We start from the raw sequence: 57671 nt of genomic DNA, 5'->3' as shown, positions 1-57671 counted from the left end.
TCGCCCTGGCCGTGGAAGGTGAGGGCGACGCGGGGACGGTCCCGCGGGCCATGGTCGATCTGGACCGGCTGCCCGGGGTAGCGGTGCGGGGCGGACGCGGGGTGCGGGACCGGGGACCGGGCGCTCGCGGAACTCCTGCCGGCGGCGTGCGCGGGGGCGTCCGTGGGCGTTCCGGCCGGGGTCTTCCCTGCGGTGTCCGCGGTGCCGCGCCCGTCCGTGCATCCGCCGGCGAGGGTGCCGGCCACGACTGCCCCTGTGCCCGCGCGCAGCGCGCTGCGGCGGTGCACCGGCATCTCGGAGGCGTTCATGAGCAGAACAGTAGGGGCGCAATGCCGGACACATGCGAAGCAATCACCGCCACGGTGGCTCCCGGACATCCGCCAGCCGGTTCACCGTAACGGAAATGATCAACGATTCACTCTTCTGGCTGCATATTCATTCACACTTTGCTAGGCGAGTGACTCATCGCACCTGTGATTCACCATTGAAATGTCCATATATGCGTAACTTCAGATGGTTGACACCTTTGGCTTCACGGTCACCCATCTGCCATAGTCGGTCCTACGACCCCCATTGACCCGGGCCAGGTCGTCTTACGCGGCCGTGAATACACCCCCCCATTTCACGGCCCCCACACGGAAGCCCCCGAAGCGCCACACAACGGCAGACCGGGGGCTTCCGTGCATCACCACGGGGAGGACCGCGGGCACCGGCTCAGCGTTCGGAGACCCGCATCTCGAACCAGGTGGTCTTGCCGCGCGGCAGCAGATCCACCCCCCACCGGTCGGAGAGCTTGTCGACGAGGAAGAGACCGCGGCCGCTGATGTCCATCTCCTGGACCGGCATGAGACACGGCAGCCCGCGCGAGGGGTCGCGCACCTCGACCCGGATCCAGCCGCGACGGCGCAGCATGCGCAGTCCGAAAATCCGGGCACCGGTGTGCCGCACGGCATTGCCGACGAGTTCCGAGACGAGCAGGACGGCATGCTCGCCGGTCTGCGGGGAAAGCGCCCACTGGCGCAGCACCACGCACGAAGTGAGCCGCCGGGCTGTCGCCGCGGACTCCGGCCGGGAGGGCAGCCGGACCTCGCCCTCCGCCGGATTCCCGAACAACTCGAGCGCTTTGAACGCCTGTTCGTCCTCGACAGCCGGCATCCAGCGCGCCGCAGTCGCACCGCTGCGCTGTCGCGGCTGCTCCACACCCTCCAGGCCCGCCATGCACACCATCATGGCCGCACGACGGGCACTCCGGGGCCGTTCCGCGGGAATCCCCACCCCTCAAGCGGGCCTTCCTCAGCGGTCGATAGGCATATGCCGGTGGCAGAATGCACCTCTCGACACCGCCTCCGACCTGCGCGTACAGGCGGCCTGAACGGGATTGCGCCGATCACCGGAGCGCTGAGCCTTAAGGTTGTCTTAAGGCTCAGCTAATCCGCCCGCACGGATGAATCCGCGACCGCCTGTGCCCAACTGGCGTTCGGTCAGAGGAACTTGGCCTTGCCCGGCCCCTCTTCCACAAAGCTGCGCATTCCGCGCTCGCGGTCCTCCGTGGCGAACAGGCCCGCGAACCAGTTCCGCTCGATCGTGAGCCCGGTGTCGAGGTCGGTCTCCAGTCCCGCGTCGACGGACTCCTTCGCGGCGCGCAGCGCCAGGGCGGGCCCCTTGGCCAGCCGGGCGGCCCAGGCGTGCGCCTGCTCGTACACCTCGGCCGCCGGCACCACGCGGTCCACCAGGCCGATCGCCAGGGCCTCCTCGGCCTTCACATGGCGGCCGGTGAAGATCAGGTCCTTGGCCTTGGACGGCCCGACCAGCCGGGCCAGTCGCTGGGTGCCGCCCGCACCGGGGATCAGGCCGAGCAGGATCTCGGGCTGGCCCAGCTTGGCGTTGTCGGCGGCGATCCGGTAGTCGGCGCAGAGTGCCAGCTCGCAGCCGCCGCCGAGCGCATAGCCGGTGACTGCGGCGACAACGGGCTTGGGGATCCGGGCCACGGCGGTGAAGGAGTCCTGCAGCGCCTTGGACCGCACGACCATCGCCGTGTGGTCCATGGCCTGCATCTCCTTGATGTCCGCGCCTGCCGCGAACACCTTCTCACCGCCGTAGAGGACGACGGCGCGCACATCGTCGCGCCGGGTCGCCTCCTCTGCGAGTTCACGCAGCCGGTCCTGGATGGCGACGTCCAGGGCGTTCATGGGCGGACGGTCCAGCCGGATGGTGCCGACGCCGTCGCTTGCTTCGAGGGTTACGGTCATGGGAGGCAGGTTAACCGGCGCTAACAGCAGCGGGCCCGGTGCCGTTGGTCACAGCACCGGGCCCGCTGTCGGACCGCACATCGCGGACTACTTGGTCCACTCGGCCCAGGACATGTTCCAGCCGTTGAGGCCGTTGTCCGGCTGGATCGTCTTGTCCTGGGAGTGCTTCACGATCACGACATCGCCGATGATCGAGTTCGCGAAGAACCAGGCCGCCGGGGTCGACCCGCTCCCGCCGCCGCGCACGTCCTGCAGACCGACGCAGCCGTGGCTGGTGTTGACCGAGCCGAACACGCCGGATCCGCCCCAGTAGTTGCCATGGATGAACGTGCCCGACGTGGACAGGCGCATCGCGTGCGGCACGTCCTTGATGTCGTACTCGCCGCCGAAGCCGACGGTGTCACCGTTCATCCGGGTCACCCGGAGCTTCTCGCTGATGACCATCTGTCCGTTGTACGTCGTGGTCGCCGGCGCGCCCGCGGAGATCGGGATGTTCCTGATCTCCTTCCCGTCGCGGACGACCTTCATCCGGTGCGTACCCGCGTCGACCGTGCTGACCTGGCTGCGGCCGATGGTGAAGGAGATCGTCTTGGCCTGCTTGCCGTAGACCCCCGGGCGGCCCTCGACCCCGTCGAGGTTCAGCTTCACGGTCACCTTGGTGCCCGCGGCCCAGTACTTCTCCGGACGGAAGTCCAGCCGGTCGTTGCCGAACCAGTGTCCCTCGACGGGGACGGACGGCTCCGCCGTCACCTCGATGGCGCTCTCGACGGCTTCCGGAGCGGTGATGCCACGGGTGAAGTGGATCGAGACCGGCATGCCGACACCGACCGTGGAGCCGTCCTCCGGCGTGTACTGCCCGATGAAGGTGTTCTTCGGGACCAGCGTGGTGAACGTGGTGTCCTTCGCCGACTCACGGCCCTTGGAGTCCTCGGCGACCGCGTGCACGCTGTACTTCGTCGCCGCGGCCAGATGCTGCTCGGGCTCCCAGCTCGTGCCGTCCGCCGCGAGCTTGCCCTCGATCTCGACGCCCTTGGGGTCGGCGACCTTGACCGTCGTCAGCTTGCCCTGCTCGGCGGAGATCTTGAGCGCACCGCTGGTGGCGACGGAGTCCGCGCCGTCCTTCGGTGCGATGGTCACCACTGCCTGCGAGGCGGTCGTGTCCGCGCTCCTGCTCCCGCCACCGGGCTTGCCCTTGTTCTCCGTCCCGGTGTCTCCCCCACCGCACGCCGTCACCAGCAACAGCAACGCGCCCAGTACCAGGGCCGCCGGCCCCGTGGTCCCCCGACCACGCCGTCTGTTGTTCGTTTCGGCCGATGTCCCCGATATCGGCTGCCCGTTCAAAGTGGTCGTCTCCCCTCACACGGCCTGGCCCCGCCAAGGCCCGGGGAGCCCGCAGGCTCCCACCCCCGCGCGCCTCACATGCGCGCTCATCGAAAGACAATCACACCGACCGCGTGGAGTTCTCCCCTCGGATGTCACTGTTCCGTCCCAAGTTGACTCGGAACATCACCAGATGACACGCGGTGCGGAGCGCTGCGCGGGGGTTTCGGGTGCGGGTCCGGCGCGGAGGCCGGGTGCGGGTCCGGCGCCGTGGGACCGTTCCGGGTCAGTGGAGCGCGGAGCCCGCCTTCCACTGACTCCAGTTCAGATTCCAGCCACCGAGACCATTGTCCGGAGCGACCTTCTTGTCCTCGGAGTTGACGACCTCGACCACGTCCCCGATGCGCGACTGGTCGTAGAACCGGCCGGCCGGGGTGTCCCCGCCGCCGCCCTTCACATCCTGCAGCCCGACACAACCGTGGCTGACGTTGGCCGAGCCGAAGACGCCCTGGCCCGCCCAGTAGTTCCCGTGGAGGAAGGTGCCGGATGCGGTGAGACGGAGGGCGTGCGGGACGTCCTTGATGTCGTACTCGCCGCCGAAACCGACGGTCCGGCCGTCCATCCGGGTCACCTCGTGCATCTCGGTGACCACCATCTTCCCGTTGTACGTGGTCGTGCCCGGGGCGCCCGCCGTGACCGGGACCGTGTCCACGAGCCGGCCGTTGCGGCGTACCTCCATGGTGTGCTCGGCCACGTCGACCCGGGACACCTGCGAGCGGCCCACCGTGAACGTGACCGTCTTCTGCTGGGTCCCGTACACATGGGGCGCGCCCGGCACATCACGCAGCGCCGCCGCGACGGTGACCTTGGTACCCGGCTTCCAGTAGGCGGCCGGGCGGAAGTCCAGCCGTCCGCCGCCGAACCAGTGCCCCACCACCGCGACCGCCGGCACGGACCTGATCCGGATGGCCCGCTCCACCGCCGCCCGGTTCCTGATCTCGCGGTCGAAGCGGAAGGAAACGATCATGCCGGTGCCGACGATCGACGGCTTGTCCGGCGTGAAGGAGCTGGTGAAGCGGTGCTCGGGGATCGCGGTGGTGAAGGTGGTGTGCCGGGCCGTGCGGTGCCCGGCACCGTCCAGGGCCACCACGTCGACGGTGTACTTGGCGGAAAGGCTGAGCCGCCGCGAGGCGGCGTGCGGGGCCCAGGAGAGCCCGTCCTGCGAGATCTTCCCCCGCACGTCCCGCCGGCGTGCGTCCTCGATCTGCGTCACCTTGACGCTCTCCAGGCGCCCCGAGGGCACCTTCACCTCGACCCGGGCGTCCGCCCCGATGTCCCTGGCGCCGTCCCGCGGGACGATCGTGATCCCGCCCCGCACCGACCTCGGCTTCCCGTTGACGAATGATTCCGTGCCGGTGCAGCCGGTCAGTACGGTCAGTACGGCGAGCAGTCCTGCCCATGTCAGCACAGTGGCCAGGGTCGCCCCTGCCTTCTTCACGTTGTGGTTCACGTCCACCCAACGATCGGGGCGGGCCCTGGGAAACGTGAGTGCGGGCCCCGCCCTGGGCAGAACAGAGGGAGGACCACACTCGAGGAGCCGCGGCCGGGACGCCGCGCGCTCCTCTTCGGTGCCGGGTCCGGACGAGCCGCGGGAGGCTGGGAGTGTCGAGCGCAGCCGAGCAGGACACAGTGCCAGGGCCGTTCAGGAAGGCGGTGGAGCAGACATCGGGCGAGGCGGGGACCGGCGCGGAGCCGGAGCGGGCCGGCTCCGGCGGTCAGCGGCCGCCGGCCGTGTGGCCCGGCGCGCCGATGCCGCTCGGGGCCCGCTTCCGGGTGGGGCCCGACGGGGTGGCGGGCACCAACTTCGCGCTCTGGGCGGGCGGGGCCGAGGCCGTCGAGCTCTGCCTCTTCGACGAGGAGGAGAACGAGACGCGCCTCCCGCTGACCGAGCTGACCCATGAGGTCTGGCACGGTTTCGTGCCGGGCGTACGGCCGGGTCAGCGGTACGGCTACCGGGTGCACGGCCGCTGGGACCCCTGGACGGGTGCCCGGTGGAACGCGGCCAAGCTGCTCCTCGATCCGTACGCACGGGCCGTGGACGGCACGTTCACCCTGCCGGCCGAGGTGTACGGCCATGTGAGGGACTGGCCGCAGCAGCAGGTCGCCGACACCGTGCGCGACGAACGGGACTCCGCTCCGTACGTGCCGAAGGGTGTCGTCGTCCACGATGACGACGACTGGGCGGAGGACCGGCGGCCGAAGACCCCGTGGGCGGACTCCGTCATCTACGAGCTGCATGTGCGCGGCTTCACCAAGCTGCATCCGGGAATCCCGGAGGAGCTGCGGGGCACGTACGCCGGCCTCGCCCACCCGGCGGCCGTCGGCCATCTGCAGCGGCTCGGGGTGACGGCGGTGGAACTGCTGCCCGTGCACCAGTTCGCCCACGAGGACCATCTGCTCCGGCGCGGGCTGCACAACTACTGGGGCTACAACTCGATCGGCTACTTCGCCCCGCACGCGGACTACTCGGCCAGCGGTACGGGAGGCCAGCAGGTCGGCGAGTTCAAGCGGATGGTGCGGGCGCTGCACGACGCCGGGATCGAGGTGATCCTCGACGTGGTCTACAACCACACGGCGGAGGCGAGCGAGCTGGGGCCGATGCTGTCGTTGCGCGGCATCGACAACCGGGGCTACTACCGGCTGCAGTCCGACGCCCGCCGGTACGCCGACTACACCGGCTGCGGCAACACCCTGCACGTGGTGCAGCCGCACGTGCTGCGGCTGATCACGGACTCGCTGCGGTACTGGGTCACGGAGATGGGCGTCGACGGCTTCCGCTTCGACCTGGCGGCGGCGCTGGCCCGCTCGATGCACGACGTCGACATGCTGTCCCCGTTCCTCGCGGTGATCGCCCAGGACCCGGTGCTGCGCCGGGTGAAACTGATCGCCGAGCCGTGGGACGTCGGCAACGGCGGTTACCAGGTCGGTGCCTTCCCCCCGCTGTGGACCGAGTGGAACGACCGCTACCGGGACGCCGTACGGGACTTCTGGCGCGGCGCCCTGCCCGACGTCCGGGATCTCGGCTACCGGCTGACCGGGTCCAGCGATCTGTACGCCTGGGGCGGCCGCCGCCCGTACGCGTCGGTCAACTTCATCACCGCGCACGACGGCTTCACCCTGCGCGACCTGGTCACGTACGAGCAGAAGCACAACGAGGCCAACGGCGAGGGCAACCGGGACGGCACGTCGGACAACCGGGCCTGGAACTGCGGCGCCGAGGGCGAGACCGACGACCCCGCAGTCAATGCGCTGCGCCGCCGCCAGCTGCGCAATCTGCTCACCACGCTGTTGCTGTCGACCGGGGTGCCGATGCTGGTCGCGGGCGACGAGATGGGACGTACGCAGGACGGCAACAACAACGCCTACTGCCAGGACAACGAGGTCAGCTGGCTGGACTGGTCCCTGCTCGACCGGCCCGAGTGGCGGGGACTGACCGAGCTCACCGCCCGGGTGCTCGCGCTGCGCCATGCCCATCCGGTGCTGCGCCGCCGGGCGTTCTTCTCGGGCCGGCCGCAGGCCGCGGACGGGCTGCGCGACCTGGCGTGGTTCACCCGGCAGGGCAAGGAGATGACGGAGGCGGACTGGTACGCACCGGCCGCGACCGTCGGCCTGTATCTCTCCGGGCGCGACATCCCGGGCCGCGACGCGCGCGGTGAGCAGGTCACCGACGACAGCTTCCTGGCCATCCTGCACGCCGCCGACCGTCCGAGCAGCTTCCGGCTTCCGGGGCCGCCGTGGGCACAGGCGTACGAACTGGTGCTGGACACCTCACAGGAGGACCAGTCCACCGCGCCGGCGACGGTGCACCGGGGCGGCCAGCTGCTGACGGTGCCGGCAAGGTCGGTGGTGCTGCTGCGGGTCAGGGAGTGAGGACGGCGGGGGCCGGGGAGGACGCTGTACAGCTCCGGCGCCCCGTGAGCCCCGCCCTCGGCCCGCTCTCCCGGGGCCGGGCGCGAGCGGGTGCGTCACCCGGTCGCGGTCGGCCACGCCCGTTCACTTCGATGGTGGCCAGGGGTACGGGAATCGCGCCGGGCAGGCCCGCAGGGCATCGGCCCTTGCGCTCCGATCGGTGTCGGCCGATCGGCTGATCCCTGGTGCGACGCGCGGCCCCGGACCCGCCGCGTGGGGGGAACATGTCGACACGGCGAGAAAAAACCAGATGAGCGATGTCAGTGGTGAACCGTAGGCTCGCCCCTGATGCCCGAGAACCATGTAGAGCCCAAGGACCGGTCCGCCGCGCGCTCCCTGCTGCGGTTGTGGCCTTATGTGAAGCCTGTCCGGATCCGTCTGTTCGGCGCGGCCGGCGTGGCGGTCGTCGCCTCCTGCCTCGGCCTGGTGATCCCCCTCGTACTGAAGTGGATCGTGGACGGACCGGTCGCACACCACGATCCGGGCGGAGTCTGGCTCGGCGCGCTCTACCTGCTCCTGCTGGGCATCGCCGAGGCGCTCCTGTTCGGACTGCGGCGATGGATGGTGGCGCGCCCGCTGGCGGGTGTCGAGGCGTCGATGCGGGCCGATCTCTACCGGCATCTGCAGCGGCTGCCGGTGGCCTTCCACGACCGCTGGGCGTCGGGCCAGCTGCTGTCGCGCGGAACCACGGATCTGATGCTGCTGCGCATGTTCCTGGCCTTTCCGCTGACGTTCCTGCTGGTCAACGCCACCACGATTCTGGCCGGTTTCATCATTCTGCTGGTCCAGCAGTGGACGCTGGGCCTGGTGCTGCTGGCGCCGGTCGTACCGCTGGTGATCCTCTGCTCGGTCTTCGAGACGAAGTACGCACTGGTGGCGCGCAAGGCCCAGGACCAGGTCGGCGACCTGACCACGGTCGTCGAGGAGAGCGTGCTCGGCATCCGCATCATCAAGGGGTTCGGCCGGCACCGCAGCCAGGCGCTCGCCTTCCACGGCCTGTCGCAGCGGCTGCGCGGCACGGAACTCGACAAGGCACGGTTGCTGGCGGGCATCTGGGCCTTCATCACCACGATCCCCGAGTTGGCCATCGGGGCGGCGCTCGTGCTCGGCACCATCCAGGTCGCGGACGGGGATCTGTCGGCGGGCACGCTGGTCGCGTTCCTGTCGACCGCGCTGGCGCTGCGGTGGCCGGTCGAGTCGATCGGCTTCCTGCTGGCGATGAGCCAGGAGTCGGCGACTGCGACCGAGCGGTTCTTCGAGGTGATGGACGTGGCGGAGGAACACGAGACGGCCGGCGACGTGTCCGCCGAGCCGTCCGGGACCGACGGAATGGTCTTCGAAGGAGTCGAGTTCCGCTACCCCGACGCGGAGGCCGGATCCGTACCCGTACTCACCCGGATCGATCTGCGGATCCGCCCCGGGGAGACGATGGCCCTGGTCGGGGCCACGGGATCCGGGAAGACGACGCTCACCGCGCTCGTGCCGCGGCTGCACGACGCCACCGCCGGGCGGATCACGCTGGACGGCGTCGACATCACCGACATGCCGCGCGAGCGGCTGCGCAAGCTGGTGTCCGTGGCGTTCGAGGAGCCGACGCTCTTCTCCGCGACCGTCGGGGAGAACGTCCTCATGGGCGCCGAGGGCGCCGGGGAGGACGACCTGCGGCGGGCGCTGTCGATCGCGCAGGCCGACTTCGTGCACGACCTGCCGCAGGGTGTCGACACCCAGGTCGGCGAACAGGGACTCAGCCTCTCCGGCGGTCAGCGGCAGCGCCTCGCGCTGGCCCGCGCCGTCGTCGGGCAGCCGCGCTTCCTGGTGCTCGACGACCCGCTCTCGGCACTGGATGTGCACACGGAGACGCTGGTCGAGGCCGCCCTGCGGCGTGTGCTGGAGTCGACCACGGCCGTCGTGGTCGCGCACCGGCCGTCCACGGTGATGCTCGCGGACCGGGTCGCGCTGCTGTCGGAGGGCAGGATCAGCGCGGTCGGTACGCACCAGGAACTGCTGCGGAGCAACGCCGAGTACGCCTGGCTGATGTCCGGCGCCGAGAGCTCGCTGTCCGCTGAACCCACCGCCTACGAGGCCGCCGAGGACACGCTTGCCGCATACGTGTCCGGCGACGGCGCACGTGCCATGGATGTCCCTGCCGAGGAGGGCAGCGCCCGATGACCGACGCGACGACAGGGTGTCCCGCAGGGACGGACGACGAGGGGAACGGCCCGGGAACCGGCCCGTCACCCTCCAACTCGGTCACGGGCACCAAGACCCTGGCCCGCGCCCCGCAGGGCACGGCACAGGGCGGTGGACCGCGCCGGCGGACCGGGACCGCCCCGGATCCCGCCTCCCCCGTCCCCACCGACGGGGCCGGGGATCCCTTCGACCGGGACGACCTGCCCACGCCCCGGGGCGCGACGCGCGCCCTGCTGGGGTCCCTGCTCGGCCCGCTCAGGGGCCGGGTCGTGGTGGCCGCGCTGTTCCTGCTGATCCAGCAGGTCGCGGTCCAGGCAGGTCCGCTGCTCGTGGCGTACGCGATCGACAGAGGTGTGCCCGCGTTCCGGGACAAGGACTACGGGCCGCTGATCGCCGTGGGCATCGGATACGCCCTGTGTTCGGCGGGCGCGGGAATCATGCAGTGGGCGTTCATTCAGGCCTCCGCCAGGATCAACCAGGAGGTGCTGCTCGATCTCCGGGTGCGGATCTTCCGCCATGCGCAGGCGCTGAGCGTGGACTTCCATGAGCGCTACACCTCGGGCCGGCTGATCTCGCGCTCCACCACGGATGTGGAGTCGCTGCGGGAGCTGCTCAGCGAGGGGCTGCAGGAACTGGTCGTCGTGGTGCTCTCCTTCGTGTCCATCTCACTGACGCTCCTGTGGCTGGATTTCGGTCTCGGTGCGGTCGCCGTGCTCTCGTTCGTGCCGCTGTATCTGCTGGTGCGGCGCTACCAGCGACGGGCCGGCGAGATCTTCGCGCAGCGGTCGACGGCGATCGCCGCGGTCATCGTGAAGTTCGCCGAGACGATGAACGGCATCCGCCCCGTCCAGGCCTTCCGCCGCGAGCCCGTCAACGACGTCGGGTTCGGGAAGCTCAACCAGCGGCACTGCCGGACGAACGGCGACGCGCTGCTGGAGATGGCGCGCTACGTCGTCGGCTCCCGGCTGGTCGCCAACACGGCGGTTGCCGGGATCGTGCTGTGGGGTGCGTACCGGGTCGCCTCCGGCACCCTCGCTCTCGGCGTGCTGGCCGCGTCCGTGCTCTACCTGCGACGGCTGTACGACCCGATCGACCGGCTCGGCATGTTCCTCAACTCCTACCAGTCGGCCGGGGCTTCGCTGCAGAAGATCGCGGGACTGCTGGCCCAGACCCCCACCGTCCCGGAGACGTCGAACCCGCAGGAGCTGCCGGCCCGCGCGGGTGAGCACCCCGGCCGGGACGTGGTCTTCGACGCGGTCCGCTTCGCCTACCGGACGGGCGGCGAGGTGCTGCCCCGCTTCGATCTGACGATCCGAGCCGGGCAGACGGTGGCCGTGGTCGGGTCGACGGGCGCCGGGAAGTCGACGCTCGCCAAGCTGCTGGCCCGGTTCTACGACCCGACCGACGGCCGGGTGCTGCTGGACGGGACCGATCTGCGGGATCTGGCCACGCCCGAACTGCGGCGCGGCGTGGTGATGGTGACCCAGGAGGCGTTCCTTTTCTCGGGGACGGTCGCCGAGAACATCGCCATCGGCCGCCCGGACGCCACCCGCGCGGAGATCGAGCAGGCCGCGAAGGCGATCGGCGCGCACGACTTCATCAGCGGCCTGCCGGACGGGTACGACACGGACGTGCGCAAGAGGGGCGGGCGCATCTCCGCCGGCCAGCGCCAGTTGGTCGCCTTCGCCCGCGCCCTGCTCGCCGACCCGGCGGTGCTGATTCTCGACGAGGCGACGAGCTCCCTGGACATCCCGGGCGAACGGGCGGTGCAGCGGGCCATGGACACGGTGCTGCACGGCCGTACCGCGGTCGTGATCGCGCACCGGCTGTCGACCGTGGAGATCGCGGACCGGGTCCTGGTGATGGAGCACGGCCGGATCGTGGAGGACGGCTCCCCGGCCGAACTCATCGGTGGCACGGGCCGGTTCGCCGGACTCCATCGCGCCTGGCGGGAGAGCCTGGCCTGAGGGCCTGGCCTGAGACGACTGCCGGACCGTCGGCGACGGCCCCCGTCGACCTCCCGCACCGGCGGTCACTAGGGTGCAGTACATGACAGATCGGCGTGCGGATCACCGGGTCTCCCGGTCCACGGACCGGGAGACCCCGGACTGTCGCGGCCCCGGACGGTATCTGTGGTGGCTGGTCACCCGGCAGGGGCGGCGCGTTGCCGCCGGGGCGCTGCTGGGCAGCTCCTGGATGGTCGGTCTGACCCTGCCGCCGTATCTGCTGTCGCGCGCCATCGACGACGGGCTGCAGGCCGGGGACCGCTCCGCGCTGGCCGGCTGGGTCGCGGCGCTGGTGGCCGTCGGACTGCTCAACGCCTGGCTCGCCATCATGCGGCACCGCACGATGACCAGGGTGCGGCTCGACGGTGCCTTCCGCACAGTGCGGACCGTGGTCGCCCAGGCGACCCGACTGGGTGCGGCGCTGCCGCGCCGGGCCACGGCCGGAGAGGTCGTCACCATCGGGTTCGGTGACGTCGCGTTGATCGCCAACACGCTCACCGTCACCGGTCCGGGCGTCGGCGCCGTCCTCGCCTATGTCGTCGTGGCGGCACTGCTGTTGAACGTGTCGCCGCTGCTCGCCACGGTCGTACTGCTGGGCGTGCCCCTGCTCGCGGTGCTGATCGGCCCGCTGCTGGCGCGGCTTCAGGGAGCCGAGGCGGCGTACCGCGACCGGCAGGGCGGCCTCGCCGCCCGTTTCGCCGACATCGCCGGCGGTCTGCGGGTCCTCAACGGCATCGGCGGCAAGGACGTGTACGCCGAACGCTACCGGCGGGGCTCCCAGGAGCTGCAGGCGGAGGGGTACCGGGTGGGGGCGGTGACCAGCTGGATCCAGGCCCTCGGCATCGGTCTGCCCACCCTGTTCCTGGGCACCGTGACATGGCTGGCGGCCCGGATGGCCGCGCAGGGCGAGATCACCGTCGGCGAACTGGTCGCGGTGTACGGCTACACGGCCGTTCTCGTCGTGCCCGTCTCCTTCTTCATCGAGGGCGGCTACGACATCGGCCGCGGCCTGGTCGCCGCGCGCAGAGTCATCCGCTTCCTGTCCCTGGAGCCCGACCCGGTGGGCCGGAGGGCGGACTCGGCGCCTCTGGACGGGCCCGATGGGCCCTCCGTACTCCGCGATCCGGCGTCCGGCGTCGAGGTGTTCCCCGCCACGCTGACCGCTCTGGTCAGCGCCCGGCCGTCGGAGTCCGCGACGGTGATCGACCGGCTCGGCCGCTTCGTCGCATCGGCGGCGACCTGGGGCACGGTCCGCCTCGACGAGATCGACCTGGCCCAGGTCCGCGCGCGGATCCTCGTCGCGGACAACGAGGCGGACCTGTTCGCCGGCACACTGCGCGACGTCCTCGCCGGCAGCCGGGACCGGGATCAGGAGTCGCTCCGCCGCGCCGTCGATGCGGCCATGGCCCAGGACGTCGTCCGCGGGCTGCCGGACGGGCTCGGCTCCGCCGTCGACGCGCAGGGCCGCAATCTCTCCGGCGGCCAGCGGCAGCGTGTCCGCCTCGTCCGGGCCCTGCTGGCCGATCCCGAGATTCTCCTGGCGGTCGAGCCGACCTCGGCCGTCGACGCGCACACCGAGGCGGCCATGGCGACCCGGCTGCGCAGGGCACGGTCCGGCCGCACCACGGTCGTCACCAGCACCTCCCCTCTCGTCCTGGACCGGGCCGACACCGTCTACTACCTGGTCGACGGTTCCGTCGCGGCCGTCGGCACCCATCGCGACCTGCTGGACGGGCACCCGGGTTACCGTCTGCTGGTGTCCCGCGGCGCGGACGACGACGACGCCGTCCACGCGGGCGACGGAGCCGAAGCCGCCCCCGCGCCCCGGAAGGCCACCCCATGACCGCCCCTTCGTCCGCTGCCCGGCCGCCGTCCGGGGCGCTGCCGGTCGCCGAACCGTTCCGGATCCGTCGCGCGGCACTCGGGCTGATCCGGCAGGACGGCCGGGCCTTCGCCGCTCTGCTCGCACTCAACGCGCTGGCCGCCGGCGCCGGACTCGTCGCCCCGTGGCTGCTCGGCCAAGTCATCGACGAGGTCAGGTCGGGCGGCTCGGTCGGCATCGTGGACCGGCTGGCACTCACCATCCTGGTCTTCGCCCTGGCGCAGCTCCTGCTGGCCCGCTACGCCGGCCTGGTCGGACACCGCTTCGGCGAACGCACCCTGGCGCGCGTCCGCGAGCAGTTCACCGACCGCGCATTGGCGCTGCCCGCGTCGGTGGTCGAGCGCGCCGGCACGGGTGACCTGACGACCCGCGGCACCGCGGATGTCGCGGCGGTCGGCACCACCCTCCGCGACGTCGGTCCCGATGTGCTGATCGCCACGGTCCAGGCGCTGTTCGTCCTCGGAGCGGTCTTCGCGCTCAACCCCTTGCTGGGTGCCTGCGGCGTGCTCGGGCTGCTCGGCATCTGGTTCGCCGTCCGCTGGTATCTGCGCCGGGCGCTCCGCGCCTACCTCGCCGAGGGCGCGGCCAACTCGGCACTGGCGGAACAGCTGGCCGCCACCGCCGCCGGCGCCCGCACCGTCGAGGCGCTCGGGCTGCAGCAGAGCCGTATCGATGCATGTCACCGGGCGATCGAGGAGTGCCGGCGCACCCGGACCCGCACGCTCTTCCTGCGCAGTGTGCTCTTCCCCGCCGTGGACATCTCCTATGTCGTTCCCGTGGCCGGTGTCCTGCTGATCGGTGGTGTGCTGCACGACCACGGCGCCATGAGCCTGGGTGCGGTGGTCGCCTCGGCCCTGTATCTGCGGCAGCTCTCCCAGCCGCTGGACACCATCCTGCAGCGCGTCGAACAGCTGCAGAGCAGCAGTGCCTCCTTCGCCAGGGTCGAGGGGATCGGGATGGTGCCGCACCTGCCGCGGGCCGGCTCCCGCACCCCGGCGGACGACCGGATCGAAGTGACCGGTGTGCACTACGCCTACGAAGGTGCGCGCGGCGTCGGCGGCGACGTCCTGCACGGAGTCGATCTGACGGTCCGGCCCGGCGAGCACCTGGCGATCGTCGGCCCGTCCGGCGCCGGCAAGACCACGTTGGGCAGGCTGCTGGCCGGCGTGGACGTGCCGCGCACCGGCTCGGTCACGGTGGGCCGGGTACCGGTGGCCGGCCTGGCACCCGACCAGTTGCGCCGGCAGGTCGTGCTCGTCACCCAGGAGCACCATGTGTTCCTCGGCAACGTCCGGGACAACCTGCGGATGGCGGCCCCGGCGGCCACCGATGCGGAACTGCGTGCGGCACTCGCCGCCGTCGGTGCCGAGTGGGCGGGTGAGCTCCCGGACGGCCTGGACACCGATCTGGGTCATGGCGGACACCGCCCGGACGGCGCGCAGGCCCAGCAACTCGCGCTGGCACGTGTCGTACTGGCCGACCCCCACACGCTGATACTCGACGAGGCCACCGCCCTCCTCGACCCGCGGACCGCACGGCACACGGAACGAGCGCTGGCCGCCGTCCTCGAGGGCAGAACCGTGATCGCGATCGCGCACCGCCTGCAGACAGCTCACGATGCGGACCGGGTGGCCGTCATGGAGGACGGCCGGATCACCGAACTCGGTACTCACGACGACCTGGTGGCCGCCGACGGCGCCTACGCCGCACTCTGGCGTTCCTGGCACGGCGACCGTCCTTCTTCACCTTCCTCGTGAACAGGGCGGCTCTCCGGGGGGCCTGCGCATCGAGGAGTGGGGGGCCCGGAACCAGCCATGGCCCGAGGCCGTTCCGGCCGTCGTCCTTCGCTCCGTGCTCAACTCGGTGTTCGAACACGAGGGATGCGGACTCGAAGTCCGTCAGCGCGTCGAATGCAGCGTGCGCCGCCCCCCGGACGACGCTCCGGTGATGATCGGCGAAACGTCCGCTTAACGAACATGAACTCTCTGCCAACGGACGAATTCCGGCCAAGTTGTTGACGCGGTCCTGACAGGAGTGTCCATCTGCTGACACTCTTCCCCCGTTCTGCTCACTGCTTGCTCTGCCCGGGCCGGCTCACCCAGCCGACCCGGTACCCCCCTCGCAGAAGGAGTCCGCGTGAGATCCACACCCAGCCGTCGCACCACCGCGACAGGCGCCCTGATTGCCGCAGCAGCCCTCCTCGCCGTAGGTGTCCAGACCGGCACGGCAACCGCCTCGCCCGACACGGCCACCGCCCCGGCCGCCACCAAGGTCAATCACGGTGCGCTGGCCAAGCAGCTCTCCCCGTCCGAGCGCGCCGAGCTGATACGCGAGGCCGACGCGAGCAAGGCGGCCACCGCCAAGGAGCTCGGTCTCGGCTCTCAGGAGAAGCTCGTCGTCCGGGATGTCATCCAGGACAACGACGGCACCACGCACACCCGTTACGAGCGCACCTTCAGCGGACTTCCCGTCCTCGGCGGTGATTTGATCGTCCAGGAGTCCAAGGCGGGTGCGACCGAGAGCGTCACCAAGGCCTCCAAGGCCACCTCTGCCCAGCTGAAGGCCGTCGGCACCGCCGCCGACGTCGCGCCGGCCAAGGCCGAGGCGCAGGCGCTCGGCGCCGCGAAGGACGCCGGCTCCGAGAAGACCGTGGCCGACCGGGCGCCCCGCAAGGTGGTCTGGATGGCCCAGGGCAAGCCGCAGCTGGCCTACGAGACCGTCGTCGGCGGACTCCAGGACGACGGCACCCCCAACGAGCTGCACGTCATCACCGACGCGTCCACCGGTGCGAAGCTCTACGAGTGGCAGGCCATCGAGACCGGCACCGGCAACACCGAGTACAGCGGTCAGGTCACGCTCGGCACCGCCCCGTCGTACACGCTGACCGACACGACGCGCGGCAGCCACAAGACGTACAACCTGAACCACGGCACATCCGGCAAGGGGACGCTCTTCTCCGGCACCGACGACATCTGGGGCAACGGAAGCCCGACGAACGTCGAGACGGCCGCCGCGGACGCGCACTACGGCGCGGCCGAGACCTGGGACTACTACAAGAACGTGCAGGGCCGCACCGGCATCCGGGGCGACGGAGTCGGCGCGTACTCCCGCGTCCACTACGGCAACAACTACGTCAACGCCTTCTGGGACGACAGCTGCTTCTGCATGACCTACGGGGACGGCAGCGGCAACGCCGCACCGCTGACCTCCCTGGACGTGGCCGCGCACGAGATGACGCACGGTGTCACCTCCGCCACCGCCGGCCTGGTGTACAGCGGCGAGTCCGGCGGTCTCAACGAGGCGACCAGCGACATCATGGCCGCCGCGGTCGAGTTCTACTCCAACAACGCCACCGACGTGGGCGACTACCTGGTCGGCGAGAAGATCGACATCAACGGGGACGGCACCCCGCTGCGCTACATGGACAAGCCGAGCAAGGACGGCGGGTCGAAGGACTCCTGGTACTCCGGTATCGGCAACGTGGACGTCCACTACTCCTCGGGTCCCGCGAACCACTTCTTCTACCTGCTCTCCGAGGGCAGCGGCGCCAAGACCGTCAACGGCGTCTCGTACAACTCGCCGACCTCCGACGGTCTGCCGGTCACCGGCATCGGCCGCGACAAGGCCGCGCTGATCTGGTACAAGGCGCTCACCACCAAGTTCGGCTCCACGACGAACTACGCGGCGGCACGTACCGGGACCCTCGCCGTGGCCGGTGAGCTGTACGGCACGAGCAGCGCCGAGTACAAGTCGGTGGCCGACGCCTGGGCCGGCGTCAACGTCGGCTCGCGCCCCGGCGGCGGCTCCGGCGGCACGGTCTTCCAGAACACCACCCACGTCGCCATCCCGGACAACGGCGCGGCCGTCACCAGCTCGGTCAGCGTCACCGGGATCACGGGCAACGCGCCCAGCACCCTCCAGGTCGGGGTGGACATCACCCACACCTGGCGCGGTGACCTCGTCATCGACCTCGTGGCCCCGGACGGCACGGCCTACCGGCTGAAGAACTCCTCGGGCAGCGACTCGGCGGACAACGTCCAGACGACCTACACCGTCAACGCATCCTCCGAGGTCGCCAACGGCACCTGGAAGCTGAAGGTCCAGGACGTCGCCTCGCAGGACACCGGCACCATCAACAGCTTCAAGCTGACCTTCTGAACCAGGCAGCACGTTCGCGGCAGTCGATGACCGGAACCGCCCGGGAGGGACTCTCCTTCCTCCCGGGCGGTTCCGCCGTTCCGCGATGCGGCTTGCCGCTGGATGCGGGTCAGTTGGGGTTGTTCGCGTGGGTCAGGGTCTCCCAGGCGACGAACAGGTTGTTGGTCCCGGCGGGCCTCTGCTGTTCGGTGAGGGTCTGGGTGTTGGTCATGGCGATACCCATCCGGTTGTGCAGGGCGTTGAATCCCACTTCGGTGATCGGTCCGAGGTTGTCCTTGAGCGTGCCGCCGCACAGGTTGGCCGGAACCGCCGCGCCCAGCTGGTACTTCGCGTGCAGACCCAGCGCGTGGCGCAGGCGTTCGGCGATCTCCGGGTAGAGGTCCTGTCCCTGGATCCGGCTGGTCTCGGCGATGTGGGAGATGGCGGAGATGCCGTAGCCGGTGTGGGTGAGATCGCGGCAGGTCTCCTGGGAGAGGCCGTCCATGAAGGTCGACTGCCCCTGCCAGTAATTGATGATCTCGTCGCGGGTGTCGAGGCCGCTGCCCGGTGCGGCCTTCGGCAGGGCGCCGTCGGCGTTGATGTAGATGTACGCGGGGACGCGTCCGCGGAACTTGGTGACGGCCTTGTCGTAGGCGGTGCGGTCCTCGAGGAAGACCGCGATCCCGATCGCGGCCTCGGTCATGCTCAGTTCCCAGTTCCCGTTGCTGTTGGAGCCGTTGATGACCTTGGGGAGGTAGACGTTGCGCAGCATGGTCGCGAAGCGGCCGGAGTTCGGCCAGCTGCTGTACGTGTACTTGATGATCTCGGCGGCCCGGGGCCACGAGGAGCCGGCCCAGCCCGTCTGAAGCGGGGCGTTGCTGTTGGTGTGATCCTGGATGACGGCCGACCAGGCGTCCATGATCTCGATGGACTTCTGGGCGTAGCGGCTGTCCTGGTTGATGTGCCAGGCCAGCGCGAGGGTGTACGCGGCTATCGCGTCCTCGCGCTCGTCGGTGCAGCCGTAGTTGGGGTTGGAGTACGAGCCGCACTCCACGACGGCGCGCGGCTTGGCGGTGCGGGTGAGCGAGGCGTACTTGCTGGCCATCATCTGGTCGTACGCGCTCTTCCAGGGCTGGGCGCCGGCCTGCACCTTGGTGCGTACGAAGTCGAGTTGGGGGCGACTGACGAGGACGCCGGGGTGGGTGAAGGCGGCGGGGGCTGCAGCCGCGGCGGCCTGCATCGCCCGGGGGTTCGCGGCGGGCGCGGCTCTGCCGGCCGATGCCGGGGTGACGAGGGCCGCGGTGAGCAGGGCGGCCAGTGCGGTGGCGAGGCCGAGGCCGCGGCCGATGGATCCGGTACGCATGTGGGGTGCCTTCCGGTGCGGAGGTGGTCCGGCAACTCGGCCCGGAGCCGCTCCAGTTCATGGACGTGAACGGTGGGTCGAGTTGTGAACTCTGCAATGAGTGAGGAACCTAAATGCATCTCATGAACACGTCAAGACATTGTGTTCAGAAAGCGAAGGGGCCCGGCACCTCGCAGGTGCCGGGCCCCGGGGACGGGCGACGTCAGCGCATCAGCACACCCGCACCGTCTCCGGTCGCTTCCGTCGGCAGTGCCACCAGGCCGAGTTCGGCACTGGTCGCCAGCAGCGGGTGGGCGGGAAGGACCCGCACGGTGTAGCCGTACGGCCCCGTACGGTCGAGGGCGAGTGGGCCCTCGTACAGCCAGCGGCCCTCCAGGTCCTGGCTGCCGGTCGGCTTCAGCGGGAAGACCTGGGTGTCCGAGAGGGCATCGGCGGAGTCGACCCGCCCGGCCACCGCCTGCACCTCCACATCGTCCGGCTCCAGCGCTCCGAGGGCGATCCGGACCCGCAGGCCCAGGGTGGACCCCAGCTCGGCCGAGGCGCCCGCGCTGCTCGGCGCCACGGCCTCCACGTGGTCGACGGCGACCCGTGGCCACGCGGCACGGATCCGGGCCTTCCAGTCCGCGAGCTCCCGCGCCGTGGCAACGTCCAGAGAGCGGTGGGCGAGCGCGGCGGGTGCGTACAGCCGCTCCACGTACTCACGCACCATGCGTCCCGCAAGGACCTTGGGACCGAGGGTGCCCACCGTGCGGCGGACCATCTCCACCCAGCGCTCGGGCAGCCCTTCGGCGCCCCGGTCGTAGAAGCGCGGCGCGACCCGCTCCTCGATCAGCTCGTACAGGGCGTTCGCCTCCAGCTCGTCGCGCCGGTCCTCGCCCATGGCGGACCCGTCGGCGGTCGGGATCGCCCAGCCGAAGTCCGGCTCGAACCACTCGTCCCACCAGCCGTCCAGCACGGACAGATTCAGACAGCCGTTGAGGGCGGCCTTCATCCCGCTCGTGCCGCACGCCTCCAGCGGCCGCAGCGGGTTGTTGAGCCAGACGTCGCAGCCCGGGTAGAGCTTCTGTGCCATCGAGATCCCGTAGTCGGGCAGGAAGACGATGCGATGGCGGACCCTGGGGTCGTCGGAGAACCGCACCAGCTCCTGGACCAGCCGCTTTCCGCTGTCGTCGGCAGGATGCGCCTTGCCTGCGACGACGATCTGGATCGGCCGGGCCGGGTGGAGCAGCAGCTCCCTCAGCCGGTCGCGGTCGCGCAGCATCAGGGTCAGCCGCTTGTACGAGGGCACCCGGCGGGCGAAGCCGATGGTGAGCACGTCCGGGTCCAGCACGCCGTCGATCCAGCCGAGTTCGGCCGGCTCCGCGCCGCGGTTGCGCCACGAGGCGGCGAGCCTCGAGCGGACCTCGGCCACCAGCTGTTCGCGCAGCGACCGCCGCAGCTCCCAGATCTCCCGGTCCGGGATCCGGTCCGCCGCGTCCCAGCGGCCCGGCGTGCCCCCGTACCGGGCGCGGAGTTCGAAGATCTCGGGCGCGACCCAGGTGGGCGCGTGCACCCCGTTGGTCACCGACGTGATCGGCACCTCCGCAGCGTCGAATCCCGGCCACAGTCCCGCGAACATCTTCCGGCTGACCGCCCCGTGCAGGGTGGAGACACCGTTGGCCCGCTGGGCGAGCCGCAGCCCCATGACGGCCATGTTGAAGAGGGTGGGCTCACCGCCGGGATAGGTCTCCATGCCCAGCTGCAGGATCCGTTCCACGGCCACACCCGGAAGTTCGCCGTCGTCGCCGAAGTGACGGGCGATGAGTTCCCGGTCGAAGCGGTCGATGCCGGCGGGCACCGGGGTGTGGGTGGTGAAGACCGTGCCGGCCCGCACCGCCTCCACCGAGGAGTCGAAATCCAGCCCCGTGTCGGCGAGTTCGCGGATGCGTTCCAGCCCGAGGAAGCCGGCGTGCCCCTCGTTGGTGTGGAACACCTCCGGGTCCGCGTGCCCGGTGAGCCGGCAGTAGGTCCGCACGGCCCGTACGCCGCCGATTCCGAGCAGCATCTCCTGCAGCAGACGGTGCTCGCTGCCGCCGCCGTACAGCCGGTCGGTGACATCGCGCTCACCCGGCGCGTTCTCCTCGACGTCGGAGTCGAGCAGGAGCAGGGGAATGCGGCCGACCTGGGCCTGCCAGATGCGGGCGTGCAGCGAGCGGCCGCCGGGGAGGTCCAGCACCACTTGGCTCGGGGTTCCGTCGGTCTCGCGCAGCAGCGCGAGCGGGAGTTCGTTGGGGTCGAGGACGGGATAGTGCTCCTGCTGCCAGCCCTCGCGCGACAGGCTCTGGCGGAAGTATCCGTGCCGGTAGAGCAGCCCGACGCCGACCAGGGGGACACCGAGGTCGCTGGCCGCCTTCAGATGGTCCCCGGCAAGGATGCCCAGCCCGCCGGAGTACTGGGGAAGGGCTGCCGTCACGCCGAACTCCGGCGAGAAGTAGGCCACGGCAGCGGGCAGTTCCGTGCCCTGCGCCAGCCGCTCCTGGTACCACCTCGGCCCGTCCAGGTACTCCTGGAGGGCGCCGGACACCTCGCTGAGCCGGTGCAGGAACTGCTGGTCCCGGGCCAGCTCGGCGAGCCGCCCGGCGGAGACGGCGCCGAGCAGGCGTACCGGGTCGGCGTCCGCCGCCCGGCTGCCCTGCGGGTCGACCGCCTGGAAGAGCTCACGTGTCTCGGTGTGCCAGGACCAGCGCAGGTTGCGGGCGAGGTCGCTGAGCGGTTGAAGGGGATCGGGGAGGACGGGACGCACGGTGAATCGACGAATGGCCTTCACGTATTCCACCTTTGCAGGGGACGTACGAATCCGAGGGGACGCACCACGGTGTGCGCCTCTCCGTCACCCTCGACGGTAACGGTGTGCGGCACCGCGCAGCCACGGCGCGCGACCGGCTCACAGCGGACGACGCCCGGTGGAACACCCGCCCCGCCCGCCCCTGACCAGGCCCGTACGCCCCTGACCAGGGCTCTGTGTCCGCATGCGTCTCTTCCGTCCCACAGCTCCGTCGGCGCAGATCCCGGCACAACCGTCACGAGGGTTATGGCCGATTCCGCCCCCTCGTACGGCCTTGTGACACGTCACCCCACAGGGAAGGCTGCCGTGTGGCGCGCAAGGGGGCCGGACGGCCGACCGGCCACCGGCGCGGCGCATTCAGACCGTCACATCTACGCCCGAGTAGTTAACAAACCACCGGATTGGCCCCCCGAGAACGGTGGGAAGGCTTACGCGGTACACAGACCGAATACCGCCCGAATGCGAATCATCCGCGATCCGGCAGCGGATCGTATGCAGTCCGTACGCGTCCGGTGTGCACCGTACTCACCCGTACACCACACGCGCGCCCCAGCCATTCGAGTGCCATTCGAGTGAACGCGGACAGGAGCGGCCATGCTCACACCCCATCAGCCGTCAACGGAGCAGCTAGAAAGGACGGACCCTCACAGACGCGGCGTGCTCGCTCAGCCCCTCACGCCCCCGCCGCGCCCCGTGCAGCCCGAGCTCCAGTCCCCAGGTGATTCCATGATCGGTCGCATTCCCGTCCTCGACGTCCGGCCCCTCGTCGACTGCGGCAGAAGGCCCGCGAAGGCCGTGGTCGGTGAGACCTTCCAGGTCACGGCCACCGTGTTCCGGGAGGGCCATGACGCCGTCGCAGCCAATGCGGTTCTGCGGGATCCGAGCGGACGGCCCGGACCCTGGACGCCGATGTACGAACTCGCCCCCGGGACCGACCGCTGGGGCGCCGACGTCACACCGGACTCCGAGGGCCGCTGGACGTACACGGTCGAGGCGTGGAGCGACCCGGTGACCACCTGGCGCCGGTACGCCCAGATCAAGATCCCCGCCGGAATCGACACCGCGCTCGTCCTGACCGAGGGGGCCGAGCTGTACGAGCGAGCCGCCAAGGGCGTACCGAAGCGGGACGGCCGCGAGGCGGTGCTGGCCGCGGCCGATGCGCTGCGCGATGTGTCGCGTCCGGCAGCCGCCCGGCTCGCCGCGGCGCTCGCCCCCGAGGCCGTCGCAGCGCTCGACCGCCACCCGCTGCGCGAGCTGGTCACCGCGGCCCGCCCGCTCCCCCTCGTCGTCGAGCGCCGACGGGCCCTGTTCGGTTCCTGGTACGAGCTGTTCCCCCGGTCGGAGGGCGCCAGGACCGAACCGACCGAGCCGGCGAGGACGACCAGGGCGGCGAAGAAGGGCAGGGCGGGAAAGGTATCGGCCAGGACGGAGGAGCAGCAGCCGGAAAGGATGATCAGCGGCACGTTCCGTACCGCCGCCGAGCGGCTCCCCGCCGTCGCCGCCATGGGGTTCGACGTCGTCTATCTCCCACCGGTCCACCCCATCGGAACCACTCACCGCAAGGGCCCCAACAACTCGCTGTCCCCGGGCACCCACGATGTGGGGGTGCCGTGGGCGATCGGTTCGGCCGAAGGGGGGCACGACGCCGTTCACCCCGACCTCGGCACGCTCGACGACTTCGATCACTTCGTCGAGACCGCCCGCACCCTGCGCATGGAGATCGCGCTGGACTTCGCGCTCCAGTGCTCTCCCGACCACCCCTGGGTCGAGCAGCACCCCGAGTGGTTCCACCACCGCGCGGACGGCACCATCGCCTATGCCGAGAACCCGCCCAAGAAGTACCAGGACATCTATCCCATCGCCTTCGACAAGGACCTGCGGGGCCTGGTCGCGGAGACCCTCCGCATCCTCCGGTTCTGGATGGACCACGGCGTACGGATCTTCCGCGTCGACAATCCGCACACCAAGCCGGTGATCTTCTGGGAGGAGGTAATCGCCGACATCAATCGCACCGACCCCGATGTGATCTTCCTGGCCGAGGCGTTCACCCGCCCCGCGATGATGCACACCCTCGCCACGGTCGGCTTCCAGCAGTCGTACACGTACTTCACCTGGCGCAACACGCGGCAGGAACTCACGGAGTACGTCACCGAGCTGTCCGGTGACGCGGCCTCCTACATGCGGCCCAACTTCTTCGTGAACACCCCGGACATCCTGCCGGGCTACCTCCAGGACGGCGGACGCCCGGCCTTCGAGGCCCGGGCCGTGCTCGCCGCGACACTCTCGCCGACCTGGGGCGTGTACGCCGGGTACGAGCTGTGCGAGAACACCTCGGTTCGGGCCGGCAGTGAGGAGTACCTGAACTCGGAGAAGTACGAAATCCGGCCCAGGGACTGGGAGTCGGCCGAGCGGGAGGGCCGGTCCCTGGCCCCGCTCATCACCTCGCTCAACCGGATCAGGCGCCGTCACCCCGCCCTGCAGCAGCTGCGCGACGTGCATTTCCACGCCGCCGACAACGATGCGCTGATCGTCTACAGCAAGCGCTCGGGTTCGAACATCGTTCTGATGGTCGTCAACCTCGACCCTCACCACACCCAGGAGGCCACGGTCTCGTTGGACATGCCGCAACTCGGGCTCGACTGGCACGAGACCGTGCCGGTGCGCGACGAGCTCACCGGCGACACCTATCACTGGGGCAGGACCTTCTATGTGCGCCTAGAGCCGGGCGTCACGCCCGCGCACCTCGTCGTCCTGCGACCGTCCCCGCCGACCGGAGGGTCACCCACACCATGATTGTGAACGAGCCTGTCCACGACCTGTTCGAGGACACCCCCGCGAAGGACCGCGATCCCGAGTGGTTCAAGCGCGCCGTCTTCTACGAGGTCCTCGTCCGGTCCTTCCAGGACTCCAACGGCGACGGCATCGGTGACCTCAAGGGGCTCACCGCCAAGCTGGACTATCTCCAGTGGCTGGGCATCGACTGCCTCTGGCTGCCGCCGTTCTTCAAGTCGCCGCTGCGCGACGGCGGCTACGACGTCTCCGACTACACCGCGGTGCTCCCGGAGTTCGGCGATCTCGCCGACTTCGTCGAGTTCGTCGATGCCGCGCACCAGCGCGGGATGCGCGTGATCATCGACTTCGTCATGAACCACACGAGCGATCAGCACGACTGGTTCCAGCAGTCCCGCAGCGACCCGGACGGCCCGTACGGCGACTACTACGTCTGGGCCGACGACGACAAGCAGTTCCCGGACGCCCGGATCATCTTCGTCGACACCGAGACGTCCAACTGGACCTTCGACCCGGTGCGCAAGCAGTACTACTGGCATCGTTTCTTCTCCCACCAGCCCGATCTCAACTACGAGAACCCGGCGGTGCAGGAGGAGATCATCTCCGCGCTCCGCTTCTGGCTGGATCTCGGCATCGACGGCTTCCGTCTCGACGCCGTGCCGTACCTCTACCAGCGGGAGAACACCAACTGCGAGAACCTCCCGGAGACCCACGAGTTCCTCAGGCGGGTGCGCAAGGAGATCGACGCGCACTACCCGGACACCGTGCTGCTGGCCGAGGCCAATCAGTGGCCGGAAGACGTCGTCGACTACTTCGGCGACTTCCCCGCCGGCGGGGACGAGTGCCACATGGCGTTCCACTTCCCGGTGATGCCGCGGATCTTCATGGCCGTGCGGCGCGAGAGCCGCTACCCGGTCTCCGAAGTCCTGGCCAAGACCCCGGCGATCCCGTCGGGTTGCCAGTGGGGCATCTTCCTGCGCAACCACGACGAGCTGACCCTCGAAATGGTCACGGACGAAGAACGCGACTACATGTACGCGGAGTACGCCAAGGATCCACGGATGCGGGCCAACATCGGCATCCGGCGGAGGCTTGCGTCGCTGCTCGACAACGACCGCAATCAGATCGAGCTGTTCACGGCACTGCTCCTGTCGCTGCCCGGATCCCCGATTCTGTACTACGGGGACGAGATCGGGATGGGGGACAACATCTGGCTGGGCGACCGGGATGCCGTACGGACCCCCATGCAGTGGACACCCGACCGGAATGCCGGATTCTCCTCCAGCGATCCGGGGCGGCTCTACCTCCCCACCATCATGGATCCGGTCTACGGCTACCAGGTGACCAACGTGGAGGCGGCGATGGCTTCGCCGTCGTCGTTGCTGCACTGGACGCGGCGGATGATCGAGATCCGCAAGCAGAATCCGGCGTTCGGACTCGGCTCGTACAACGAACTGCCGTCGTCGAACCCCGCCGTGCTCGCCTTCACCCGTGAGCACAAGGACGATCTCGTGCTGTGCGTGCACAACTTCTCACGGTTCGCGCAGCCGACGGAACTCGATCTGCGGGCGTTCAACGGGCGTCATCCGGTGGAGCTGATCGGTGGGGTGCGCTTCCCCGCCATCGGCCAGTGGCCCTATCTGCTGACTCTCGCCGGACACGGCTTCTACTGGTTCCGGTTGCGCAAGGATGTGCCACCGAGTTGATGGTGTGTCACTTCGCACGACTGCTCGCGGGGCGGTTTCCACCGCCCCGCACGGGGCACTCTCCCCCACATCGAGCTCTTCGGGGCCCTTCGGGGCTCTTCAGGCAGTTGAGGAACTTCAGGGGTCTTCGGGGCCCTTCGGGGCTCTTCGGGTCAGCACTGCCGAAGTCCCCCGGAGCCCTTCCGGGGAACCGGCGGCTCTTCGGAGCCCACACGTCGAGTCCGTACGGATCATCCTGACCCGACACGTCCCGCACAGCCGGACAGCTATTGCCGCAATCCGGGACACTCATCGCATCCTGTGGTGTGCCCGGGGAAAGGACGCGATGCCATGTCGGAGGCTGCATCCACTCGGGTCGCCCTCGCCAACAGCACAGCCCTGCTCCCGTCACTCGCCCCCCTGCTGCATGAATGGCTGCCCCGGCAGCGGTGGTTCGCGGGCAAGGGACGGCCGGTCACGGCCTTCTCCCTGGTCTCGGCCACCGAAATACTGCCGGTGGACGCCGATTCCACGGGCATCGGGACCGGGCCGGGTCTGCTCCATCTGCTGGTCCGGGTCCACCAGCCGACCATGCCCGCCCAGTCGCCCGACGACTGCTACCAAATGCTGCTCGGGGTGCGGACCACACTGCCGCCCCGGCTCGTCCCTGCCCTCATCGGCCATGTGAAAGGCGGGCCGCTCGCCGGTCGCGCGGTCTACGAGGGGCTGCACGATCCGCGTCTCGCCGAACTCCTGCTGGAACGGCTCCGTACCCCCGGCAGGCTCGGCACGCTCCGCTTCGACCGCGGCGCCGCCCCCATCCCGGCCGGACTCACCCCGCGGGTGCTCGACACCGAGCAGTCCAACTCTTCCCTCGTCTACGGCAACGCCTACATCCTCAAGATCTTCCGCCGGGTCTTCCCCGGTACCAACCCCGATCTGGAACTGCCGCTCGCGCTCTCCCGGGAGGGCTGCGGGCGGGTACCGGAACCCGTCGCCTGGTTCGAGGCCGCGGCGCCGGAACAGCTCACCCTCGGCGTCCTCCAGCCGTTCCTGCGCGGCGCGGAGGACGGCTGGCAGCTGGCGCTGCGCGCGCTGGGCGCTGGCCATGACTTCACCCGCGAGGCCCGCGCCCTCGGCCGGGCCACCGCCGAGGTGCACACGGCGCTCGCCACCGCACTGCCGACGCCCGTGCTGCGCCGGTCCCAGACCGAGCACCTCGCCGCTGGCATGCTGCAACGGCTGGAGGCGGCCGCCCAGGCGGTGCCGTCGCTCGTGCCGTACGTCCCCGGGCTGCGCACCGCGTTCGACGCCGTTGCCGCTCTGGGCCACAAGGGTCACAGCTGGGCGGCGCAGCGGGTCCACGGCGACCTCCATCTCGGCCAGACGCTGCGTGCGGCCGACGGCTTCTGGTCGCTGATCGACTTCGAGGGCGAACCGACGCGCCCGCTCCTGGAGCGCCGCCGTCCACAACCGCCTGTGCGCGATATCGCGGGCATGCTCCGCTCCTTCGACTACGCGGCCCGCTCGCACCGGCCCTGGAACGCCGAGTGGGCGGCCCGCTGCCGGTCGGCCTACTGCGACGGGTACGCGGAGGCCGCGGGCGTCGATCCGCGCAGCGAACCGGAGTTGTTGCGGGCCCATGAGACCGACAAGGCCGTGTACGAGGTGCTGTACGAGGCCCGGCACCGGCCCGACTGGCTGCCGGTCCCGATGGCCGCGATCCACCGGCTGGCCGCCGCCGTCGACTGATGTCCCGCGCGAGCGCGCTGCTCCCGGCCCGGCGGGCTTCTCCCTGCCCGGGTCCCCCTGATTCCTGCCTCACCCACACCCCCCCGAGGAGGCTGTCCCCTGTGACCGCCCGCAAGCCGTCCCGCAACGTGCCCGATCCCACCGCGACCCCGTCCACGCCTGCGGCCACACCCGTCACACCGGCCACGCAGGGCACGAGCGCCACGCCGGCCGCGTCGGCCCCCGCGGCCTCCGCAGCCACCCCGGCCAAGCGGAAGAAGGCGGCCGAGAAGCGGGCCGCCGCCTCGCCCCCGCAGCCGCGCCGTGGCGGCGGCCGCGGGGTCCGGCCGGTGCGTGCCCTCGACGACGGAGACCGGGGGCGGCTGCTCGCCGGTGAACACCACGCCCCGCACGATCTGCTCGGTGCGCACATGGTCCGCGGCGGTGTGGCGGTCCGGGTGCTGCGTCCGTTCGCCCGTTCCGTGACCGTGCTCGCCAAGGGACTGCGGGTCGAACTCCACGACGACGGCGACGGTCTCTTCTCCGGCCTGCTGCCGGTGCCGGCCGTCCCCGAGTACCAGCTCCTGGTCGCCTACGAAGACAACGAGATCGAGGTCCACGACCCGTACCGCTTCCTGCCCGCGCTCGGCGATCTCGATCTCCATCTGATCGGCGAGGGGCGGCACGAGGAGCTGTGGACCGCCCTCGGCGCGCAGCCCATGGAGCACCAGGGGGTCGCCGGGACCCGGTTCACCGTCTGGGCGCCCAATGCCCGCGGTGTGCGTGTCGTCGGGGACTTCAACTACTGGGACGGCACGGGCTTCCCGATGCGTTCGCTCGGCTCCAGCGGGGTCTGGGAGCTGTTCCTCCCGGCGATCGGGGAGGGTGCGCTCTACAAGTTCGACATCTGCCGCCCGGACGGTTCGCACACGGTGCGCGCCGACCCGATGGCCCGCCACACCGAGGTCCCTCCCGCCAATGCCTCGGTCGTGACGGCCTCGCACCATGAGTGGCAGGACCAGGAGTGGATGGCCCACCGCGGGGACGTACCCGTGCACGAGGCGCCCCTGTCCGTGTACGAGGTGCATCTGCCGTCCTGGCGGCCGGGGCTCACCTACCGCCAGCTGGCCACTCAACTCCCCTCCTATGTACGGGATCTGGGGTTCACGCATGTGGAGCTGATGCCGGTCTCCGAGCATCCCTTCGGCGGCTCCTGGGGCTATCAGGTCACCGGCTTCTACGCCCCGACGTCGCGCATGGGTACCCCGGACGACTTCCGGCATCTGATCGACGCGCTGCACCGGTCCGGCATCGGCGTCATCGTCGACTGGGTGCCCGCGCACTTCCCGCGTGACGACTGGGCGCTGGCCGAGTTCGACGGCCGCCCGCTGTACGAGCACTCCGACCCGACGCGGGCCGCGCATCCCGACTGGGGCACCCTCGAATTCGACTTCGGCCGCACCGAAGTGCGCAACTTCCTGGTCGCCAACGCGACGTACTGGTGCGAAGAGTTCCACATCGACGGGCTGCGGGTCGATGCCGTCGCCTCGATGCTCTACCTCGACTATTCGCGCGAGGACGGGGAATGGGCTCCGAACGAACACGGCGGCCGGGAGAATCTGGATGCCGTCGCCTTCCTCCAGGAGATGAACGCCACCGTTTACCGGCGCAATCCGGGCGTCGTCACCATCGCCGAGGAGTCCACCGCCTGGGACGGCGTCACCCGGGCCACCCACCATGTCGGCCCCGGCGGCTTCGGCGGTCTCGGCTTCGGCCTGAAGTGGAACATGGGCTGGATGCACGACTCCCTGGAGTACGTGTCGAAGGAGCCGGTGCACCGCAAGTACCACCACAACGAGATGACCTTCTCGATGGTGTACGCGTACAGCGAGAACTACGTGCTGCCGATCTCGCACGACGAAGTGGTGCACGGCAAGCGGGCGCTGGTCAGCAAGATGCCCGGTGACTGGTGGCAGCAGCGCGCCAACCACCGGGCGTACCTGGGATTCATGTGGGCCCACCCCGGCAAGCAACTCCTCTTCATGGGCCAGGAGTTCGCGCAAGGCGCGGAGTGGTCCGAGGGGCACGGCCCGGACTGGTGGCTGCTCGACCCGTCGTACTCGGCGGAGAGCGACCACCGGGGCGTCCGGACCCTGGTCAGCGATCTGAACAGGGTGTACGGCAACACGCCCGCGCTCTGGCAGCGCGACACGGTACCGGAGGGCTTCTCCTGGGTGGTCGGCGACGCGGCTGAGGACAATGCCTTCGCCTTCCTGCGCTACGACGCGCACGGCGCACCGCTCCTCGCCGTCTGCAACTTCTCTCCCGTGGTGCGGCACGACTACCGGCTCGGGGTCCCGGACGTGCTCGGCGCTCCCGTGGCGTGGGCGGAGGTCCTCAATACGGATGCCGCGCAGTACGGCGGCAGCGACGTGCGCAGCGCCGGGCCGCTGAAGCCGGAGTCGGTGGGTGCACACGGCAGGCCGGCCAGCATTCTGCTGACCCTGCCGCCGCTGGCGACGGTCTGGCTGCAGCCGGTGTGAGGGCGCGGGGGCCCGGTACGCCCCGAGCCCCCCGGAGCCGGCGACGGAGACGCCGAAAGCCCAGCCGGTTGTCCGGGCCCGCTGCCGTTTCGGGCGGACGTGTCCGGTGAGGGTTCCGGCTCGCTTCGCGGTCTCCCCATGGGGAGACCGGTGCGCTCCGGCGTGCCCATGGCCGTGGCCCGGCTGATCTCTCAGCCGGGCGGACAGGCCGGTGGCCCGGCTGAGAGATCAGCCGGGCCACCGGGTGTGCATGGGGTCCGGTCACCGTGTCGGTGAGGTCGGGCGCCGGATCATCGTCCGGCCGCGGCGAGCGCGTTGACGGTGCGGGACCCGGTCCTCGCCCTGGCGCCGAATGTGCGCTCGAAGGTGCGGAACGCGCCCTCCTGCTTCCACTCCACCGCGCCCTTGGCACTGGACGCGAGGAAGCGGGCGCAGCGCGGGCCGGGGGTGGGGTCGCCGAGGCGGTCCCGGGCGCACTCCGGGACGGCCTGGTAGCCGCCGCGGTGGCGCCACAGGCTGCGGCCCTGCAGGAAGCCGTACTCCACGGACGTGCGGGCCAGGTCCTTCAGCACCCGGTAGTCCAGCCCGTAGGTGAGCGCGGCACGCTGGTACTCGCGGCTGATGTCGGTCCGCTCGACGCCGGGGTCGTCGGTGGCAAGGGCGACCGGGACGCCGTATCTCCGGTACAGCGGGAAGGGGTGACGCCAGCCCGTGACGCCCAGGACCTGTGCGTTGCTGGTGAGCGGGACTTCCACCAGCACATGCCGCCGGGCCATCAGGCGCAGCAGTTCCCGGTAGTCGTCCTCGTGGCGGATGTCGACGCCGTGGCCGACGCGGTCGGTACCGGCGGTGAGCACGGCGTCGCGGACGTGGAAACGCAGGTCCTCGGGCTTGACCAGGCCGGGGACGAGCTCACCCGCGTGCAGGGTGAGGGGAACATCGGGGTACACGCCGCGCAGGTACTTCAGCATGCGCATCTGCAGGCGGTAGTCGGCGAGCGCCACCGAACCGTCCTCGGGCTGCACGAGGTTCAGCGAGACGAAGCGGTGATCGCGCCGGGCCAGTTCCACGCCGAGCAGCATCTGGGTGAAGACCACCTCGCGCGTGCCGCCTCGCGACACCTGGGAGATGAACCGCACAGGCAGCGAGCACCCGGCGTCGGGGTGGCGGGTGCCGCAGTGCGCGGCGGTACGGAACTCATCGAGCAATGAGTCCGTCTGGTTCATCGCCTGCTGGACGACGGCGTCCATGCCGCCGTCGGCCAGCAGTTTGTCGCGCAGCCGGGACAGGTCGCTGTCGTATCCGACCTTGGCGGCAAGGGCGGCTGCGGCGTTGTAGGCGGGGGTCAGCATGGTCTCGAGGTAGAACTGGTGCTGCTTCGCGACCGAGTTGGAGACCTGGGCCAGCAGTCGCCCGGGCTGGAGTCCGCTGACCGCACCGAACTTTCCGAAGGTGGCGAAGAAGTGGTCGTGGCTGCTCTCGCCCTGACCGGGCTTGAAGTCCTGCATGGACCAGGCGCGGATGACCTGACGCCGGAAAGCGCGGTCGGTGAGGGTGTCGGCCGCGGGGCGGGTGTTACCCGTGCAGAGTGGCGCGCTCGCGGTGAGGGTGGTCCTGTCGATGCAGTAGCCGGCCTCGACAGCGATTTTCAGCAACAGCTCGGTGGTCGCCGCGCCCGAAAGGTGGTTGTGGAGGTCTGCGCCCTTGGGCAGGGCCCTGAAGAAGGCGGCCAGCGCCCCGGGGCGGTCGCGCACGTCTCGCAGGTACGCCGAGACGCGGGCCTCGGCACGAGTGGATCCGTTCGCTTCTTTCTCCGCGGCCTGGGACAGCTGAGTGGATGTCAGGGTGAGCGCCAGTGCGGCGCTCAGGACCGGCGCGAGCCGGGCAGTGCGGCGCCGCGCGCGAGACAGAGCTGAGAGAGGCATGTCGATCATCCTCCGACAGTCAGCTACGACGGGAATGTCCGACATGCCGCTTGTCACCCACGCGACGCATCCGGCCGAATCGGGCCACGTTCGACGGGGACTCCCCACGAGGGAAGGCCGTTCTGTGCCGGAGGAGTTCCCGGAGGAAGTGTGCGCGGGCGGGAGGTACATCCGGTCATGGAGCATCTGACGCATGCCGGCCGTCGCGCCGAAGCCGGACATCGGTGCGGAGAGCCGGCGCACGGAGGCCCGTCGGACCTTGGTCCGAGGCCACCCGACGGCCCGGCTCGAGCATCGATGCCGATGTCACCGGTGCACCGGTCGCGCCGATGCGCGAGGCGGTCCGCGAGCAGCGACCGGATGACCCGGCGGGCCGGCCACGAAGCTCAGAACAAGCTCTGAAATCCGGCATGTTCGGGTTGGGCAGGCTTCAGGCGGAGACACCCCTCACATACGCATTTTCATCCGGAGCACGTCCGGATCGGGGGCTGTCATGGGGACCACACTCACGCTCATCGACGCCGCGACCGCGCTGGTCGCCGTCGCCGCCTGCCTGACCCTGTCCGGCCGGCGGCTGCTGCCGTGGCGGCGCGGGAAGCGCCCGCCCGAGCTGGGCCCGTACGATGCGGCGTTTCTGGCCGGCGGACCGGAGCGGGTGGTGGAGACAGCGCTCCACATGCTGTGGGGCAGCGACAACAACGTCGCGATCGTGTCGGGTGGCCGGCTGCGGTTGCCGGAGCCCTGGTCGGAGCCCGCGCATCCGGTGGAGCACGCCGTGGTCGGGAAGTGGCGGAGCTCGGGCTCCACGACGCCGACGCTCCTGCGGGTACGGACGGCGCGGGACGGGGCCGTGCGCGAGGTCGGCGACCGGCTCGTCTCGTACGGCCTGCTGCTGACCCCGCCCCACGCCCTGGCCCGCCTGTATGCCACGCGGGGCCTGGTCGTCGTCCTGTGCGCCACCGTGGTCCTGGCCGCCTTCTCCGTCCCGCAGGGGCTGCGGCACACCGCGCCGTTCATCGCGGTGGCCGCCTGCTGCCTGGCCGTGCGGATGCTGTGCCCGGCGCGGGGCCGGCTGACCCCGGCGGGCCGCCGCCGCCTGGCGGCGATCCGCAGCCGCGAGCCGTGGGCGTCGGCCGCGCTCGGAGCCGTGGTGTTCGACGGGCGGGGCGGGCTGCCGGGCGAGCGCCGGCGTCAGCGGCGGGGCATGGACACGGGCGAGCGTCTGCCGTCGGTGGGACGGATGCTGATCAAGTTCGGCAAGGCGCTGGACGACGACCGGGACGCGTACGACAGCGGCCACGACTCCGGCAGCTGGTACGACTCGTACGGCTCGCACGGCGCCTCGTACGACGGTGGAGCCCACCACCACAGCTGCGGCGGCGGCAGCGGCTGTGGTGGCGGCAGCGACTGAGCCCCTCGCGGCTCACACCGTCTCGAACACGTCCTCCAGCTCCTGCAGCAGCCTGCGCTTGGGGCGGGCGCCCACCATCGACTTCACCGGTTCGCCGGACCGGAACACCATCAGGGTCGGCATCGACAGCACCGCGTAGCGGCTCGTGATGCCCGGATTGGCGTCCACGTCGATCTGGACGACCTTGATGCGCCCGGCCTCCTCCGCCGCGATCGCACTGAGCACGGGGGCGAGCTGGCGGCACGGTCCGCACCAGTCGGCGGTGAACTCGACCAGCACGGGCAGCTCGGCCGCCAGCACCTCCCCGTCGAAGGTGGCGTCGGTGACCTCGGCCACGCCCTCTGCATGAATCATCTGTCATCCTCCCAGTTCACAACGGGGTTCCGGGCCGCCAGGAAGCTCGGCCGCGGCCTCCAGCTCGGCCCTCGCGAGCTGCGCGCCCACCTGGGCGCGGACCGACTGGAGCTGCTCGATGAGCGAGTCGAGCTCGCCGAGCTTGCGCCGGTAGACGGCGAGCGAGGCGGGGCAGGCGTCACCGGCCGGATGGCCGGCACGCAGGCAGTCGACGAACGGCCGGGTCTCCTCCAGTTCGAACCCGAAGTCCTGCAGGGTCCGGATCTGCTGCAGCAGGCGCAGATCGTCCTCGTCGTAGGTCCGGTACCCGTTCACGGCCCGCCGCGCAGGCAGCAGTCCGCGTGACTCGTAGTAGCGCAGAGTCCGCGTCGTCGTTCCGGCCCGCTCGGCCAGCTCCCCGATTCGCATGCTTCGACGGTAAAGGTTGACGCGGACGTCAGGGCAAGCACGGGGGCCCTCCTTTCTGCACCTTCCTTCAACTGCCCTCTACATTCAAGAAGTTAAGAGCGCAGCGCCATTGACGGCCTCCCCGTGTGCACCTACAAAAGCCTGAGAGCGCTCTCACGACCGGTACCTCGTTCCCGTTCCCCCGCCCCCACCGGAGAGGTGTCCCTTGAACGCGAGCCGCATCCACCTGCCCGCCCACTCCCCCACCTCCACTCCCCACAGACGCACCACCGCACTCGCCGCACTGACCGTGATGGCCCTGGTCCTGGCCGGACTGGCCACCGTCCTCGGCTCCGGATCCGCTCGCGGCGCCGTTCCCCCGGCGCCCGGCTGGGACCTGAAGTGGAGCGACGACTTCAACGGCGCCGACCGCTCCCTCCCCTCGGCCGCGAACTGGCAGATCGACACCGGCCACGCCTACCCGGGCGGCCCCGGCAACTGGGGCACGGGTGAGATCCAGAACTACACCGCCAGCCCCGACAACCTCAGCCTCGACGGCAACGGAAACCTCCGGATCACCCCGCTCCGCGACGGTGCGGGCAACTGGACCTCCGGCCGGGTCGAGACCACACGCTCCGACTTCAAGGCCCCGGCGGGCGGCACCTTGCGCATCGAGAGCCGGATCCAGATGCCGAACGTCACCGGGAACGCGGCGCTCGGCTACTGGCCCGCGTTCTGGGCGCTCGGCTCCCCGTACCGCGGCAACTACTGGAACTGGCCGGGCATCGGCGAGTTCGACATCATGGAGAACGTCAACGGGATCAACTCCGTCTGGGGCGTGCTGCACTGCGGCGTCAACCCGGGCGGCCCGTGCAACGAGACCAGCGGTATCGCGAGCAACCGGGCCTGCCCCGGCACCAGTTGCCAATCGGCGTTCCACACGTACACCTTCGAGTGGGACCGCTCCGTCACCCCCAATGCGCTGCGCTGGTACGTGGACGGCCAGCAGTTCCACTCCGTCTCCCAGAGCCAGCTGGACGCCGGCACCTGGGCCGGCATGACCGAGCACGCGGGCTACTTCGTCCTGCTCAACCTCGCGATCGGTGGCGCGTTCCCCAACGCACTGGCCGGCAGCACACCCACGGCGGAGACCGTCCCGGGCCGCCCCATGCTCGTCGACTACGTCGGTGTCTGGACCAAGGGCGGCGGGGGCGGTACCGATCCGACCGATCCCCCGGACCCGACCGACCCGCCGTCCGGCTCCTCCGACCTCACGCTCCGCTCCGGCGGCGGTCTCGGTGCGGCGGAGGCGTCCGGCTCGGCCTTGACCCTCGCCTCGGCGGGCGGCGCCAACTACGACGGCACCCCGCACAGCCCGCAGACCTTCACCGCCTCGGGCATCACCCGGACGTACAACGGCGGGGCCACGCAGTTCGACCTGTTCGTCGACGCCGGCACGACCGTCGCCAACGGACAGCAGGTGAGGGTGAGCTACGACCGCACGGGCGACGGGACCTGGGACCGCACGGAGACGTACAACTACTTCCCCACCGACCCGGTCACCGGCTACGAGCACTACACGCAGGGCAAGGGGCTCATGGCGTCGACAGGGAGCCAGGGCAATCTGGTGAACGGCAAGGTCAGAGTGGAGATCTGGAACGCCATCGGCAACGGCTCCAGCACCGTCGGCGTCGGCAACCAGTCGGTCGTCCACATCCCGTTCGGCTGACCCGCAGTCCGGCATACGTGTGCGGCCGGTACGGGAGTCCGTACCGGCCGCACACCCGCCTCGTTACGCCTTCGCCAGCGAGGGCTTGTCGTCGTCGCCGCCCCGGGACTCCGGGACGTACGGCTCGGAGGGTCCTTCGTCCGTGATCATCCGCTCGTCGAACGGAAGGGAGCCGGACAGCACCTGGTCCACCCGCTCCCTGTCGATCTCCTTGGTCCAGGTGCCGACCAGCACCGTGGCGACCGCGTTGCCCGCGAAGTTCGTCAGGGCGCGGGCCTCGCTCATGAAGCGGTCGATGCCGACGATCAGGCCCACGCCGTCGACCAGTCCGGGGCGGTGCGACTGCAGGCCGCCCGCCAGTGTGGCGAGGCCCGCGCCGGTGACGCCCGCCGCGCCCTTCGAGGCGACGATCATGAAGAGCAGCAGGGAGACCTGCTCCCCCGCGCTCAGCGGGTCGCCCATCGCGTTGGCGATGAAGAGCGAGGACATCGTCAGATAGATGGCGGTGCCGTCGAGGTTGAACGAGTAGCCGGTCGGCACCGTGATGCCCGCGACGGACCTGCTGACGCCCATGTGCTCCATCTTCGCGATGAGCCGCGGCAGCGCGGACTCCGACGACGAGGTGGAGAGGATCAGCAGGAACTCGCGGCCCAGGTACTTCAGCAGAAGCAGCAGATTCACCCCGGCGACCACCCGCAGGATCGTGCCGAGCACCACGAAGACGAAGATCGCGCAGGTGATGTAGAAGCCGACCATGATGATCGCGAGGGACTTCAGCGCGTCTACTCCGGTCTCGCCGACCACGGCCGCCATCGCGCCGAACGCACCGACCGGGGCCGCCCACATGATCATGGCGAGGACGCGGAAGACGAGTCGCTGGATGTGGCCGATGCCGCGCAGGACCGGTTCACCGGCGGAGCCCATGGCCTGGAGCGCGAAGCCCGCGAGCAGGGCGATGAGCAGGGTCTGGAGCACTTCGCCCTCGGTGAAGGCGGAGACCATCGTCGTCGGGATGATGCCCAGCAGGAAGTCCACGGTGGACTCGCTCGCACCGGCCGCCTGCTTCTCACCGGCGGCGCGCACCGCTTCGGTGAGGTGGAGGCCCTGGCCGGGCTCCAGGATGTTGCCGACGAGCAGACCGATGGCGAGGGCCACGGTCGACATCACCAGGAAGTAGCCGAGTGCGAGCCCGCCCACCGCGCCGACCTTGGCGGCCTTGCGGACCGAGCCGACACCCAGCACGATCGTGCAGAAGATGATCGGCGAGATCATCATCTTGATGAGGTTCACGAAGCCGGTACCGATCGGCTTCAGCTCGACGGCGAATCCGGGGGCCGCGAAGCCCACCAGGATGCCGAGTGCCACAGCGCCGATCACGGCGAGATACAGATAGTGCGTACGGTCCCGCCTGGCGGCTGGCACTCCCACGGATGTCTCCTCGGCTCGTCCTTGTCCGTCCCCCGCCCCTGTCCCCGGGGCCTCGGCGAATATCCCGCCCCTTGTGACGGCCGTCACCCTTACGTGCATTTCGTTCATATGTTTTCGGCCAGGCAGACTGTGACCATGCGTCTCCCCCGTACCCGTCCGCGCAGCCTGGCCGGTCAGCTCTTCGCGATGCAGGTGGTGCTGGTTGCGGCCGTGGTGGCGGGATGCGCGTTCTTCGCGTATGCCTCCGGCAGCGCGCAGGCGGAGGAGACCGCGACCCGGCAGGTCAGGGCGGCGGCGCTGGCGGTGGCCGATTCCCCTTCGGTACGGGAGGCGATCCGCACCCCGGACCCGTCCGCCGTGCTGCAGCCGTATGCGGAGCAGGTCCGCAAGGACACCGGGATCGCCTTCGTCACGATCATGAGCCCGGACCGGATCCGCTGGACGCACCCCGACGTCGACCGCATCGGTGAGACGTTTCTCGGGCACACGGCGCGGGCGCTGCGCGGGGAGACGTTCTCGGAGACGTACACCGGCACGCTCGGAGCGTCGATCCGGGTCGTCACCCCGATCCGGGACGGCGGCAGGATCACCGGTCTGGTCAGTGCGGGCATCACGGTCGAGCGGGTCTCCTCGCAGGTACGGGCGCAGCTCGGCGCGCTGGGGCTCGCGGCGGGCGGGGCACTCGCCCTGGGCGGCGTCGGTACGTATGTGATCAACGCCCGGCTGCGGCGCCATACGCACGGGATGAACGCCGCCGAGCTGAGCCGGATGCACGACTACCACCAGGCCACGCTGCACGCGGTCCGCGAGGGGCTGCTGATGCTCGACGGGCGGCGCAGGATCGCGCTGATCAACGACGCGGGCCGGGAGCTGCTCGGGCTGCCGCCGGGTGCGGTCGGGCGCCGGATCTCCGATCTGGAGCTCCCGCCCCCGCTGACCGGGGCGCTGCTCGCCTCCGAGGAGCGGGTCGACGAGCTGCATCTGACGGCGGACCGGGTGATCGTGGTCAACACCCGTCCGGTGGTGGGCGGCGAGCAGCGCGGTACGGTCGTGACCCTGCGCGACCACACGGAACTCCAGGCGCTGTCCGGCGAGTTGGACTCGGAGCGGGGTTTCACCCAGGCGCTGCGTTCACAGGCGCACGAGGCGGCGAACCGGCTGCACACGGTCGTCTCGCTGATCGAGCTCGGCCGGGCGCAGGAGGCGGTCGGCTTCGCCACGGCGGAGCTGGAGCTGGCCCAGGTCCTCACCGACCGGGTGGTCGGCGCCGTCGCCGAACCGGTACTGGCGGCGCTGCTGCTGGGCAAGGCGGCGCAGGCGAACGAGCGGGGGGTGGAACTGGTGCTCGCGGACGACAGCGTGATCGACGACGGCGCGCTGCCGGCGACACTGCCGCAGCGCGATCTGGTGACGATCCTCGGCAATCTGATCGACAACGCGGTGGACGCGGCGTCGGAGGCGGCGACGGGCCCGTCCGACGCCGCTGCCGTCCCCGGTCAGCGCGGTCCTGCGGCGGGCCGCCCGGTCCGCGCCCGGGTCACCGTCACCGCGCTCGCCGACGACGGTGAGCTGCTGCTGCGGGTCGCCGACACCGGGCCCGGGGTCGCCCCGGGCGACGCCGCCGAGGTGTTCCACCGCGGCTGGTCGACGCACGGTGCGGGCCGCGGGCTCGGGCTGGCACTGGTCCGGCAGGCCGTGCACCGCAACGGCGGGACGGTCACGCTGGGCGAGGGGCCGGACGGCGGCGCGGAGTTCACCGCGCGGCTGCCGCTGACGCCCGTACCGACTCCGCACGCCCCGAAGGAGCCGACCCCGTGATCCAGGTACTGGTCGTCGAGGACGATCCCGTGGCCGCCGACGCCCACCGGCTGTATGTCGGCCGGGTCCCCGGCTTCACCGTGGCCGCGGTCGCGCATTCGCGGGCGGAGGCCGTGCGGGCGCTGGAGCGTACCCCCGTCGATCTGCTGCTCCTGGATCTGTATCTGCCCGACGGGCACGGCCTGCAGCTGCTGCGTGCGCTGCGCGCGGCGGGGCACGCGGCGGATGTCATCGCCGTGACGTCCGCACGTGATCTGGCGGTGGTCCGGGAAGGCGTGTCGCTCGGGGTCGTCCAGTACGTCCTGAAGCCGTTCACCTTCGCCACCCTGCGCGACCGCCTCGTGCGGTACGCCGAGTTCCGTGCGGCGGCCGGTGAGGCGAGTGGCCAGGAGGAGGTGGACCGGGCGCTCGGCGCACTCCGGGCTCCGCAGCCGGCCCGGCTGCCCAAGGGGCTGAGCAGCCCGACGCTGGAGGCGGTGACCCGCACGCTGCGGGCCTCCACGGACGGGGTGACCGCGGCGGCGGCGGGGGTGGAGCTGGGCATCTCCCGGATCACCGCGCGCCGCTATCTGGAGCATCTGGTGACGGTCGGCCGCGCCGTCCGCAGCCCGCAGTACGGGCAGATCGGACGGCCGGAGCTGCACTACCGGTGGGTGGCCGAAACCCGCTGATGTTCCTCCGCCCCTTTGTCCCACGCACCCCCCTCATGCACAACAAGCGCTTCCTGCACGGGCATTGACCTTGCCGACGGGCCGGTCCTACGGTCACGTCTCAGCCCCCCGTGGCTATGAGGAGGTCGTGCCCGTGCGCCCCACCGCCCCGCTGGTCCTCGCCGCCGCAGTCACCGTTCTGGCTGCCGGCTCACTGACTGCCTGCTCGTCCGGTTCCGGCAGTGACCCGGACACCGTGAAGGTCGCGTACAACCGCTCCACGGACAACAAGATCCGCTTCAAGGACGCCTTTCTCGAATCGGTGCGGAAACAGTTCGAGAAGGAACACCCCGGCAAGAAGATCAAGCTGATACCGATTCAGGCGCCGGACAACGACTACGCCACCAAGGTGCAGCAGATGATGCGGTCGCCGAAGACGGCACCGGATCTGGTCTACGAGGACACGTTCCGGATCAACTCCGACATCAAGGCCGGCTATCTGCGGCCGCTGGACTCCTATCTCGCCACGTGGGACACGTGGAAGCAGTTCGTGGATACGGCGAAAGCCGCGGCGAAGGCCGAGGACGGCAAGACGTACGGCGTCCCGGACGGCACCGACACCCGCGGGCTCTGGTTCAACAAGAAGCTCTTCGCCAAGGCGGGGCTGCCGGCCGACTGGCAGCCGAAGAACTGGGCGGAGGTCCTGGACGCGGCCCGCACGATCAAGAAGAAGGTCCCCGGTGTCATCCCGCTGAATGTGTACACGGGCAAGGGTCCGGGCGAGGCCGCGGTGATGCAGGGCTTCGAGATGCTGCTGTACGGGACCGGCGAGGACCCGCTCTACGACCCGGCGGCCAAGAAGTGGGTGGCCGGCGGGCAGGGCTTCCGCGACGCGCTCGGCTTCGTACGGACGGTGTACGGGGAGAAGCTCGGGCCGGATCCGTCGGACGCCCTCGACCCCAACGTCGGTACGCACGTCGCCACCGAGTGGTTCCCCGAGGGCAAGCTGGCGATCTCGCTGGACGGCTCCTGGATGGGCCAGAACTGGGTGAACGACGGGCCCAGAGCCTGGCCCGAGTGGGAGACGGAGCTCGCCCAGACCCCGATGCCCACCCAGAACGGCCAGGCGCCCGGCAAGGTGTCCATGTCGGGCGGCTGGACCTGGGCGATCCCGCAGAAGGCCAAGAACGCCGATCTGGCCTGGGAGTTCATCAAGACGATGCAGACCCCGCAGAACGCGGCGAAGTGGGACGTGGTGGATGCGCAGATCGCGGTGCGCGAGGACGTGGCCAAGGATCCTGCGTATCTGAAGTCGATGCCGGGCATCGACTTCTTCACCGGCCTCGTCCAGTACACGCACTACCGTCCCGCGCTGCCCGTCTATCCGCAGGTGTCGACGGCCATCGGTGAGGCGATGGAGAAGGTGACGACGGGCGACGGGTCGCCGGAGTCGGCGGCGAAGGAGTACGACGAGCAGCTGAAGACGATCGTCGACGGCGCGGTCGTCACGAAGTGAGCGGCGGCGCGTCGGAGACCGGATCATCACCGTGGCGGCGGGCGGGACGGTGGCTGCCGATCGCGCCCGCCACCGCCCTGCTGCTGCTCTTCCTGGCCGGCCCCATCGGCTACTGCATATGGATCGCCTTCACCGACACCCAGTTGACCGGAGCGTCCGGCTCCGACTTCGTCGGCTTCGCCAACTTCCGGCGCGCGTTCGCCGACGACAATTTCCGCAACGCCGTCTGGCTGACGCTCGTGTTCACCTTCCTGTCGTCGATCGTCGGGCAGAACACCCTGGGGCTGGCGCTCGCGGGCCTCATGCGGGCCGCGTCCCGCCCGGTCCGTACGGTCACCGGGGCGCTCGTCGTCACGGCGTGGGTGCTGCCGGAGATCGTCGCGGCATTCCTGCTGTACGCGTTCTTCCGCCGCGAGGGCACACTGAACGCGATCCTGGAGCAGCTCCATCTGCCGGACCAGAACTGGCTGTTCACGTTGCCGATCCTGGCGGTCTCCTTCGCCAACATGTGGCGCGGGACGGCCTTCTCGATGCTGATCTACTCGGCGGCGCTGGCTGAGATCCCGCAGGACATCACGGAGGCCGCCGAGGTCGACGGAGCCAACGGACCGCGTCGGCTGTGGCACATCACGCTGCCGATGATCCGCCGTTCCATCGGCACCAATCTGATGCTCAACACCCTGTCCACGCTCTCCGTGTTCGGACTGATCTGGGCCATGACCCGCGGCGGGCCGGGCAACCGCAGCCAGACCCTTCCGGTGTTCATGTACGACCAGGCGTTCGTGAACAGTCTGATCGGCTACGGGACCGCGGTGGCACTGCTTCTGCTTCTGGTCGGGTCGCTGTTCTCGGTCGTCTATCTGCGGCTGATGAAGGTGGAGGTGTGACGGGCGTGAGCGGTGCGAGCGAGGTGCGGGGCGTGAGCGGTGCGGGAGGCATGACGGCGCACCGGCGCACCCATGGTGCGAGAGGCGTGACCGTGTCCCGGCGCACCCGGGCGCGACTGGCGTCCGACGGCGCGCTGCTGCTGGTCGCTGTGGCGTTCGCGCTGCCGCTGATGTGGCTGCTGTTCGCCTCGGTGGACGGCAGCGCCGATCTCCGGGTGCGACCGCCGGCGTCACCGACGCTGGACAACTTCGGCGCGGTCCTCACCGACGAGATCACCTTCACCCCGATGCTCAACAGTCTCCTGCTGTGCGGCAGCGCGACGCTGCTGACCGTGGTGTGCGCCGCGCTGGCCGCGTATCCGCTGTCCCGCCACCGCTCGCGCCTGACCCGCCCGTATCTGCTGACGATCCTGTTCACGACATGTCTGCCGATCACCGCGATCATGGTGCCGGTGTACGGACTCTTCGTACAGGTCGATCTCATCGACACGACGTACGGAACGGCGCTCTTCCTCGCCACCGCACAACTGCCGTTCGCCATCTGGCTGATGAAGAACTTCATGGACGGCGTGCCCAAGGTGCTGGAGGAGGCCGCCTGGACGGACGGGGCGTCGATGACGCAGACCCTGGTCCGGGTGGTGCTGCCGCTGATGGGGCCGGGTCTGGGCGTGGTGACGATCTACACGTTCATCATGCTGTGGGGGAACTTCTTCGTCCCCTTCATGCTGCTGCTCTCCCCCGAGCAGCTGCCGGCATCCGTCTCGATCTTCACGTTCTTCGGCAACTACGGATCGGTGGTCTACGGGCAGCTGGCGGCGTTCTCGATCCTGTACTCGACGCCGGTGCTGCTGCTCTACATCCTGATCTCGCGCCGCCTGGGCGGCGGGTTCGCCCTGGGCGGCGCGGTCAAGGGCTGACCGGGCCGCGCACGGCGCCGGCCGTCGGCACTCGGCGGCCGCGGCGTACGCAAGGGCCGGGCGTATCCGCGCCCGGCCCTCGAAGAAGCTCGCAGCCGCCGGTCAGAACACGGACTCCGCCTCGTACATCCGGTCCTTCGGCACCGTCTTCAACTGCGTGATCGCGTCCGCCAGCGGCACCATCGCGATGTCGTTGCCGCGCAGCGCCGTCATCCGGCCGAAGTCGCCCCGGTGCGCCGCCTCGACCGCGTGCCAGCCGAAGCGGGTCGCGAGCACCCTGTCGTACGCGGTCGGCGTGCCGCCGCGCTGGACGTGGCCGAGAATGACCGGCCTGGCCTCCTTGCCGAGGCGGGTCTCCAGCTCGACCGCGAGCCGGTTGCCGATGCCCTGGAAGCGCTCGTGCCCGTACTGGTCGATCTCGCCCTTGGCGTACGGCATCGAGCCCTCGGCCGGGTGCGCACCTTCCGCGACGCAGATGACCGCGAACTTCTTGCCGCGTGCGAAGCGTTCCTCGACCATCTTGACCAGGTGGTCGACCTGGAACGGCCGCTCCGGCAGACAGATGCCGTGCGCGCCGCCCGCCATGCCGGACTCCAGCGCGATCCAGCCCGCGTGCCGGCCCATCACCTCGACGACCATGACCCGCTGGTGCGATTCGGCCGTCGTCTTGAGTCGGTCTATGGCCTCGGTGGCGACGCCCACCGCCGTGTCGAAGCCGAAGGTGCGGTCGGTCGACGAGATGTCGTTGTCGATGGTCTTCGGCACGCCGACGACGGGCATCCCGGCGTCCGACAGCATCCGGGCCGCGGTGAGGGTGCCCTCGCCACCGATCGGGATCAGTACGTCGATGCCGTAACGGCGGCTCAGCGCGTCACAGTTCTCGGCGGCCTCGCGGAGCCGGTCGCGCTCCAGCCGGGCCGAGCCGAGGATGGTGCCGCCGCGCGCGAGGATGCCGCTGACCGCGTTGAGGTCGAGGGGACGGAAGTGACCGTCGAGGAGTCCCTTGAAGCCGTCCTCGAACCCGATGACTTCGTCGCCGTGGCCCACCACGGCGCGGTGCACGACCGACCGGATCACTGCGTTCAGCCCAGGGCAGTCGCCGCCGGCGGTCAGAACTCCGATGCGCATCGTGCTGTATCTCCTGCTCGCTAGGTCCCGTGCATGCCGGGGGGTGCCTGCCGGATCCCCCGGAGCGTGAGCCACTGCGATTGTCCCACGTCAGGTCTGGACCTCGCGCTTTCCGCTGCTCCGGGGGCGCGGCACCCGGCCGGAGCGGGACGGTTCAGCACCCCGGGACAAGGGCTTTCGCCCGGCGGGCGGCGGGTCCACCCCCGCGGGTATCGTCGAAAAAGGGCGATACCCCATCCGGCCAGGACGACAGGAGAGCACGCGTGACGCGCAGCGTGTACGTGACGGGGATCGACCGAGGAGACGGGCGCCAGGTCGTCGATCTGGGGGTCATGGAGCTCCTGACGCGTCAGGTGGACCGGGTCGGGGTGTTCCGCCCGCTGGTCCATGACAGCCCCGACCGGCTCTTCGAGCTGCTGCGGGCCCGCTACCGGCTCACCCAGGACCCGGCGACGGTCTACGGCCTGGACTATGCGGAGGCGTCGGCGCTGCAGGCGGAGAAGGGCACCGACGAACTGGTCTCACGGCTCGTCGACCGCTTCCACCAGGTGGCCCGCAAGTACGAGGTGGTGCTGGTGCTCGGCACCGACTACGCCGCCACCCAGCTCCCCGACGAGCTGGCGCTCAACGCCCGGCTGGCCAATGAGTTCGGCGCCTCGGTGATCGTGGTGGTCGGCGGCAAGGGCCAGGACGCGGAGTCCGTGCGGGCCGAGACGCACAACGCCTACCGGGCGTACGCGGGCCTGGGCTGCGACGTCCTGTCGATGGTGGTGAACCGGGTGGCGGCCGAGGACCGCGAGGCGCTCGCCGGGCGGCTGGCGGCGCGGCTGCCCGTGCCCTGCTCGGTGCTGCCGGACGATCCGGCGCTCTCCGCGCCCACCGTCGCCCAGATCACCGCGGCGCTCGGCGGCACGGTGCTGCTCGGCGACGACGCGGGGCTGGCGCGGGACGCGCTGGACTTCGTCTTCGGCGGAGCGATGCTGCCGAATCTGCTGAAGGCGCTGACGCCGGGCGCGCTCGTGGTCACGCCGGGAGACCGGGCGGATCTGGTGGTCGGCTCGCTGGCCGCGCACAGCGCCGGCACGCCGCCCATCGCCGGTGTGCTGCTGACGCTGAACGAGCGCCCCGGCGAGGAGATACTCAAGCTGGCCGCACGGCTCGCGCCGGGCACCCCGGTCGTCTCGGTGGCCGGCGGCTCCTTCCCCACGGCCGGCGAGCTCTTCGCGCTGGAGGGCAAGTTGAACGCGGCGACGCCCCGCAAGGCGGAGACCGCGCTCGGCCTCTTCGAGCGCCATGTGGACACCGCCGCCCTGCTGGACAGGATCTCGGTGGCCCGAAGCGGCCGCGTCACACCGATGATGTTCGAGCACGAGCTGCTGGAGCAGGCCCGCTCGGACCGGCGCCGTGTGGTGCTGCCCGAGGGCACCGAGGAGCGGGTGCTGCGCGCCGCCGATGTGCTGATGCGCCGCGATGTCTGTGAACTCACCCTCCTCGGCGACCCGGACGTCATCCGCAAGAAGGCCGCCGACCTCGGCATCGATCTCGCCGGCACCCAGCTGATCGATCCGCAGACCTCCGAGCTGCGCCAGGTGTTCGCGGAGCGGTACGCACAGCTGCGCGCGCACCGCGGGGTGACGGTGGAGCTGGCGTACGACGTCGTCGCGGACGTGAACTACTTCGGCACGCTGATGGTGCAGGAGGGCCTCGCCGACGGCATGGTCTCCGGTGCCGTGCACTCCACGGCGGCGACGATCCGCCCGGCGTTCGAGATCATCAAGACCAGGGCGGACGCGTCGATCGTCTCGTCGGTGTTCTTCATGTGCCTCGCCGACAAGGTTCTGGTGTACGGCGACTGCGCGGTCAACCCGGACCCGGACGCGGAGCAGCTCGCGGACATCGCCGTGCAGTCCGCCGCGACGGCCGCCCGTTTCGGCGTGGAGCCGCGGATCGCGATGCTCTCGTACTCGACGGGCACCTCGGGCACGGGGGCCGACGTCGACAAGGTGCGCCAGGCGACGGACCGGGTGCGCGAGAGCAGGCCGGACCTCAGGATCGAGGGCCCGATCCAGTACGACGCGGCGGTCGAGCCGAGCGTGGCCGCGACCAAGCTGCCCGGTTCGGAGGTGGCGGGGCAGGCGACCGTGCTGATCTTCCCGGACCTGAACACCGGCAACAACACGTACAAGGCCGTGCAGCGCTCGGCGGGCGCCGTGGCCGTCGGACCGGTGCTCCAGGGGCTGCGCAAGCCGGTCAACGACCTGTCGCGCGGTGCGCTCGTCCAGGACATCGTCAATACCGTGGCCATCACGGCGATCCAGGCGCAGGGCCGGGACTGAATCCCATGGCCACGACACCCACGAACACCCCTACGAAGGAAGGTTCCGCCGCCGTGCAGGCCCGTCGCGTACTCGTCCTCAACTCCGGCTCCTCCTCGGTGAAGTACCAGCTCCTCGACATGAACGACCGTTCCCGGCTCGCGGTCGGCCTGGTCGAGCGGATCGGCGAGGACACCTCCCGTATGGTGCACACCCTGCTGACCGGCGGCGGCGCCGAGCCGCGCGAGCGCACCGGCAGGATCGCGGACCATGCGGCGGCGCTGAAGGCGGCTGCCGAGGAGCTGGCCGCCGACGGGCTCGGCCTGGACTCGCCGCAGCTGGCGGCGATCGGCCACCGCGTGGTGCACGGCGGTCTGCGGTTCACCGAGCCCGCCGTCATCACCGACGAGGTGCTGACGGAGATCGAGCAGCTCGTCCCGTTGGCGCCGCTGCACAACCCGGCGAACCTCACCGGCATCCGTACCGCACAGGCCCTGCGCCCCGACCTGCCGCAGATCGCGGTCTTCGACACCGCGTTCCACACGACGATGCCGGAGTACGCGGCGCGGTACGCGATCGACGTGGAGACCGCCGACGCGTACCGGATCCGCCGCTACGGCTTCCACGGCACCTCGCACGCGTACGTCTCCCGCAAGACCGCCGAGCTTCTCGGGCGTACCCCCGAGGAGGTCAATGTCATCGTGCTGCACCTGGGCAACGGCGCCTCGGCCTCGGCGGTGGCGGGCGGCCGGTGCGTGGAGACGTCGATGGGGCTGACCCCGCTGGAGGGGCTGGTGATGGGGACCCGGTCCGGGGACATCGACCCGGCGGTCACCTTTCACCTGAAGCGGGTGGCGGGGATGTCCGCCGAGGAGATCGACGACCTGCTCAACAAGAGGAGCGGTCTGGTCGGCCTCTGCGGGGACAACGACATGCGGGAGATCCGGCGCCGGATCGACGAGGGCGACGAGCGGGCGGCGCGGGCGTTCGACATCTATGTGCACCGGCTGAAGAAGTACATCGGCGCCTATTCGGCGGTCCTCGGGCGGGTGGATGCGGTGGCGTTCACGGCGGGGGTCGGGGAGAACTCGGCGCCCGTGCGGGAGGCTGCGATCGCCGGTCTCGAGGAGTTCGGCCTGGCGGTGGACGCCGGTATCAACGCCGCACGGTCCGCAGGACCGCGGCTGATCTCGCCCGCCTACGCGCGGGTCGCGGTCGCCGTGGTGCCGACGGACGAGGAGCTGGAGATCGCCGAGCAGACCTTCGCGCTGATCGGACGGGCGGAACAGGCCGATCCAGCCGGCTCCGCCGGGCAGCTCGGACAGGTCGACAACTGAGCACCCCCGCGCCCCTTTGTATCTTCCACCAGACGGAATATTCCGCAGCGAAACAAACCGATAGGATCCGCCTCATGCGCCGTTCCAAAATCGTCTGTACCCTCGGTCCCGCCGTCGACTCCCATGAGCAGCTCGTCGCTCTGATCGAGGCTGGCATGAGCGTGGCCCGTTTCAACTTCAGCCACGGCTCCCACGAGGAACACCAGGGCCGTTACGACCGCGTCCGCAAGGCGGCCGCCGAGACCGGGCGGGCGGTGGGCGTGCTCGCCGACCTCCAGGGCCCGAAAATCCGCCTGGCGAAGTTCGCCGAGGGCCCCGTCGAGCTCGTCCGCGGGGACGAGTTCACCATCACCACCGAGGACGTCCCCGGTGACAAGTCGATCTGCGGCACGACCTACAAGGGCCTGCCCGGCGACGTCACCAAGGGCGACCCGATCCTGATCAACGACGGCAACGTCGAGCTGAAGGTCGTCTCGGTCGAGGGCCCCCGGGTCAGGAGCATCGTCATCGAGGGCGGTGTCATCTCCGACCACAAGGGCATCAATCTGCCCGGCGCGGCGGTGAACGTCCCGGCCCTGTCCGGGAAGGACGTCGAAGACCTCCGGTTCGCCCTGCGGATGGGCTGCGACATGGTCGCGCTCTCCTTCGTGCGGGACGCCGACGACGTCAAGGACGTCCACAAGGTGATGGACGAGGAGGGCCGCCGGGTCCCCGTCATCGCCAAGGTGGAGAAGCCGCAGGCCGTCGAGCACATGGAGGGCGTCGTCATGGCGTTCGACGGTGTGATGGTCGCCCGTGGCGACCTGGCCGTCGAATACCCCCTGGAGAAGGTCCCGATGGTGCAGAAGCGCCTGGTGGAGCTCTGCCGGCGGAACGCCAAGCCGGTGATCGTGGCGACCCAGATGATGGAGTCGATGATCACCAACTCGCGGCCGACCCGCGCCGAGGCGTCCGACGTCGCCAACGCGATCCTGGACGGCGCGGACGCGGTCATGCTGTCCGCCGAGTCCAGCGTGGGCGCGTACCCGATCGAGACGGTCAAGACGATGGCGAAGATCGTCGCCGCCGCCGAGGAGGAGCTGCTCTCCAAGGGCCTGCAGCCGCTGGTGCCGGGCAAGAAGCCCCGCACCCAGGGCGGTTCGGTGGCCCGCGCGGCCTGCGAGATCGCGGACTTCCTGAACGGCAAGGCGCTGGTCGCCTTCACCAAGTCGGGCGACACCGCACGCCGGCTCTCCCGCTACCGTGCCGCACAGCCGATCCTGGCCTTCACCACCGACGAGTCCACCCGTAACCAACTCGCGCTGAGCTGGGGCGTCGAGGCCCACGTCGTGCCGCACGTGGACAACACCGACGCCATGGTGGACCTGGTCGACGCGGAGCTGCTGAAGCTGAGCCGCTACAACGCCGGCGACACGATGGTCATCACGGCCGGTTCGCCCCCCGGCGTCCCCGGCACCACCAACATGGTCCGTGTGCACCATGTCGGTGGCGGGGCGCGCGACTGACGCGGCCGCCCCGACCGGCACACGACTGTGGCCCGCATCTCCTTCGGCAGGGGGTGCGGGCCACAGCCCTTGTGCGGCTCCCGGACAGGTCGTTGCGGCTAGTTTCCGCCGGTGAAGTAGTTGTGCAGCCCGGGCACCTTGAGCGAGCCGCCGAACTGGCCGGCCTGGGTGACCTTCACGTTGGTGAAGAACGCGAACGGGACGTTCACCGGCGGCGGGGTCTGGGGGCTGAACGTGATCGGGATGAGGCCGAAGAGGTTGCCCTTCAGCTCCTCCGTGTACATCGTCACCGTGCCGTTGCGGATGGTGGACGTGGAGCCCTTCTCCGCCTGCACATGACCGGTCGTGCCGTTGGGCCCCTCCGTCATCTGGTGCAGATCCTTGATGTCGAGGGACGTGGCGGTGAACTTGAGCACCTTCTTGATGGCGCCGTCGCTCGTCCGCACCTCGACGATGCCCTTGTAGTCGAGTCCGTTCAGGGTCAGCAGCGAACTCTCCAGGGTCCACGGCTTGCTCGGCAGCAGGGGGACGCCCTGCTCCAACTCGGCCGCTGCCAGGGCCTCGGGGTCGGCGGTGGGGCACGGGAAGCGCTCCTTGGCGCCGTCCGGGATGTCCTCGTCCTTCAACGGGTCGAGACCCTTGACGCTCTCGTCGAGCTCCTCGACCTTCGTGCCCGCCTTGCCCGCCGCGTCACGGATGGCGTCGGCGGTCTTGTCCGCCGTGTCCTTCACGGTGCCCGTGACCGTGCCGACGGGGTTCTCGGCCACATCGGCCTTGGTGTCCGACGTCTTCGGGGCCGCGGTGGTGGCGCTCGGGGACGGACTGGCCGTCTCCTGCGCCGGTCCGCCCAGAAGGCCCTTGAGCACGTCGCCGACGCCCAGCGGATCGAGCGGGTTCTCCGTCGCCGCGGGCGACGGTGAGGCGCTCGGCGCCGCAGCGGGCGCGCTGCCCGACGACGGGGTCACCGAAGGCTTCGGGGATGCCGTGCCGCCCTGGCCCGCGTCGCTGCCGCCGGCACCGGTCGTGGCGGTGTCCGACGGGGACGGGGTCTTCGTCGCCGAGGCCGACGCCGACGGGTCCGGCGACTCGCTCGGCTCGTCGGAACGGGTCACACAGGGGCCCGGCGCGAAGGGGATGTTCGTCGCGTCGTCGGCGAGCGCGAGCTTGGGGGTGAGCCCCATGCCGACGAAGACGGCCGTCGGCATCGCGGCGAGAGCGAACGCCTTGCCGGCGGGTATGTGCAGCTTCGTCAGCAGCGACTTCCTGGGGGCTGCGTGACGCGGTCCGGTTCTCGTCGGGAGGTACTCACCGGCCGAGTTCAGCTCCGTCTCGTCACTCCGCACGATGCCTCCCGCCGTCGACCTCGGCCGTCGTGTCGTACTGCTCCGGCTGCTGGGGCACGGATGCCACACCCTGGAACTCGGGCTGGGGCTCCTGCACACCGGCACCGGCGTCCTTGAACGCCTCGTCCTGAGCGCCGGCATCTGCCGCGGCCGGCTTCGGCTCGCCCGGGGCCCAGGCGATGGAGAGCGCTCCACCGAGCAGGGAGAGCACGAAGCCGATCACGAATCCGCCGATGTTGGCGACCGGTATGGAGATCAGCGCCAGCAGGATCGCGGCGACTCCGGCGAACACTCTCACGATGTGGTGGAACCACATGGTGAGGCCCAGCGTGATCAGCAGGATCCCGATGATCAGTGATCCCGCGCCGGCCGTCGTGGACATCGCAAGTGTGACGTTGCCGAGGTGCATGTTGGCGTACGGGAAGTACGCGATGGGTAGACCACCCACCATCGTGAACAGGCCCGCCCAGAATGGCCGGTTACCCCGCCAGGTGCGGAATCCCCGCCAGAAGACGCGGAGGTAGTGCTCGTTCTGCCCTGTGGACTCGGGGCTCATGGAAAACAGCTCCCTGGAACCGGTACTGCTGTGAGAAGAGTAAGGGTGGGTGGCCGGAGACCCTCAGGGAGTGCTCCGGCCACCCGGGCGAGTGCTAGTAGCACTCCTTGGTGCCGCTGTGCAGCCGCAGGCTCAGGTTGCTGAGCTTGAAGGTGCCCGCAGTGGTCGCCCACGCCTTCTGCTTCACGTCGGTCAGCACGGCCGTCTGGGCGCGCTGCGCGAAGCCGTTCGGGTTGACGGCCTTCTCGGTGCCGGACTGGATGCCGGGCTTGCCGATGGAACCGGCCGCCACACCGATGTCGATGTTCTCGAAGTACGCATCGGCGTCGAGCTCGGCGACGTCCAGGTACAGATTGGTCGCCTTGACCGGCTTCTTCGGGTCCGTACCCGCGTTCAGCTGCAGCGTGACAGTGCCGAGGCCGAACGGAAGGTTGGGAGTGACCACCGACTGGCACATGTTGGTGATCGTGGCGTCGCTGAAGCCGGACACGGCCACCGCGTGCGCCCCGCCCGGGGCATTGGGGTCGGTGCCGGTGGCAACGCTGCCGTACTGGACGAAGTCATGCCCGACGAGCTTGTCCGCGTGCACCTTGAAGCTCTGGCCGGACACACTGAACGACGCCGCGAGGGCGCCCTGCGCGAGACCGACACCCACCGCGGCGGTCGCGACGACGCTCGGCACCATGACCAGAGCGAAGCGCTTCCATCTGGTGCCGCCACGAACCTGGGAACTCATAATTTTCCTCCTTCTCGGACGTACATCTCCGGTCCGGGCCCTGGGCCCGTCCTGGGATGGGAGAAGTGCTACGTCCTCGGAAAGGAGAGCGCCGAAACCGGAGGCATGAGCCGCGTCCGATTCACTGGCGATCACCCCCGAGCGACAACCACCGGCCACGCGTTCGCGCAACCTGTTCGGACAGGCCCTGCCGGTCAGCAGGAACCCCCCTGTCCGCGATCGGCGTCACTGCCGCCGACCCACTCGGTGGGGACCCAATTCGGCCACCGCGCCGACTGGCGGTCGGGCTGGCGTCATTGGACCGAGCGTGGCCGATCGTGGTCCATTCGCGCCCGCGACACAAGGGGGTTCGTTACTGACTAGTAACGGCCCGATAACCGATGCACAACCCGGTGGCACCATCTGGCCACACAGGGTGGCTCGAGCCACAAGGAGAAAAGGGATAATCAGAGTCTTTAAGCGGACAGATCCCTACGCTCGATTTACTGCGAGTAACAGTTCGAGCTTTTATCAAGATTTGGTAAAGCACGGGCATCATTTGCCGCCCGGACGCGAAAACGGCCGTGGCGCCCACCGGGGCACCACGGCCGCGTTGTCACATCAGAACAAGACCCGGGCCAGGGCCGTGCGGGCGGCGACGACCCGCGGGTCGTCCGGGCCGATCACCTCGAACAGTTCGAGCAAACGAAGGCGCGCCATGTCCCGGTCCTCGCCGAAATTGCGGCGAACGGTCTCGACGAGCCGCCCGAAGGCGTCCTCGACATGACCGCCGACCAGATCCAGGTCGGCGGCTGCGATCTGCGCCGCGACATCGGCCGGCTTCTCGGCGGCGTCCTCGCGGACCTTCTGCGGGTCCATGTCCTGCACGCGGGAGAGCAGTTCGGCCTGGGCGAGACCCAACTTGGCCTCGGTGTTGGCCGGGTCGTCGGAGAGCACGTTCTTGTACGCCTGCACGGCGCCGCCGAAGTCATTGGCGTCCAGCGCCCGGACGGCCGCTTCGAGCAGTGCGTCGTACGGCCCCGCAGGGACCTCGGCCGGCCCCTGCCCGGACCCTTCCGGACCGGCGGCGTCCGCGTCGACCGTGATCCCGGTGAGCCCGAAGCGCTCCTCGCCGACCTGGATCAGCTGGTCCAGGGTCTGCCGGATCTGGGCCTCGGGAGCCGCGCCCTGGAAGAGCGGGAGGGCCTGCCCGGCGACGACGGCGAAGACCGCCGGGATGCCCTGGATACCGAACTGCTGCATCAGCATCTGGTTGGCGTCGACATCGACCTTGGCCAGCACGAAACGGCCGTTGTACTCCCGGGCCAGACGCTCCAGGAGCGGCCCCAGCTGCTTGCACGGCTCGCACCACTCGGCCCAGAAGTCGATGACGACGGGCACCTCGGCGGAGCGCTGGAGGACATCGCGCTCGAAGCCGGCCTCATCGACGTCGATCACCAGGGAGGACGCAGGCACGGCACCGCCGCCGCCCTGCCGGGCGGCCTCGGCACGGGCCTGCTCCGCCTTCACCTTGGCCTCACCGGCCGCCTTCAACGCGGCGAGGTCGACGACGCCGCTCATGGACATGTTCCTAGGCTGCATACGTACATCCTCCCCCCTCGGCACACCGTTGTGGAAAGCGATCCGGGAACCGCATCCGTCCGTGGTCGCCGCCGGTGTGCGGGACGCGCGGACATCCACGGTCCGAGGGCCCCGAAGGGCCCGTTTCCCCTGCCGGGTCCCCACCCGGCGCATGTGGCTGTCGTTCGCTCGTGGCGCAGCGACGACGCTGCCGCCGTCCTTACGCTACGGGTCGTAGCGTAACTGTCCCGCACCCCTCACGCACAAGAGTGTTCGGTGATCTGTCTCACGGCGTACGGGATCGGCCGGTTCTCGCTACTGGCGGGTATGGTCACGGGATGCTGAGCCATGGCCACCCCAAACCCGCTCGAACGGGACGACCACGCAACGCAGCGGCCGATGAGGCGATCCTGGAGGCATGCCGGGCCTCTCTCGTCGACCTCGGCTGGTCGAAACTGACGATGGGGGACGTGGCAGTCCGGGCCGGGGTCGCCAAGACGACCCTCTATCGCCGCTGGGCCGGCAAGAACGAACTGGTCGTGGACGCCGTGGCGGTCCTCTTCGACGAGCTGGAACTGCCGGACCTGGGCAGCCTGTCGGCCGATGTGCAGGGCGTGGTGCTCCAGTTCGCCGCGCTGCTGGAACGTCCGGAGACCAGGACCGCGCTGATGGCCGTGGTCGCCGAGTCGACCCGCGACGAGGCGCTGCGGGCCCGGATCCGCGACTCGATCGTGGACCGGCAGAAGCGGCTCGTACTGCTGGGGCGGCAACGGGCCCAGCAGCGCGGCGAGTTGCCCGTGGATCCGGACGAGGCGGCGGCCGACAGGACCGCCGACCTGATCTTCGATGTGATCGCCGGTGCGGTGGTGCACCGGACACTGGTGAGCGCCGAGCCAGTCGACGAGGACTGGGCCCGGCGCTTCACCGTTCTGCTGCTCGCGGGGCTGGGCGCCGCGGTCGACGCGTAGCGCGCCCGGACCGTCAGAAGCCCGGCGGCTCCGTGTACGTGCCCCACTCGTCCCGCAGGACCCCGCAGATCTCACCGAGCGTCGCCTCGGCCCGTACCGCGTCGAGCATCGGCCCGATCATGTTCGAGCCGTCGCGGGCGGCGGCCAGCATCGCGTCCAGCGAGGCGCGGACGCGGGCGTCGTCGCGAGCCGCCTTGCGGCCGCCGAGCTCACGGACCTGCTCCCGCTCGACCTCGTGGCTGACCCGCAGGATCTCCAGGTCTCCGGTGACCGAGCCGTGGTGGACGTTGACGCCCACGACCCGCTTGTCGCCCTTCTCCAGGGCCCGCTGGTACTGGAAGGCCGACTCGGCGATCTCGCCGGTGAACCAGCCGTCCTCGATCCCGCGCAGGATGCCGGAGGTCATCGGCCCGACGGGGTGCTGCCCGTCCGGGTGCGCCCGGGTGCCGCGCTCCTTGATCTGGTCGAAGATCTTCTCCGCGTCGGCCTCGATCCGGTCGGTGAGCTGCTCGACGTACCAGGAGCCGCCCAGCGGGTCCGCCACATTGGCGACGCCGGTCTCCTCCATCAGCACCTGCTGGGTGCGCAGCGCGATCTCGGCGGCCTGCTCGGAGGGGAGCGCGAGGGTCTCGTCGAGGGCGTTGGTGTGCAGCGAGTTGGTGCCGCCGAGGACGGCGGACAGGGCCTCCACCGCGGTCCGTACGACGTTGTTGTACGGCTGCTGGGCGGTGAGGGAGACCCCGGCGGTCTGGGTGTGGAACCGGAGCCACTGCGCCTTGTCGGTCCTGGCCCCGTACACCTCCTTCATCCAGCGTGCCCAGATCCGGCGGGCGGCGCGGAACTTGGCGATCTCCTCGAAGAAGTCGAGGTGCGCGTCGAAGAAGAAGGAGAGACCGGGGGCGAAGGTGTCGACGTCGAGCCCGCGGGACAGACCGAGCTCCACGTAACCGAAGCCGTCGGCAAGGGTGTACGCGAGCTCCTGCGCGGCCGTCGCCCCGGCCTCGCGGATGTGGTACCCGGAGACGGACAGCGGCTTGTACGCGGGGATCGCGGCGGCGCAGTGCTCCATCAGGTCGCCGATGAGGCGCAGATGGGGCTCGGGCTGGAAGAGCCACTCCTTCTGCGCGATGTACTCCTTGAAGATGTCGGTCTGGAGCGTGCCGTTGAGCACGCCCGGGTCGACCCCCTGGCGCTCGGCGGCGACCAGGTACATGCAGAAGACCGGGACGGCGGGGCCGCTGATCGTCATGGACGTCGTGACGTCGCCGAGCGGGATGTCCTTGAAGAGGACCTCCATGTCGGCGGCGGAGTCGATGGCGACACCGCAGTGCCCGACCTCGCCGAGCGAGCGCGGGTCGTCGGAGTCGCGGCCCATCAGCGTCGGCATGTCGAAGGCGACGCTCAGCCCGCCGCCGCCCGCGGCGAGGATCATCTTGTACCGCTCGTTGGTCTGCTCGGCGTTGCCGAAGCCGGCGAACTGGCGGATGGTCCAGGTGCGGCCGCGGTAGCCGGTCGGGTAGAGGCCCCGGGTGAAGGGGTACTCACCCGGCCACCCGATCCGCTCGAACCCCTCGTACGCATCCCCGGGGCGGGGCCCGTACACGGGCTCGACCGGGTCCCCGGAGAGCGTGGTGAAGTCCGCGTCACGCTTGCGGGCCTTGTCGTAACGGGCCTGCCAGCGTCGGCGGCCTTCCTCGATCGCGTCAGCGTCCATGGAACCCAATTTACTAGGACGTCCTAGTAAATGTCGATGACAAACCGCCCGGCGCTTTGCGCGGGGCGGTTCGGGTCAGGCTTTGACGGTCACCGCGGAGGCGTCCGCGATCAGCGGCTCGACGTCCTGGACGACCTTGCGCTCGACGAAGAACGCGGCGGTCGGGATCGTGCCGGAGATCAGCACCCACAGGAGCTTGCCCATCGGCCACTTCGCCTTGGAGCCCAGGTCGAAGGCGAAGATCAGGTAGATGATGTACAGCACGCCGTGGATCTGGGAGACGACGAGCGTCAGGCCCTCACCCGTGTCGAATCCGTACTTGAACACCATGCAGGTGCAGAGCACCAGCAACATGACGGCGGTGACATAGGCCATCACCCGGTACCGGGTCAGCACACTGCGTTTCATGGCATCGAGCGTAACCGGGCGTCCGGGGCGATCTTGCAGCGGGCCGGGTGTCGCGCCCGGGATCTCAGCGCTCCTCGAAGTCCCTCGCCGCGATCCGCAGGGGGCGCAGCATGGCGAAGATCTCCGCACACTCCTCGGCGTCGTACGCCCCGAGGCCGAACTCCATGTCCATCAGGTCCCGGGTGGCCGCCTCGACCACCTCGCGGCCCTTGTCGGTGATGGAGGCGAGCGTGCCGCGGCCGTCGTTCGGGTTGGGGCGCTTGTCGACCAGACCGGACCTGACCAGGCGGTCCACCGTGTTCGTCACGGAGGTGGGGTGGACCATCAACCGCTCGCCGATCTTGGACATCGGCAGCTCGCCCGCCTTCGAGAAGGTCAGCAGCACCAGCG

The 57671-nt window shown here is 70.1% G+C and carries 40 protein-coding genes (2 of these 40 cut by a window edge); 21 read left to right on the top strand and 19 right to left on the bottom strand.

The window, feature by feature from the left end:
• The 5 genes from LRD69_RS23105 to LRD69_RS23085 all read right to left on the bottom strand — a co-directional run.
• On the bottom strand, positions 1-308 hold the beginning of the coding sequence (locus LRD69_RS23105; RefSeq protein WP_277328454.1) for a polysaccharide deacetylase family protein. 529 nt of this gene lie to the left of the window's left edge; only the first 308 of its 837 coding nucleotides appear in the window; the start codon lies at positions 306-308; its stop codon lies beyond the left edge, outside the window.
• Between the two features lie 406 nt (positions 309-714).
• Positions 715-1230, bottom strand: coding sequence for an ATP-binding protein (locus LRD69_RS23100; protein ID WP_277328453.1), 516 nt, complete (start codon positions 1228-1230; stop codon positions 715-717).
• 251 nt (positions 1231-1481) lie between these two features.
• Positions 1482-2249: an enoyl-CoA hydratase-related protein gene (locus tag LRD69_RS23095; protein ID WP_277328452.1), complete on the bottom strand. Its 768-nt coding sequence runs from the start codon at positions 2247-2249 to the stop codon at positions 1482-1484.
• An 87-nt stretch (positions 2250-2336) separates the two neighbouring features.
• Entirely contained in the window at positions 2337-3590 is a 1254-nt protein-coding gene (locus LRD69_RS23090; RefSeq protein ID WP_277328451.1) for an Ig-like domain-containing protein, read from the bottom strand.
• A gap of 265 nt (positions 3591-3855) precedes the next feature.
• The gene (locus LRD69_RS23085) at positions 3856-5079 is read right to left on the bottom strand and encodes an Ig-like domain-containing protein (RefSeq protein WP_277329848.1); all 1224 of its coding nucleotides are present in this window, start codon (positions 5077-5079) and stop codon (positions 3856-3858) included.
• 152 nt (positions 5080-5231) lie between these two features.
• Here LRD69_RS23085 and glgX point away from each other — a divergent pair, with 152 nt between their 5' ends.
• The 6 genes from glgX to LRD69_RS23055 all read left to right on the top strand — a co-directional run bounded on the left by glgX (position 5232) and on the right by LRD69_RS23055 (position 17774).
• On the top strand, positions 5232-7499 hold the full coding sequence (gene glgX, locus LRD69_RS23080; RefSeq protein ID WP_277328450.1) for a glycogen debranching protein GlgX: 2268 nt from the start codon (positions 5232-5234) through the stop codon (positions 7497-7499).
• Positions 7500-7826: 327 nt separating this feature from the next.
• The gene (locus LRD69_RS23075) at positions 7827-9707 is read left to right on the top strand and encodes an ABC transporter ATP-binding protein (RefSeq protein WP_277328449.1); all 1881 of its coding nucleotides are present in this window, start codon (positions 7827-7829) and stop codon (positions 9705-9707) included.
• Entirely contained in the window at positions 9704-11695 is a 1992-nt protein-coding gene (locus LRD69_RS23070) for an ABC transporter ATP-binding protein (RefSeq protein WP_277328448.1), read from the top strand. The genes LRD69_RS23075 and LRD69_RS23070 overlap by 4 nt, the downstream gene beginning before the upstream one ends.
• Positions 11696-11777: 82 nt before the next feature.
• Positions 11778-13577, top strand: a complete 1800-nt coding sequence (locus LRD69_RS23065) for an ABC transporter ATP-binding protein (RefSeq protein WP_277328447.1) — start codon at positions 11778-11780, stop codon at positions 13575-13577.
• Positions 13574-15373, top strand: coding sequence for an ABC transporter ATP-binding protein (locus LRD69_RS23060; RefSeq protein ID WP_277328446.1), 1800 nt, complete (start codon positions 13574-13576; stop codon positions 15371-15373). The genes LRD69_RS23065 and LRD69_RS23060 overlap by 4 nt, the downstream gene beginning before the upstream one ends.
• A 379-nt stretch (positions 15374-15752) precedes the next feature.
• Positions 15753-17774 (top strand): M4 family metallopeptidase, encoded by a 2022-nt coding sequence (locus tag LRD69_RS23055; protein WP_277328445.1) that lies wholly within the window; start codon positions 15753-15755, stop codon positions 17772-17774.
• Between the two features lie 109 nt (positions 17775-17883).
• Here the strand turns inward: LRD69_RS23055 and LRD69_RS23050 are convergent, their stop codons facing one another.
• Both LRD69_RS23050 and glgP read right to left on the bottom strand, forming a co-directional pair.
• Complete coding sequence (locus LRD69_RS23050) at positions 17884-19116, bottom strand: alginate lyase family protein (protein WP_277328444.1); 1233 nt, start codon at positions 19114-19116, stop codon at positions 17884-17886.
• Between the two features lie 202 nt (positions 19117-19318).
• The gene (gene glgP, locus LRD69_RS23045) at positions 19319-21922 is read right to left on the bottom strand and encodes an alpha-glucan family phosphorylase (RefSeq protein WP_277328443.1); all 2604 of its coding nucleotides are present in this window, start codon (positions 21920-21922) and stop codon (positions 19319-19321) included.
• Between the two features lie 744 nt (positions 21923-22666).
• Here glgP and LRD69_RS23040 point away from each other — a divergent pair.
• The 4 genes from LRD69_RS23040 (at position 22667) to glgB (ending at position 30689) form a co-directional block, all read left to right on the top strand.
• Positions 22667-24733 carry an alpha-1,4-glucan--maltose-1-phosphate maltosyltransferase gene (locus LRD69_RS23040; protein WP_277328442.1) on the top strand — a complete coding sequence of 689 codons (2067 nt, stop codon included), beginning with the start codon at positions 22667-22669 and terminating at the stop codon, positions 24731-24733.
• Positions 24730-26436, top strand: coding sequence for a maltose alpha-D-glucosyltransferase (gene treS / locus LRD69_RS23035; protein ID WP_277328441.1), 1707 nt, complete (start codon positions 24730-24732; stop codon positions 26434-26436). The genes LRD69_RS23040 and treS overlap by 4 nt, the downstream gene beginning before the upstream one ends.
• A gap of 330 nt (positions 26437-26766) precedes the next feature.
• A complete protein-coding gene (locus LRD69_RS23030; protein ID WP_277328440.1) occupies positions 26767-28167 on the top strand; it encodes a phosphotransferase in 1401 nt (466 codons plus the stop codon).
• A gap of 101 nt (positions 28168-28268) precedes the next feature.
• Entirely contained in the window at positions 28269-30689 is a 2421-nt protein-coding gene (gene glgB, locus LRD69_RS23025; protein WP_277328439.1) for a 1,4-alpha-glucan branching enzyme, read from the top strand.
• A 290-nt stretch (positions 30690-30979) separates the two neighbouring features.
• On the opposite strand, the gene LRD69_RS23020 is transcribed toward glgB, so the two are convergent.
• A complete protein-coding gene (locus LRD69_RS23020; protein WP_277328438.1) occupies positions 30980-32614 on the bottom strand; it encodes an adenosine deaminase in 1635 nt (544 codons plus the stop codon).
• A 493-nt stretch (positions 32615-33107) separates the two neighbouring features.
• Here LRD69_RS23020 and LRD69_RS23015 point away from each other — a divergent pair, with 493 nt between their 5' ends.
• Positions 33108-34025, top strand: a complete 918-nt coding sequence (locus LRD69_RS23015) for a TIGR04222 domain-containing membrane protein (RefSeq protein ID WP_277328437.1) — start codon at positions 33108-33110, stop codon at positions 34023-34025.
• Positions 34026-34037: 12 nt separating this feature from the next.
• Here LRD69_RS23015 and trxA read toward each other — a convergent pair whose 3' ends face one another.
• Positions 34038-34379: a thioredoxin gene (gene trxA, locus LRD69_RS23010; protein WP_277328436.1), complete on the bottom strand. Its 342-nt coding sequence runs from the start codon at positions 34377-34379 to the stop codon at positions 34038-34040.
• 3 nt (positions 34380-34382) lie between these two features.
• Positions 34383-34787 (bottom strand): MerR family transcriptional regulator, encoded by a 405-nt coding sequence (locus LRD69_RS23005; protein WP_277328435.1) that lies wholly within the window; start codon positions 34785-34787, stop codon positions 34383-34385.
• 292 nt (positions 34788-35079) lie between these two features.
• Here LRD69_RS23005 and LRD69_RS23000 point away from each other — a divergent pair, with 292 nt between their 5' ends.
• On the top strand, positions 35080-36495 hold the full coding sequence (locus LRD69_RS23000; protein ID WP_277329847.1) for a family 16 glycosylhydrolase: 1416 nt from the start codon (positions 35080-35082) through the stop codon (positions 36493-36495).
• A gap of 63 nt (positions 36496-36558) precedes the next feature.
• Here LRD69_RS23000 and LRD69_RS22995 read toward each other — a convergent pair whose 3' ends face one another.
• Entirely contained in the window at positions 36559-37923 is a 1365-nt protein-coding gene (locus tag LRD69_RS22995) for a cation:dicarboxylase symporter family transporter (protein WP_277328434.1), read from the bottom strand.
• A 135-nt stretch (positions 37924-38058) separates the two neighbouring features.
• Here LRD69_RS22995 and LRD69_RS22990 point away from each other — a divergent pair, with 135 nt between their 5' ends.
• From LRD69_RS22990 to LRD69_RS22970, 5 genes are all read left to right on the top strand, one after another.
• Complete coding sequence (locus LRD69_RS22990) at positions 38059-39741, top strand: sensor histidine kinase (RefSeq protein WP_277328433.1); 1683 nt, start codon at positions 38059-38061, stop codon at positions 39739-39741.
• Positions 39738-40412, top strand: coding sequence for a response regulator (locus tag LRD69_RS22985; protein ID WP_277328432.1), 675 nt, complete (start codon positions 39738-39740; stop codon positions 40410-40412). The genes LRD69_RS22990 and LRD69_RS22985 overlap by 4 nt, the downstream gene beginning before the upstream one ends.
• 133 nt (positions 40413-40545) lie before the next feature.
• Positions 40546-41907: an ABC transporter substrate-binding protein gene (locus tag LRD69_RS22980; protein ID WP_277328431.1), complete on the top strand. Its 1362-nt coding sequence runs from the start codon at positions 40546-40548 to the stop codon at positions 41905-41907.
• Positions 41904-42794 (top strand): sugar ABC transporter permease, encoded by an 891-nt coding sequence (locus LRD69_RS22975; RefSeq protein WP_277328430.1) that lies wholly within the window; start codon positions 41904-41906, stop codon positions 42792-42794. The genes LRD69_RS22980 and LRD69_RS22975 overlap by 4 nt, the downstream gene beginning before the upstream one ends.
• A 50-nt stretch (positions 42795-42844) precedes the next feature.
• A complete protein-coding gene (locus LRD69_RS22970; RefSeq protein ID WP_277329846.1) occupies positions 42845-43711 on the top strand; it encodes a carbohydrate ABC transporter permease in 867 nt (288 codons plus the stop codon).
• Positions 43712-43813: 102 nt separating this feature from the next.
• On the opposite strand, the gene LRD69_RS22965 is transcribed toward LRD69_RS22970, so the two are convergent.
• On the bottom strand, positions 43814-44839 hold the full coding sequence (locus tag LRD69_RS22965; protein WP_277328429.1) for an ATP-dependent 6-phosphofructokinase: 1026 nt from the start codon (positions 44837-44839) through the stop codon (positions 43814-43816).
• 263 nt (positions 44840-45102) lie between these two features.
• Here LRD69_RS22965 and pta point away from each other — a divergent pair, with 263 nt between their 5' ends.
• From pta to pyk, 3 genes are all read left to right on the top strand, one after another.
• Complete coding sequence (gene pta, locus LRD69_RS22960) at positions 45103-47175, top strand: phosphate acetyltransferase (RefSeq protein WP_277328428.1); 2073 nt, start codon at positions 45103-45105, stop codon at positions 47173-47175.
• A gap of 5 nt (positions 47176-47180) precedes the next feature.
• The gene (locus LRD69_RS22955) at positions 47181-48491 is read left to right on the top strand and encodes an acetate kinase (RefSeq protein ID WP_277328427.1); all 1311 of its coding nucleotides are present in this window, start codon (positions 47181-47183) and stop codon (positions 48489-48491) included.
• A 74-nt stretch (positions 48492-48565) separates the two neighbouring features.
• Entirely contained in the window at positions 48566-49996 is a 1431-nt protein-coding gene (pyk, locus tag LRD69_RS22950; protein ID WP_277328426.1) for a pyruvate kinase, read from the top strand.
• A gap of 98 nt (positions 49997-50094) precedes the next feature.
• Here the strand turns inward: pyk and LRD69_RS22945 are convergent, their stop codons facing one another.
• From LRD69_RS22945 to LRD69_RS22930, 4 genes are all read right to left on the bottom strand, one after another.
• Positions 50095-51339, bottom strand: coding sequence for a hypothetical protein (locus LRD69_RS22945; RefSeq protein WP_277328425.1), 1245 nt, complete (start codon positions 51337-51339; stop codon positions 50095-50097).
• Positions 51329-51895 (bottom strand): DUF6114 domain-containing protein, encoded by a 567-nt coding sequence (locus LRD69_RS22940; protein WP_277328424.1) that lies wholly within the window; start codon positions 51893-51895, stop codon positions 51329-51331. Before LRD69_RS22940 ends, LRD69_RS22945 begins: the two co-directional genes overlap by 11 nt.
• A gap of 94 nt (positions 51896-51989) precedes the next feature.
• Complete coding sequence (locus LRD69_RS22935; RefSeq protein WP_277328423.1) at positions 51990-52631, bottom strand: DUF6230 family protein; 642 nt, start codon at positions 52629-52631, stop codon at positions 51990-51992.
• A 600-nt stretch (positions 52632-53231) separates the two neighbouring features.
• On the bottom strand, positions 53232-54212 hold the full coding sequence (locus LRD69_RS22930) for a tetratricopeptide repeat protein (protein ID WP_277328422.1): 981 nt from the start codon (positions 54210-54212) through the stop codon (positions 53232-53234).
• A gap of 317 nt (positions 54213-54529) precedes the next feature.
• Between LRD69_RS22930 and LRD69_RS22925 the strand changes: the two genes are divergently transcribed.
• Positions 54530-55159, top strand: coding sequence for a TetR/AcrR family transcriptional regulator (locus LRD69_RS22925; protein ID WP_277328421.1), 630 nt, complete (start codon positions 54530-54532; stop codon positions 55157-55159).
• A gap of 13 nt (positions 55160-55172) precedes the next feature.
• Here LRD69_RS22925 and LRD69_RS22920 read toward each other — a convergent pair whose 3' ends face one another.
• The 3 genes from LRD69_RS22920 to LRD69_RS22910 form a co-directional block, all read right to left on the bottom strand.
• Positions 55173-56873 (bottom strand): methylmalonyl-CoA mutase family protein, encoded by a 1701-nt coding sequence (locus tag LRD69_RS22920; RefSeq protein ID WP_277328420.1) that lies wholly within the window; start codon positions 56871-56873, stop codon positions 55173-55175.
• Between the two features lie 75 nt (positions 56874-56948).
• The gene (locus LRD69_RS22915) at positions 56949-57281 is read right to left on the bottom strand and encodes a DUF3817 domain-containing protein (RefSeq protein WP_277328419.1); all 333 of its coding nucleotides are present in this window, start codon (positions 57279-57281) and stop codon (positions 56949-56951) included.
• Between the two features lie 64 nt (positions 57282-57345).
• Positions 57346-57671, bottom strand: the 3' portion of a protein-coding gene (locus LRD69_RS22910; protein ID WP_277328418.1) for a MarR family transcriptional regulator. Its footprint extends 184 nt past the window's final position; 326 of the gene's 510 nt are visible here — the last part of the coding sequence; the start codon falls outside the window, past its right edge — the gene reads right to left on this strand; the stop codon is at positions 57346-57348.

Source organism: Streptomyces sp. JH14, assembly GCF_029428675.1.
Lineage (GTDB): Bacteria > Actinomycetota > Actinomycetes > Streptomycetales > Streptomycetaceae > Streptomyces.
Note: the sequence above shows the minus strand (reverse complement) of the source record. Positions and strands in the feature narration are given on the sequence as shown.

Coding starts and splice junctions, on each gene's coding strand:
- LRD69_RS23100 (WP_277328453.1), bottom strand. CDS start 1,230: ATGATGGTGTGCATGGCGGGCCTGGAGGGTGTGGAGCAGCCGCGACAG.
- LRD69_RS23095 (WP_277328452.1), bottom strand. CDS start 2,249: ATGACCGTAACCCTCGAAGCAAGCGACGGCGTCGGCACCATCCGGCTG.
- LRD69_RS23075 (WP_277328449.1), top strand. CDS start 7,827: ATGCCCGAGAACCATGTAGAGCCCAAGGACCGGTCCGCCGCGCGCTCC.
- LRD69_RS23070 (WP_277328448.1), top strand. CDS start 9,704: ATGACCGACGCGACGACAGGGTGTCCCGCAGGGACGGACGACGAGGGG.
- LRD69_RS23065 (WP_277328447.1), top strand. CDS start 11,778: ATGACAGATCGGCGTGCGGATCACCGGGTCTCCCGGTCCACGGACCGG.
- LRD69_RS23060 (WP_277328446.1), top strand. CDS start 13,574: ATGACCGCCCCTTCGTCCGCTGCCCGGCCGCCGTCCGGGGCGCTGCCG.
- LRD69_RS23050 (WP_277328444.1), bottom strand. CDS start 19,116: ATGCGTACCGGATCCATCGGCCGCGGCCTCGGCCTCGCCACCGCACTG.
- LRD69_RS23040 (WP_277328442.1), top strand. CDS start 22,667: ATGATCGGTCGCATTCCCGTCCTCGACGTCCGGCCCCTCGTCGACTGC.
- treS (WP_277328441.1), top strand. CDS start 24,730: ATGATTGTGAACGAGCCTGTCCACGACCTGTTCGAGGACACCCCCGCG.
- LRD69_RS23030 (WP_277328440.1), top strand. CDS start 26,767: ATGTCGGAGGCTGCATCCACTCGGGTCGCCCTCGCCAACAGCACAGCC.
- LRD69_RS23020 (WP_277328438.1), bottom strand. CDS start 32,614: ATGCCTCTCTCAGCTCTGTCTCGCGCGCGGCGCCGCACTGCCCGGCTC.
- LRD69_RS23015 (WP_277328437.1), top strand. CDS start 33,108: ATGGGGACCACACTCACGCTCATCGACGCCGCGACCGCGCTGGTCGCC.
- trxA (WP_277328436.1), bottom strand. CDS start 34,379: ATGATTCATGCAGAGGGCGTGGCCGAGGTCACCGACGCCACCTTCGAC.
- LRD69_RS23005 (WP_277328435.1), bottom strand. CDS start 34,787: ATGCGAATCGGGGAGCTGGCCGAGCGGGCCGGAACGACGACGCGGACT.
- LRD69_RS23000 (WP_277329847.1), top strand. CDS start 35,080: ATGGCCCTGGTCCTGGCCGGACTGGCCACCGTCCTCGGCTCCGGATCC.
- LRD69_RS22990 (WP_277328433.1), top strand. CDS start 38,059: ATGCGTCTCCCCCGTACCCGTCCGCGCAGCCTGGCCGGTCAGCTCTTC.
- LRD69_RS22970 (WP_277329846.1), top strand. CDS start 42,845: ATGACGGCGCACCGGCGCACCCATGGTGCGAGAGGCGTGACCGTGTCC.
- LRD69_RS22965 (WP_277328429.1), bottom strand. CDS start 44,839: ATGCGCATCGGAGTTCTGACCGCCGGCGGCGACTGCCCTGGGCTGAAC.
- LRD69_RS22955 (WP_277328427.1), top strand. CDS start 47,181: ATGGCCACGACACCCACGAACACCCCTACGAAGGAAGGTTCCGCCGCC.
- pyk (WP_277328426.1), top strand. CDS start 48,566: ATGCGCCGTTCCAAAATCGTCTGTACCCTCGGTCCCGCCGTCGACTCC.
- LRD69_RS22940 (WP_277328424.1), bottom strand. CDS start 51,895: ATGAGCCCCGAGTCCACAGGGCAGAACGAGCACTACCTCCGCGTCTTC.
- LRD69_RS22935 (WP_277328423.1), bottom strand. CDS start 52,631: ATGAGTTCCCAGGTTCGTGGCGGCACCAGATGGAAGCGCTTCGCTCTG.
- LRD69_RS22930 (WP_277328422.1), bottom strand. CDS start 54,212: ATGCAGCCTAGGAACATGTCCATGAGCGGCGTCGTCGACCTCGCCGCG.
- LRD69_RS22925 (WP_277328421.1), top strand. CDS start 54,530: ATGCTGAGCCATGGCCACCCCAAACCCGCTCGAACGGGACGACCACGC.
- LRD69_RS22920 (WP_277328420.1), bottom strand. CDS start 56,873: ATGGACGCTGACGCGATCGAGGAAGGCCGCCGACGCTGGCAGGCCCGT.
- LRD69_RS22915 (WP_277328419.1), bottom strand. CDS start 57,281: ATGAAACGCAGTGTGCTGACCCGGTACCGGGTGATGGCCTATGTCACC.